Source organism: Brevibacillus gelatini (assembly GCF_050920745.1).
GTDB lineage: Bacteria > Bacillota > Bacilli > Brevibacillales > Brevibacillaceae > Brevibacillus > Brevibacillus gelatini.
The window spans coordinates 3,082,762-3,138,567 of record NZ_CP154342.1 but is presented as its reverse complement, the minus strand read 5'-3'; the positions used below and the strand labels follow the sequence as shown (position 1 = coordinate 3,138,567).

Annotated in this window: 62 protein-coding genes (2 of these 62 cut by a window edge); 48 read left to right on the top strand and 14 right to left on the bottom strand. The window is 53.9% G+C overall.

Features of this window, described 5'->3' with window-relative positions; genetic code table 11:
* The 9 genes from AAFJ72_RS15190 to AAFJ72_RS15150 all read left to right on the top strand — a co-directional run.
* Positions 1-227 carry the 3' portion of a gamma-glutamylcyclotransferase family protein gene (locus AAFJ72_RS15190; RefSeq protein ID WP_432774560.1) on the top strand. It extends 217 nt beyond the left edge of the window, so 227 of the gene's 444 nt are visible here — the last part of the coding sequence; its start codon lies beyond the left edge, outside the window; the stop codon is at positions 225-227.
* 48 nt (positions 228-275) lie between these two features.
* On the top strand, positions 276-809 hold the full coding sequence (locus tag AAFJ72_RS15185; protein ID WP_432774559.1) for a hypothetical protein: 534 nt from the start codon (positions 276-278) through the stop codon (positions 807-809).
* An 88-nt stretch (positions 810-897) separates the two neighbouring features.
* Positions 898-1,419: a thiol peroxidase gene (gene tpx, locus AAFJ72_RS15180; protein ID WP_432774558.1), complete on the top strand. Its 522-nt coding sequence runs from the start codon at positions 898-900 to the stop codon at positions 1,417-1,419.
* Positions 1,420-1,628: 209 nt separating this feature from the next.
* Complete coding sequence (locus AAFJ72_RS15175; protein ID WP_432774557.1) at positions 1,629-2,261, top strand: TetR/AcrR family transcriptional regulator; 633 nt, start codon at positions 1,629-1,631, stop codon at positions 2,259-2,261.
* A gap of 2 nt (positions 2,262-2,263) precedes the next feature.
* A complete protein-coding gene (locus AAFJ72_RS15170; protein ID WP_432774556.1) occupies positions 2,264-2,962 on the top strand; it encodes an MBL fold metallo-hydrolase in 699 nt (232 codons plus the stop codon).
* Positions 2,963-3,114: 152 nt separating this feature from the next.
* A complete protein-coding gene (locus AAFJ72_RS15165; RefSeq protein WP_432774555.1) occupies positions 3,115-4,041 on the top strand; it encodes an RluA family pseudouridine synthase in 927 nt (308 codons plus the stop codon).
* A gap of 268 nt (positions 4,042-4,309) precedes the next feature.
* Positions 4,310-5,239 (top strand): fumarylacetoacetate hydrolase family protein, encoded by a 930-nt coding sequence (locus AAFJ72_RS15160; protein ID WP_432774554.1) that lies wholly within the window; start codon positions 4,310-4,312, stop codon positions 5,237-5,239.
* 24 nt (positions 5,240-5,263) lie between these two features.
* Positions 5,264-6,421, top strand: coding sequence for a homogentisate 1,2-dioxygenase (locus tag AAFJ72_RS15155; protein ID WP_122906698.1), 1,158 nt, complete (start codon positions 5,264-5,266; stop codon positions 6,419-6,421).
* Between the two features lie 17 nt (positions 6,422-6,438).
* The gene (locus AAFJ72_RS15150) at positions 6,439-7,071 is read left to right on the top strand and encodes a flavin reductase family protein (RefSeq protein ID WP_432774553.1); all 633 of its coding nucleotides are present in this window, start codon (positions 6,439-6,441) and stop codon (positions 7,069-7,071) included.
* Between the two features lie 70 nt (positions 7,072-7,141).
* On the opposite strand, the gene AAFJ72_RS15145 is transcribed toward AAFJ72_RS15150, so the two are convergent.
* The gene (locus AAFJ72_RS15145; protein WP_432774552.1) at positions 7,142-7,384 is read right to left on the bottom strand and encodes a hypothetical protein; all 243 of its coding nucleotides are present in this window, start codon (positions 7,382-7,384) and stop codon (positions 7,142-7,144) included.
* 174 nt (positions 7,385-7,558) lie between these two features.
* On the opposite strand from AAFJ72_RS15145, the gene AAFJ72_RS15140 reads away from it, so the two are divergent.
* A complete protein-coding gene (locus AAFJ72_RS15140) occupies positions 7,559-7,909 on the top strand; it encodes a PspC domain-containing protein (protein ID WP_432774551.1) in 351 nt (116 codons plus the stop codon).
* Between the two features lie 144 nt (positions 7,910-8,053).
* Entirely contained in the window at positions 8,054-8,230 is a 177-nt protein-coding gene (locus AAFJ72_RS15135) for a hypothetical protein (RefSeq protein WP_432774550.1), read from the top strand.
* Between the two features lie 151 nt (positions 8,231-8,381).
* Here AAFJ72_RS15135 and AAFJ72_RS15130 read toward each other — a convergent pair whose 3' ends face one another.
* From AAFJ72_RS15130 to AAFJ72_RS15120, 3 genes are all read right to left on the bottom strand, one after another.
* Positions 8,382-9,017, bottom strand: coding sequence for a TetR/AcrR family transcriptional regulator (locus tag AAFJ72_RS15130; protein ID WP_432774549.1), 636 nt, complete (start codon positions 9,015-9,017; stop codon positions 8,382-8,384).
* Positions 9,018-10,028 carry an LLM class flavin-dependent oxidoreductase gene (locus tag AAFJ72_RS15125; RefSeq protein WP_432774548.1) on the bottom strand — a complete coding sequence of 337 codons (1,011 nt, stop codon included), beginning with the start codon at positions 10,026-10,028 and terminating at the stop codon, positions 9,018-9,020.
* A gap of 113 nt (positions 10,029-10,141) precedes the next feature.
* A complete protein-coding gene (locus AAFJ72_RS15120; RefSeq protein WP_432774196.1) occupies positions 10,142-11,626 on the bottom strand; it encodes an IS1182 family transposase in 1,485 nt (494 codons plus the stop codon).
* Positions 11,627-12,148: 522 nt separating this feature from the next.
* Here AAFJ72_RS15120 and AAFJ72_RS15115 point away from each other — a divergent pair.
* The gene (locus tag AAFJ72_RS15115; protein ID WP_432774547.1) at positions 12,149-12,334 is read left to right on the top strand and encodes a hypothetical protein; all 186 of its coding nucleotides are present in this window, start codon (positions 12,149-12,151) and stop codon (positions 12,332-12,334) included.
* A gap of 110 nt (positions 12,335-12,444) precedes the next feature.
* Here AAFJ72_RS15115 and map read toward each other — a convergent pair whose 3' ends face one another.
* Positions 12,445-13,191 (bottom strand): type I methionyl aminopeptidase, encoded by a 747-nt coding sequence (map, locus tag AAFJ72_RS15110; RefSeq protein WP_122906702.1) that lies wholly within the window; start codon positions 13,189-13,191, stop codon positions 12,445-12,447.
* Between the two features lie 135 nt (positions 13,192-13,326).
* On the opposite strand from map, the gene nadE reads away from it, so the two are divergent.
* The 9 genes from nadE (at position 13,327) to AAFJ72_RS15065 (ending at position 22,043) form a co-directional block, all read left to right on the top strand.
* Entirely contained in the window at positions 13,327-14,079 is a 753-nt protein-coding gene (gene nadE, locus AAFJ72_RS15105) for an NAD(+) synthase (protein WP_122906703.1), read from the top strand.
* Between the two features lie 173 nt (positions 14,080-14,252).
* Positions 14,253-14,474 carry a hypothetical protein gene (locus AAFJ72_RS15100; RefSeq protein ID WP_122906704.1) on the top strand — a complete coding sequence of 74 codons (222 nt, stop codon included), beginning with the start codon at positions 14,253-14,255 and terminating at the stop codon, positions 14,472-14,474.
* Between the two features lie 155 nt (positions 14,475-14,629).
* Positions 14,630-15,256, top strand: coding sequence for a DedA family protein (locus AAFJ72_RS15095; protein ID WP_432774546.1), 627 nt, complete (start codon positions 14,630-14,632; stop codon positions 15,254-15,256).
* The gene (locus AAFJ72_RS15090; RefSeq protein WP_432774545.1) at positions 15,253-15,783 is read left to right on the top strand and encodes a YkvA family protein; all 531 of its coding nucleotides are present in this window, start codon (positions 15,253-15,255) and stop codon (positions 15,781-15,783) included. Before AAFJ72_RS15095 ends, AAFJ72_RS15090 begins: the two co-directional genes overlap by 4 nt.
* 16 nt (positions 15,784-15,799) lie before the next feature.
* Positions 15,800-16,750: a 3'-5' exoribonuclease YhaM family protein gene (locus tag AAFJ72_RS15085; protein ID WP_432774544.1), complete on the top strand. Its 951-nt coding sequence runs from the start codon at positions 15,800-15,802 to the stop codon at positions 16,748-16,750.
* A gap of 152 nt (positions 16,751-16,902) precedes the next feature.
* Positions 16,903-18,456, top strand: coding sequence for a YcdB/YcdC domain-containing protein (locus tag AAFJ72_RS15080; protein WP_432774543.1), 1,554 nt, complete (start codon positions 16,903-16,905; stop codon positions 18,454-18,456).
* 204 nt (positions 18,457-18,660) lie between these two features.
* Complete coding sequence (locus AAFJ72_RS15075; protein WP_432774542.1) at positions 18,661-19,623, top strand: hypothetical protein; 963 nt, start codon at positions 18,661-18,663, stop codon at positions 19,621-19,623.
* Entirely contained in the window at positions 19,620-19,892 is a 273-nt protein-coding gene (locus AAFJ72_RS15070; RefSeq protein WP_122906709.1) for a hypothetical protein, read from the top strand. Before AAFJ72_RS15075 ends, AAFJ72_RS15070 begins: the two co-directional genes overlap by 4 nt.
* A gap of 81 nt (positions 19,893-19,973) precedes the next feature.
* Entirely contained in the window at positions 19,974-22,043 is a 2,070-nt protein-coding gene (locus tag AAFJ72_RS15065) for a YecA family protein (protein WP_432774541.1), read from the top strand.
* 142 nt (positions 22,044-22,185) lie between these two features.
* On the opposite strand, the gene AAFJ72_RS15060 is transcribed toward AAFJ72_RS15065, so the two are convergent.
* Positions 22,186-23,418, bottom strand: coding sequence for an IS110 family transposase (locus AAFJ72_RS15060; protein WP_005833250.1), 1,233 nt, complete (start codon positions 23,416-23,418; stop codon positions 22,186-22,188).
* A 279-nt stretch (positions 23,419-23,697) separates the two neighbouring features.
* Positions 23,698-24,915 carry an MFS transporter gene (locus AAFJ72_RS15055; RefSeq protein WP_432774540.1) on the bottom strand — a complete coding sequence of 406 codons (1,218 nt, stop codon included), beginning with the start codon at positions 24,913-24,915 and terminating at the stop codon, positions 23,698-23,700.
* Between the two features lie 246 nt (positions 24,916-25,161).
* Here AAFJ72_RS15055 and AAFJ72_RS15050 point away from each other — a divergent pair, with 246 nt between their 5' ends.
* From AAFJ72_RS15050 to AAFJ72_RS15015, 8 genes are all read left to right on the top strand, one after another.
* Positions 25,162-25,299: a hypothetical protein gene (locus AAFJ72_RS15050; protein ID WP_005828954.1), complete on the top strand. Its 138-nt coding sequence runs from the start codon at positions 25,162-25,164 to the stop codon at positions 25,297-25,299.
* Positions 25,300-25,516: 217 nt separating this feature from the next.
* A complete protein-coding gene (locus AAFJ72_RS15045; protein WP_432774539.1) occupies positions 25,517-26,968 on the top strand; it encodes an LCP family protein in 1,452 nt (483 codons plus the stop codon).
* Positions 26,969-27,210: 242 nt separating this feature from the next.
* Positions 27,211-27,522 (top strand): hypothetical protein, encoded by a 312-nt coding sequence (locus AAFJ72_RS15040; protein ID WP_122904442.1) that lies wholly within the window; start codon positions 27,211-27,213, stop codon positions 27,520-27,522.
* Positions 27,523-27,608: 86 nt separating this feature from the next.
* A complete protein-coding gene (locus AAFJ72_RS15035; protein WP_432774538.1) occupies positions 27,609-28,076 on the top strand; it encodes a hypothetical protein in 468 nt (155 codons plus the stop codon).
* Between the two features lie 217 nt (positions 28,077-28,293).
* Entirely contained in the window at positions 28,294-30,339 is a 2,046-nt protein-coding gene (locus AAFJ72_RS15030; protein ID WP_432774537.1) for an FAD-dependent oxidoreductase, read from the top strand.
* 164 nt (positions 30,340-30,503) lie between these two features.
* Positions 30,504-30,800, top strand: a complete 297-nt coding sequence (locus AAFJ72_RS15025; protein WP_025848968.1) for a hypothetical protein — start codon at positions 30,504-30,506, stop codon at positions 30,798-30,800.
* A gap of 66 nt (positions 30,801-30,866) precedes the next feature.
* Positions 30,867-31,715, top strand: coding sequence for a YtnP family quorum-quenching lactonase (locus tag AAFJ72_RS15020; RefSeq protein ID WP_432774536.1), 849 nt, complete (start codon positions 30,867-30,869; stop codon positions 31,713-31,715).
* A gap of 251 nt (positions 31,716-31,966) precedes the next feature.
* A complete protein-coding gene (locus AAFJ72_RS15015) occupies positions 31,967-33,202 on the top strand; it encodes an MDR family MFS transporter (RefSeq protein ID WP_432774535.1) in 1,236 nt (411 codons plus the stop codon).
* On the opposite strand, the gene AAFJ72_RS15010 is transcribed toward AAFJ72_RS15015, so the two are convergent.
* Entirely contained in the window at positions 33,194-33,982 is a 789-nt protein-coding gene (locus AAFJ72_RS15010; RefSeq protein ID WP_432774534.1) for a GDSL-type esterase/lipase family protein, read from the bottom strand. The two genes, AAFJ72_RS15015 and AAFJ72_RS15010, sit on opposite strands and share 9 nt — an antisense overlap.
* 130 nt (positions 33,983-34,112) lie before the next feature.
* Here AAFJ72_RS15010 and AAFJ72_RS15005 point away from each other — a divergent pair, with 130 nt between their 5' ends.
* From AAFJ72_RS15005 to AAFJ72_RS14990, 4 genes are all read left to right on the top strand, one after another.
* A complete protein-coding gene (locus AAFJ72_RS15005; RefSeq protein WP_432774533.1) occupies positions 34,113-35,042 on the top strand; it encodes an ABC transporter ATP-binding protein in 930 nt (309 codons plus the stop codon).
* A complete protein-coding gene (locus AAFJ72_RS15000; RefSeq protein ID WP_122904434.1) occupies positions 35,039-36,034 on the top strand; it encodes an ABC transporter permease in 996 nt (331 codons plus the stop codon). The genes AAFJ72_RS15005 and AAFJ72_RS15000 overlap by 4 nt, the downstream gene beginning before the upstream one ends.
* 88 nt (positions 36,035-36,122) lie before the next feature.
* Positions 36,123-36,566, top strand: coding sequence for a small multi-drug export protein (locus AAFJ72_RS14995; protein WP_122904433.1), 444 nt, complete (start codon positions 36,123-36,125; stop codon positions 36,564-36,566).
* Between the two features lie 74 nt (positions 36,567-36,640).
* The gene (locus AAFJ72_RS14990; RefSeq protein ID WP_122904432.1) at positions 36,641-36,901 is read left to right on the top strand and encodes a DUF2573 family protein; all 261 of its coding nucleotides are present in this window, start codon (positions 36,641-36,643) and stop codon (positions 36,899-36,901) included.
* A 208-nt stretch (positions 36,902-37,109) separates the two neighbouring features.
* Here AAFJ72_RS14990 and AAFJ72_RS14985 read toward each other — a convergent pair whose 3' ends face one another.
* The 3 genes from AAFJ72_RS14985 to AAFJ72_RS14975 form a co-directional block, all read right to left on the bottom strand.
* Positions 37,110-38,369, bottom strand: a complete 1,260-nt coding sequence (locus tag AAFJ72_RS14985; RefSeq protein ID WP_432777201.1) for a hypothetical protein — start codon at positions 38,367-38,369, stop codon at positions 37,110-37,112.
* 103 nt (positions 38,370-38,472) lie between these two features.
* Positions 38,473-39,042 (bottom strand): RNA polymerase sigma factor, encoded by a 570-nt coding sequence (locus AAFJ72_RS14980; protein WP_122904430.1) that lies wholly within the window; start codon positions 39,040-39,042, stop codon positions 38,473-38,475.
* A 53-nt stretch (positions 39,043-39,095) separates the two neighbouring features.
* Positions 39,096-40,760 carry a DNA repair helicase XPB gene (locus AAFJ72_RS14975; protein ID WP_432774532.1) on the bottom strand — a complete coding sequence of 555 codons (1,665 nt, stop codon included), beginning with the start codon at positions 40,758-40,760 and terminating at the stop codon, positions 39,096-39,098.
* Between the two features lie 142 nt (positions 40,761-40,902).
* On the opposite strand from AAFJ72_RS14975, the gene AAFJ72_RS14970 reads away from it, so the two are divergent.
* The 13 genes from AAFJ72_RS14970 (at position 40,903) to AAFJ72_RS14910 (ending at position 51,388) form a co-directional block, all read left to right on the top strand.
* Positions 40,903-42,225: a hemolysin family protein gene (locus tag AAFJ72_RS14970; protein ID WP_432774531.1), complete on the top strand. Its 1,323-nt coding sequence runs from the start codon at positions 40,903-40,905 to the stop codon at positions 42,223-42,225.
* A gap of 125 nt (positions 42,226-42,350) precedes the next feature.
* On the top strand, positions 42,351-43,358 hold the full coding sequence (locus AAFJ72_RS14965; RefSeq protein ID WP_432774530.1) for an ABC transporter substrate binding protein: 1,008 nt from the start codon (positions 42,351-42,353) through the stop codon (positions 43,356-43,358).
* A 92-nt stretch (positions 43,359-43,450) separates the two neighbouring features.
* Positions 43,451-44,503, top strand: a complete 1,053-nt coding sequence (locus AAFJ72_RS14960) for an ABC transporter substrate-binding protein (protein ID WP_122904426.1) — start codon at positions 43,451-43,453, stop codon at positions 44,501-44,503.
* Between the two features lie 28 nt (positions 44,504-44,531).
* Complete coding sequence (locus AAFJ72_RS14955; protein ID WP_432774529.1) at positions 44,532-45,464, top strand: ABC transporter permease; 933 nt, start codon at positions 44,532-44,534, stop codon at positions 45,462-45,464.
* The gene (locus AAFJ72_RS14950) at positions 45,457-46,254 is read left to right on the top strand and encodes an ABC transporter ATP-binding protein (protein WP_122904424.1); all 798 of its coding nucleotides are present in this window, start codon (positions 45,457-45,459) and stop codon (positions 46,252-46,254) included. Before AAFJ72_RS14955 ends, AAFJ72_RS14950 begins: the two co-directional genes overlap by 8 nt.
* Before the next feature lie 116 nt (positions 46,255-46,370).
* Positions 46,371-46,520: a hypothetical protein gene (locus AAFJ72_RS14945; protein ID WP_246005774.1), complete on the top strand. Its 150-nt coding sequence runs from the start codon at positions 46,371-46,373 to the stop codon at positions 46,518-46,520.
* Positions 46,521-46,570: 50 nt separating this feature from the next.
* Positions 46,571-46,762: a hypothetical protein gene (locus tag AAFJ72_RS14940; RefSeq protein WP_432774528.1), complete on the top strand. Its 192-nt coding sequence runs from the start codon at positions 46,571-46,573 to the stop codon at positions 46,760-46,762.
* A gap of 112 nt (positions 46,763-46,874) precedes the next feature.
* Positions 46,875-47,300, top strand: coding sequence for a DUF533 domain-containing protein (locus AAFJ72_RS14935; protein ID WP_122904423.1), 426 nt, complete (start codon positions 46,875-46,877; stop codon positions 47,298-47,300).
* A 205-nt stretch (positions 47,301-47,505) separates the two neighbouring features.
* On the top strand, positions 47,506-48,315 hold the full coding sequence (gene surE, locus AAFJ72_RS14930) for a 5'/3'-nucleotidase SurE (protein WP_432774526.1): 810 nt from the start codon (positions 47,506-47,508) through the stop codon (positions 48,313-48,315).
* The gene (locus AAFJ72_RS14925) at positions 48,308-49,348 is read left to right on the top strand and encodes a hypothetical protein (RefSeq protein ID WP_432774525.1); all 1,041 of its coding nucleotides are present in this window, start codon (positions 48,308-48,310) and stop codon (positions 49,346-49,348) included. Before surE ends, AAFJ72_RS14925 begins: the two co-directional genes overlap by 8 nt.
* Positions 49,349-49,495: 147 nt before the next feature.
* On the top strand, positions 49,496-49,978 hold the full coding sequence (locus tag AAFJ72_RS14920) for a hypothetical protein (protein ID WP_122904419.1): 483 nt from the start codon (positions 49,496-49,498) through the stop codon (positions 49,976-49,978).
* 96 nt (positions 49,979-50,074) lie between these two features.
* A complete protein-coding gene (thpR, locus tag AAFJ72_RS14915; protein WP_432774524.1) occupies positions 50,075-50,671 on the top strand; it encodes an RNA 2',3'-cyclic phosphodiesterase in 597 nt (198 codons plus the stop codon).
* Between the two features lie 48 nt (positions 50,672-50,719).
* Positions 50,720-51,388, top strand: a complete 669-nt coding sequence (locus AAFJ72_RS14910; RefSeq protein WP_122904417.1) for a hypothetical protein — start codon at positions 50,720-50,722, stop codon at positions 51,386-51,388.
* A gap of 103 nt (positions 51,389-51,491) precedes the next feature.
* Here AAFJ72_RS14910 and AAFJ72_RS14905 read toward each other — a convergent pair whose 3' ends face one another.
* Together AAFJ72_RS14905 and AAFJ72_RS14900 are read right to left on the bottom strand one after the other, a co-directional pair.
* Positions 51,492-51,971 carry a chemotaxis protein CheW gene (locus AAFJ72_RS14905; RefSeq protein WP_432774523.1) on the bottom strand — a complete coding sequence of 160 codons (480 nt, stop codon included), beginning with the start codon at positions 51,969-51,971 and terminating at the stop codon, positions 51,492-51,494.
* A gap of 168 nt (positions 51,972-52,139) precedes the next feature.
* A complete protein-coding gene (locus tag AAFJ72_RS14900; RefSeq protein WP_122904415.1) occupies positions 52,140-52,661 on the bottom strand; it encodes an ADP-heptose synthase in 522 nt (173 codons plus the stop codon).
* Positions 52,662-52,800: 139 nt separating this feature from the next.
* Between AAFJ72_RS14900 and AAFJ72_RS14895 the strand changes: the two genes are divergently transcribed.
* Positions 52,801-53,466: a TerC family protein gene (locus AAFJ72_RS14895; protein WP_432774522.1), complete on the top strand. Its 666-nt coding sequence runs from the start codon at positions 52,801-52,803 to the stop codon at positions 53,464-53,466.
* Positions 53,467-53,625: 159 nt separating this feature from the next.
* Positions 53,626-54,792 carry a tryptophan synthase subunit beta gene (gene trpB / locus AAFJ72_RS14890; protein ID WP_432774521.1) on the top strand — a complete coding sequence of 389 codons (1,167 nt, stop codon included), beginning with the start codon at positions 53,626-53,628 and terminating at the stop codon, positions 54,790-54,792.
* 60 nt (positions 54,793-54,852) lie between these two features.
* On the opposite strand, the gene AAFJ72_RS14885 is transcribed toward trpB, so the two are convergent.
* Positions 54,853-55,806, bottom strand: the 3' portion of a protein-coding gene (locus AAFJ72_RS14885) for an HD-GYP domain-containing protein (RefSeq protein ID WP_432774520.1). The gene runs 135 nt beyond the window's last position; the window shows 954 of its 1,089 coding nt (coding positions 136-1,089); its start codon lies off the right edge, out of view; it ends in the stop codon at positions 54,853-54,855.

Below are 55,806 nucleotides of genomic sequence, written 5' to 3'. Positions count from 1 at the left end.
TGTACGAAAAGGCACTCGCCGTCCTCGACGAGTTGGAGGCGTATTACGGAGAGGGCGACCCGCGCAACGAGTACGAGCGGATTGTGGTGGATGCCTGCTTGGCAGAAACAGGACAGGAGGTGCCTGTATACGTCTATCGCTATCTGGATGATGATTACGCAAGACGTGTCGGAACGAAGGTAGAGCACGGCGACTGGCGGCGGTTCATGGAAGAGGTGGCTGAATAGCAGCGGCGCGTTTTGCCAAAACTGGTAGGGTAAAGGAGGGACCCTGCCATGGAATTGTTGAATCCGACCCCTGCGCAAATCTGGCGCTTGCTGATTCCGCAAAGCTTCTGGATGTTTTCCGGGGAAGTTCCCGAAGACGAACTGATCTACCATTATCGCGACCATATTTACTTTGTGAACAAGGATGGCTCGGTCCTGGCGCTGCCCAAGCCCGCCTGCTTTGAGACACTGGATATGGAGACGCTCCTGGAGTATTTGGCTACGTCTGACGACACGATTGATTTTGACGATGAAGGCCAGTTTGACTACGGCTTCGTGCTCAAGCAGATGGGCTACATCGTCCCTGTCAGAAAGAAGCGGGAGAAGGCTGTCTATCAGATCGAAATTGTCAACACGGCTCTGCCAAAAGCGCGCGGAACCCGCTACGAGATGAAGCATGTCGACTTCGTCTTCGCCCTCTATCACGCGCTGATGCGCTGTCACGAGCTGAACGCGAAAACCGACTGGGAGTACGAGCACGAAGTGAAGCGGATCGCCAAGGTCGATACCAAAGCGTCAGGCAAAGTGCAAGTGAATCTGTAATTTCTACTATTGGCATAGTGAAAAAAAGTGAATGATAGGGTATGATTAATGAGGTACATATGAAAGATTTGGTGAGGAGGAAGAAATCATGACAACTGCTGTTGAGCGTCAAGGCGCATTCGTTTTCAAAGGGGGTCCTGTAACCCTGCTCGGTCCGGAAATCAAAGTGGGCGATACAGCTCCTAACTTCACTGTAGTAGGCGGCGACCTGTCTCCTGTAACTCTCGACGATTCCAAAGGAACCGTTCGCATCATCTCCGTCATCCCATCCATCGACACTGGCGTTTGCGATGCGCAAACCCGCCGCTTCAACGAAGAGGCTGCCGGACTGGAAGGCGTAACCGTGCTGACTGTATCCGTCGACCTGCCATTCGCGCAAAACCGCTGGTGCGGCGCTGCCGGAATCGACAAAGTGAAAACCGTATCCGACCACAAAGACCTGTCCTTCGGTACGGCTTACGGCGTAGCGATCAAGGAATACCGTCTCTTGTCCCGCGCTGTTTTCGTTGTCGATGCTAACGACAAAGTTGTTTATGCAGAATACGTGCCTGCTGCTGGTGAGCATCCAAACTACGAAGCTGCAATCGCTGCTGCGAAAGCTGCGAAGTAAGTTTTTTCACCATAAGCTGTGTGTCAGCAAGACCCTCTGTTCGTTCGAAAAAGACGAACAGGGGGTTTTTGTTTGTCCTGGTTTGGCACGATTTTCTTCGTTTGGACGTCTGGAAAAAAGGCTTGACGATTTTAGTAACCATCGGTTATATTATTACCATCGGTTACTAACCACTGGTTATTTGGTGGATATCAGGAGTGAATCATGGCATGGCAACGAGACAGGAAATACGCTCAGAGGAAACGAAGCGTGCGATTCTTGCTGCTGCGACAGAGCTTTTTGCAAAGCGGGGATTTGACGCCGTCTCCATCCGTGAGATCGCCAAGGCCGCTGGCTGTTCCCATACGACACTCTACATATACTTCAAAGACAAGGAAGCGCTTCTGCACCAGCTCTCCAAAGGTCCGCTGCAAAGTCTGGCCGAGCAGATAGAGCGCACATTGGCAGACGAAGCGTTGTCGCCCAGGGCGAAGCTGCGCGAAATCAGCCGGCAGTTCATCCGCTTTTGCCTTGGCAACCGCAACATGTATACGCTGTTTTTTATGGTGAAAGCCTCCCGGATCGACGTCGAGGAACCGGAAAAAGAGCTGCAAGCGCTGCGCACGCATCTGTTTGGGCTGCTGCGGCGGGCGGTACTGCTCGCTTTGCCGGAAGAGGTGGCAGAAGAGGAAGCGCTTGCGTTTGCGCGGATTTATTTTTATACGCTGCACGGCATCGTCGGGACCTACACGCATTCAGAGGAACCGCTGGACAGCTTGCTGGAGAGACTTTCCCCTACGTTTGAGCTGGCTGTAGACGTGATCCTCGCAGGCAGTGAGCAAATGATGACAAGGAGTGTATGAAGATGAAGGCGGAGAAAATCTCGGAACACATCTGGTGTATCAAGGCGTGGCTGCTGATGCCCGTGCGCGTCTGGGCGGTGCTGGAAGAGGATGGCGTGACGCTGGTCGATGCCGGGATGCCGTTCATGGCCAAAGGCATTGCGGCTTTCCTGAAAAAAGAGGGCGCAGGGCCGTTGAAGCGCATCCTGCTGACACACGGGCATTCCGATCACGTCGGGGCCGTTCGCAAGCTTGTCGAGACCATGCAGGTTCCGGTGTATGCGCATCGGATCGAAATACCGTACATGGAAGGACGCGAGCTGTATCCGCGCCGCAAAAAACGGGAGATCAACGTCCAGCCCGGACTGGCGCAGCCGCTGCCGGAGACAGCAGACGGAGGGCTTTCGGCAATCGCCGGGCTGCAGCCGTATTGGACGCCAGGCCATTCACCGGGGCACGTCGTCTACTATCACGAGCAGGATCGCGTGCTTTTGGCGGGTGACTTGTTTACGTCGAAGCGAGGCAGGCTGCACCGCCCCATGCCGATGTTCACCGCTGACATGACAGAGGCGGTGAAAAGCAGTCAGATTGTGCGACAGCTAAAGCCGCTGCGGCTGGAAGTATGCCATGGCGACGCCGTGCACAATCCCGCCGAACAGCTCGACGGGTATTTGGCAGAAATGTCCCGCTCCCTTTCCATTCCGGTGAGCACGTTGCAGTAGGGGACAAAGTTTTTTCCATTTATCATTTATATGATGCAATGCGCATGCTTACGTGCAAAGGGAACGCTTCTGGAAGGAGGTTGTCCTCGCGGCGGGTCTTTTTGCTATACTGGACAGCAGGGAATGCAGGGAAGACCTAAAGGAGAGACAACATGCAGGAAGAATTGATACGCTTTACAGCGGACGAGGCAGATGCGGGCCAGACAGTGCGGGATGTCCTGCAAAAGCGTTACGGTGTCTCGCGCCGTTTGCTGATCCGGGCCAAATTCCACGGAACGATTACGCGCAACGGCAGGCTCGTGTTTGTCAACGAAAAGCTGCAAGCCGGGGACGAACTGGCTGTCATGGTCGACATAGAGGAGGAAGAGACAGTAGCTCCCGAAGAGATGCCGCTTTGTATTCGCTACGAGGACGACGATTTGATGGTGATCGCAAAGCCGGCCGGGCTGGTCGTGCATCCGACAGGCAACCACCCGGCCGGGACGCTTGCCAACGGAGTGATCGCCTATTGGAAAAAGCGCGGCGAAGCCAGAAGATTTCGCGCCGTCAACCGCTTGGACAAAGATACCTCCGGCTTGATGATTGTCGCGAAAAACCAGTGGGCGCACGAGCAGTTCAGCCGCATGCAGCAGGAGCGGACACTGCACCGCTTTTACCAGGCGATTGCCGAGGGGACGGTTGCTTTGGATGAAGGGACCGTCGACGCGCCGATCGGGCTTGCGGAAAATTCCTTTATCACCCGCAAGATTCGGCCGGATGGACAAAATGCTGTCACGCACTATCGCGTGCTGGCTCGCGGTGTCGGCATGACGTTTTTGGAGTTGAAGCTGGAGACCGGGCGCACCCATCAGATTCGGGTGCACATGCAGAGCATCGGCCATTCGCTGGCAGGCGATGATCTGTACGGAGGCGGGCGTGAGCATATCGGCAGACAGGCGCTGCATGCGGCGCGGCTGTCTTTTGTCCACCCGCGCAGCAAGGAGACGATGACATTTGCAGAGCCGCTGCCAGACGATATGCAGGCGCTTTTGCAAAAGTTTTTTCCCGCGCTGCCTGAAAGCCAGAACGAAACGATGTAGCCGAAAAAATTCGGCAATTTCCTCTGGAAAGCTGAAAGCGTTTTCGGTATGATAAAAGAAACAGGAAATACGCTGGTTGTCTGCGGGGAAAAATCCCGCAAGATTTTTTTCAGTAGCAGACAGACCCAGCTTGCGCCTGACGCATGTTTCGGCATAGTTGACAAGTTTTAGGGGGACTCCCTCTTGTTTGTCATGCACCGGATGAGCGAACGGGGTGAGCTGGGTTTTTTGTTTTTTCATCCAGATGAAATGAAAAGGAGTGGAGCGCATGAAAGTAGTCTCCTATCGGCCAGACGAACAAACCAAGTGGCGGGCAGGGCTGCTTTTTGACGAAACCGTCAGGGACATCGCAAAGGCACTTCCCGGCGCGCCGAGCACGGTGCAGGAGCTCTTGGAGCAGTGGGATGAGTGGCGGGAGCGGCTGACGTCGATTGCCGACAGCACCCATGCCCTGAAAGCAGATGTGGCTTTGCAAAAAGTGCGCCTTGGCTCGCCGTTGCCGCATCCCGCCAGCTTTCGCGATTTTTACGCCTTCGAGGCGCACGTGAAGACAGCGCGGGCACGCCGCGGTCTTAAGATGATTCCCGAATGGTACGAGTTTCCCGTCTTTTACTTTTCCAACACGGCGGCCTTCCACGGGCCGGAAGCGAGCATTCGGCGGCCAAAGGCGACACAGTGGCTGGACTACGAGCTGGAAGTGGCTTGTGTCATCGGCAAGGCGGGGACCGATATTCCTGTGGAGCGGGCGCACGAGCACATTGCCGGCTACTGCATTCTCAACGACTGGAGCGCGCGCGACATCCAGCGCGAAGAGGTCAAGGTCGGGCTGGGGCCAGCCAAAGGCAAGGACTTCGCTACGTCGATGGGGCCGTGGCTGGTGACGCCGGACGAACTGGAAGATGTACGTGTGCCGGGAGAAAAAGGCGACCGCTACGATCTGACGATGGTGGCGCGGGTGAACGGCGTGGAGTATTCCCGCGGCAATTTTCGGGATATTCACTATACGTTTGCGGAAATGATCGCGCGTGCCTCGCAGGACTGCACGCTGTACCCCGGTGATGTCATCGGCTCGGGCACGGTCGGCACCGGCTGCATTTTGGAGCTCGGGCCGGAACAGTACGGCTGGCTTGCGCCGGGCGATGTAGTCGAACTGGAAGTTGAACGCCTGGGTGTGCTCGTCAATACGATCAGCGAATAACGTGGAAAAAAAGGGGGAAGCAGAATGGCTTTTTATCACCGCATGGGAGAAGTGCCGCAAAAGCGACACACGACTTTTTACAAGCCGAACGGCGAACTGTACCGGGAGCAGGTCATGGGTACGAAAGGCTTTTCCGGGATTCAGTCGATTCTCTATCACCACAATCCGCCGACACAGGTGCGCGAGACGCGCAAATACGCGGACGTCCGTCTGGAATTTGTGGAGCAGGCGGAGTTGAAGCATCAGCATTTCAAGACGTTTGACCTGCCGCCAGGAGGCGACCCGATCTTCGGCCGCCGCTATTTGCTCGGGAACAGCGACGTGGTCATGGGCGTCTGCTCGCCGACGGAGCCGATGGACTATTTTTACCGCAATGCGGACGGGGATGAGGTTGTGTTTGTCCACGAGGGCGAGGGCGAGCTACAGACGATTTTTGGCACGATTGCGTACAGACCCGGCGATTATCTCGTCATCCCGATTGGCACGACGTACCGGATCGTGCCTGCGGTACAGAGCCGCTTTTTGGTGATCGAGTCGCAAAACGAAATCGTCCCGCCGAAGCGTTACCGCAACGAGCACGGACAATTATTGGAACATTCGCCGTTTTGCGAACGGGATATTCGCGTGCCGGAGAAGCTGGTGACGCACGTGGAAAGCGGCAATTTCGAAGTGCGCGTCAAACGGCAGTCTGTCGTCTACAGCTACTTTTTTGACTTCCATCCGTTTGATGTCGTGGGCTGGGACGGCTACCTGTATCCGTATGCGTTGAGCATTCACGATTTTGAGCCGATTACGGGCCGGATTCACCAGCCACCGCCAGTCCACCAGACGTTTGCCGGACAAAACTTCGTCATCTGCTCGTTCGTCCCGCGCCTGTACGACTACCATCCGCAGGCGATCCCTGCACCTTACTACCACAGTAATGTCGAGAGCGACGAAGTGTTATACTACGTCGATGGCAATTTTATGAGCCGAAAAGGCATCTACGAAGGCTCGATCACCCTGCACCCGATGGGGATCCCCCACGGGCCGCACCCTGGCAAGATCGAAGCCAGCATCGGCCAAAAAGAAACGAAGGAGCTGGCAGTGATGCTCGATACGTTCCAGCCGCTTTACGTCACGAAAGAGGCGTTGACGATAGAGGACGAAGCGTACATGTCGAGCTGGCTGCCGGCCAAGTGAGAAAAGGCGGGATAGGGATGGAAATCGCGATTCGCGAACTGGAGCGACAGGATAAATACAAGCTGTTGATCGGCTGCATCATTCCGCGGCCGATTGCATGGGTAACTTCACACGATGACAAGGGAGTTGTCAATGCCGCTCCCTTCAGCTACTTCAATGTGGCGAGCATCGAGCCGATGATGGTCTCTGTCGCCGTCATGCGCAAGCCGGGCAGCGTCAGAAAAGATACGGCGCGAAACATTTTGCAGACAGGCGAGTTTGTCGTCAACATGGTCGACGTCCACAATGTCGATGCCGTCAACCAGACCTCGGCTGACTATCCGCCGGACGTAAGCGAGGTAGAGGCGCTCGGGCTGGAGGTTGGCCCGTCTGCGGCGGTCAAGGTTCCAAGGCTGCTTGCGTCGCGCATTCATTTTGAATGCAGGCTGCATCAGATTGTGGAGTTGGGTACTCCCACTACCTCTGACCTCATCATCGGCGAGGTCGTGCACGTGCATGTCGCCGACGAGCTGTATCACGGGGGCAGGATTGACCCGCATGCCTTCGCGCCTGTGAGCAGGCTGGCGGGGCATTCGTATGCGACACTGGGCGACTTGTTTGACCGTCCGCGTCCTGTCTACGACCCGTCCGCCGAATCCAAATCGCAATAGGGAAGGTAGACAGGAAAAAGCCGTTCCGGTGTGCGACTGGAACGGCTTTTTCCGTGTTTTCTTACGTCCGCTAGTTCAAGCCGGGATAGCGGGAGACGGCGTCTGGCCTGATCGGGCGGTTGTAGTCGGAGGAGGTTCCGGCATTGGCAGGCGTGCCGTAAGGGGTAGCGTTCGGCTCTAGCCCGAGTGGATGGACCACGCTTTGCTGGTAATACAGCTCGCGGTCGCTTTGAATGTAGGAGCGGTCGGGACTGTCGGCCAAGGAGCACCCGCTTGTGGACAGGACCAGCAGCAGGAGCAAAAGGATCGGCATAGCAAATCACCTCGTATGTAGCGTGACTTTTCTGTCCTGAATTCATACGGGCGAAGCGCATCTCCGTCCAGGGACGGAGGACAAATCCCTCTGTGGGCCATTTTGCCGCCGGGCACGCAAGGGTATCCTTAAAGCATAGAAGGCAAGCGGACACTGTAGGGAGGAAGGATTGTCATGATGGAAAGACGCTTATATCGCTCTTCGCAAGATAAACGGTTGTTTGGAGTTTGCGGCGGGATTGCCCAGTTTTTGCGTGTGGATTCGACACTTGTGCGTGTGGGAGTCGTCATTTTGACGGTTTGTACAGGCATCCCGATTTTGCTTTACATTCTTTTGGCCATGATTATGCCAAAAGAACCGCATTGGGCTTACGCGGGTGACGGATACGGACTGTACGATGCGCCCGTGGGAGGGAATGGGCGGATGAACGACCTCGATTCGGAAATCGAGCGCCTGGAAAAGCGGGCGCTGGTGCAGGAAGTATATCGCCTGCGTGAAGAACTGGCTAAATACAAAGGCTTGTAAAGGGGAGAGGCTTCCTGCCGCGTGCGGGGGCCTCTTTTCTTGGCTTCCAAGCCAACGGGAAAATCAACCAAACGAAATCGTCAACTTCTCTATTTTTCCGCATAACATGTAAGGTGGGAGAATGTACATAGGGAGGGAGAAGCAGTGTATCTCGGCGTGTTCGATTTGAATCAGCGTCTGGAGCAAACCCGTAAAATGCTGCGGGAAAAGAAACACCTGAAAAAGCTGATTGAAGAAGACATCCAGGAGCTTGAGAAAGATGTCCAGGCATTGGAAGCCATGATAAACAAAAACAAGTACGCAACCAGCGGCCAGCGATAACCATCGCTGACAACGACAGAAAGTCACCAAACAGCAAAAGTGGCGACTGCGCAAAAGGCAGACGGCCACTTTTTTGCATTGTCCGCCGCCATGCCCAGAGCAGAGGATGCTGTCATTGGCAACGGCGGCAGCACGGTGTTTTGGCGTTTCGTTATTGCGAATCTGCGCCCGCGTCAGCACCGACAGCGGCAGCGAGCAGCTTTTCGACGATACTGGGAAGCAACTGGATCGCGGCGTTGTCGGTCCCATACGTCTGGCTGTCCGCATGCGTGCCCTTCATCAGCAGGATCAGCGTGTAGGCCAGCTCGCGCGGATTGTCTGCGCCCAAGGCGACCGTGCGCTCCAAAAAGGCGTCGAAAATCCGTTTCTGATGCGCACAGACCAGCTCGCGTACAGGATGGGCGGGATCGGGAAACTCTACGGCAACGTTGATGAAGCAGCAGCCGCGAAACTCCTGGGAGGATGCGCGGTCAGCGAGATCGGCAAAAAATTGGACGAGCTGCTCCCGCGGTCGATCAGGGTGTCTCGCCATGCTTTCCTCCCACTCTTGCCAGAAAGCGGCCTGCTTCTTTTTCAAGTAAGCGATGACCAGGTTTGTTTTCGAGGAAAACTGGCGGTAGACGCTCATCTTGTTGATCCCGGCCCGCTCCACGATGGCATCGACACTGACGGCGTGGATGCCTTCCTGGTAAAAAAGCTCATCGGCTGCTTGCAAAATTTTTTCCTGTGCCTGTCCGCGAGGGACCCTGGTTCGTTTCTTGGACGTCATCGGAGAGTCAGTCCCCATCTACGACTTCCACACGTCGGCGACGATCTCGAAGGAGCGCACGCGGTCCTCATGGCGGTACATTTGTGTCGTAATCATCAATTCATCCGCCTGGGTCGCCTCCAGCAGTTCCTGCAGCTTTTGCTTGACCGTGTGCGGATTGCCGATGATGGAGGAACGAAGCTGGGCGAGCACGGACATTTTTTCAAACTCGCTCCACAGCTCATCCATGTTGTCTACCGGCGGCTGGATCGGCTTCAGATCGCCGCGGATGAGGTTGAGGAACGCCTGGTAGTGCGAGGTAGCCAGCCGCTCGGCAAGCTCATCCGTATCGGCCGCCATGACGTTGATACCCAGCATGGCATACGGCTCGGACAGCACGTCGGATGGACGGAAAGACTGGCGATACGTTTGCAGCGCAGGCAAGGTGTAGTTGGGCGAAAAGTGTCCGGCAAACGCGAACGGCAGTCCGAGCATCCCCGCGAGACGCGCCGAAAAATCGCTGGAGCCGAGCAGCCAGATCGGTATGTTCAGGCCTTCGCCGGGAACAGCCCGCAGCGCGCCGGGATTGTCGCTGGTGCGCGGACGCAAATACTCGCGCAGTTCCTCCAATAGCTCGGGAAAATCGTCGCCGCCGATCCGCAGGTCGCGCCGCAGTGCCCGGGCGGTGCGCTGGTCCGCGCCGGGAGCTCGTCCCAAGCCAAGGTCAATTCGTCCCGGATAGAGCGACTCCAGCGTGCCGAACTGCTCGGCGATAATCAGCGGAGCGTGGTTAGGCAGCATGATCCCGCCGGAGCCGACGCGTATTGTTGAGGTGCCGCCCGCAATGTAGCCGATCAGCACGGCTGTGGCCGAGCTTGCGACACTGGGCATGGCGTGGTGCTCGGCGAGCCAGTAGCGGTGAAAGCCCCACTTTTCCACCTTTTGCGCCAGGTCCAGGCTGTTTTGAAACGACTGGGCAGCCGTACTGCCTTCTACAATGGGAGCGAGATCCAGCACAGACAGCGGAATATCGCGTAATGTTTTTGTCATGAAAAGAAACCTCCTCTGAGGAGAGCACTGCAAAAGTGCTCTCTCGGTTTTTAATAATGGGTTCATGTCAATAATTGATGCCGACGGCATCAAAAAGAATGCAGCCTTACTTCTTACGAAGCTGGCTGCATTTGCTTTATTAGCTTTACCATTCGCTTTACGTTTACAACGAATGCCGTTAAGTATGCTTGTATCCGCATACCAAATAAACCACGGTATTTTGCCCTGGTCAATCCATGAAATCTTTTTAATTCAGCATTTTTGTGCTCAATGATCCGGCGACGCTTCGATCGCTCTTTGAAGGTGGTGCTTGCCTCAAACCTCATGTGCTCTTGATAGTGCTCCGCCACCATACGAATGGAATAAGTCTTTGCTTTGGCACCAGGCTTGTAGCATCCTTCGCGAAGTGGACATGTCTTGCACTTCTCCACATCAAAGTAAAAGACAAGAGAACGGCTGCGCCCGGATTTTTTCTTCCCTTGTACCGCTTTTCGTATACTGTGCTCTCCGGTTGGGCAAATGACAAAGTCGGCGTCTTTGTTGTATGTAAAGCCTTCCTGTTTCATTCCTCCGGAATGGACAATTGGGTTTAAGGGGACTATCGGTTGAATGTCTTTTGAGGCAAGGAGATTTAAATTGTCTTTTCCAGAGTAAGCAGTGTCTCCGATGACTTCCTCAATCTTCATACCTGTCTTTTCTGTTTGCTCTAATAGCTTTGGCAGTTGTTTGCCATCATCTTCACTTCCACCCGTAACTTCAATCGCAGTGATGATCTCTTCTTCTGTCATCGCTACATGCTCTTTGTAGCCAAAAAAGGAGAGGGTATTGCTTTTCCAGCCAAAACGCGCGTCTGGGTCAATCGCAGACATGATGCCTTTGTTTGCTAGTAACCGTTCATCTTCCACGATTTGCTTTGCGTGCTTGAGTTTTTCGGAGATGGCCCCTTCATGATCAGGAAGGAGATTTTCTACCGTTTCTCCCAGTTCAGCGAGGTAATGTAGCATCACTTTTGCCGCATCGACATCGCCTTGCATACACTTCGGAGGACGAGGAAGTTTCTTCTCCAGCTTTGGATGCTTTTTAAGTACGGCTCGTACGAGCCGTTTGGCGGCTTCCTGCAACACGTCCAAAGGCCGTTTCTTTTGAGTGGAAGCAACAGTATGTGTTGCATCGACAATGAGTGTTTTTGACTTAATCAAGCCTTCTTCTACGCACTGTTTTACAAGCACTTGTAAGATTTCGTTAATCTGGCTTGCACCTAAGCGATGATTCCGAAATCGGGATAATTGTGACGGATCGGGCAAAGTATCCTCAGGATTCAACCCCAAGAACCATTTATACGCGAGGTTTACTTGTGCTTCTTGAATCATTCGCTCATCGGATAAGCCATAAAGATACTGCAGAAATAAAAGACGAAACAGAAGTTCCGGTTCATTCGCTGGTCTTCCGTAATATTCACAATAAGATGGACGAACTAACTCGTAAATGAACGAAAAGTCCACAGCTTCGTTGATTTTTCGAAGAAGATGGTCTTCGGGAATTAAATTGTAAAGTTCTGAATGAAATGAGGCTTTCAATTGTCTGTCAGCAGATAGCATGGCAACATGTCCTTTGAACATTTTCTTAATATTGATTATAGCGAAAAACCAGCACCGCGAGGTGCTGGCAATCATTCAAAGCCAAAAAGCTGATGGAGTTTGGAATAGGAGGCGTTTTATTTGCGGAGCGCCTTTGCCAGCCTTCCAGCGTAGAGACGTGGACACGGGGATGAAGGGGGCGTTAGTCTCACTTCATTGTGAAACCCAGATGTTGAGCCCCCGCCCCGTGAAACGTCTCGGAACGGACAGATAAGCCCCATAGTGGGCTGGCAACGAAGCGAAGCAAAGAAACGCCTTCACTTTCCATATAAAGGAAGTGTTTTGCAGTGCTCTCTCTGAGGGTCAAATTTGTTACTGGTCGGTAACAAACGTACTTGCATCTTACGGGGAGGGGAGGGGGCTGTCAATGTTTCGATGGGTTGTGGCGGCACTTTGCGTTTTTTATCAGAAAGACTTAGACTGTTGCTGGTGAAGGTGAAAAGCACCAGAATGGGTTTATACTGTGATTAATTGGGTGAGAGGATGAAACGGAAACAACTGTTTGTACATTTGAAAATCAACAGAAAAACGGGTCAATTTTCTGATTTGATAAGAGAGATGATCCAGACATTCAAAGAGGATGGATACACAGAGGTAGAGGTATTGCAAGTCGTGAAAATCAACAGCAAAGAGTATTTCATCATTTTCAATGTCATGGAGAATGGATAGAACGTTTCCAAAAACACAAAAGAGGCGTCCCCAAGCCGAAAAATCGGCTATGGAGACAGCCCCTCTCAAGCGCAAGCCAAGCTGCGCAGCGAAAACATCTTGGCAGGCACCTACTGCTTGGTCAAAATAAGCGGCCCATCCGCAGTAATCGCAATCGTGTGCTCGTACTGGGCCGACAGCTTGCCGTCGCGCGTTCTCGCTGTCCAACCGTCCTCGTCGATTCTCGCATGATAGGTGCCGATATTGAGCATCGGCTCGATGGTGATGACCATGCCTTCCTTGAGACGCTGGCCTCTGCCCGGAGGACCGAAGTGCGGAACGTACGGCTCCTCGTGCATTTCCTGCCCGATTCCGTGGCCCGTGAAATCGCGGACAACCGAAAAGCCTTGCGCCTGGGCGTAGGTTTGGATCGCGTGGGAAATGTCCCCGATCCGGTTGCCGACAACAGCTTGTTCAATGCCCAGGTACAGCGATTTTTCCGTGACCTCCAGCAGTTTTTTCGCTTCCGGGGAGATGTTCCCCACGGCGTACGACCAGGCCGAATCGGCCAGCCAGCCGTCTTTGCGCACGACCATGTCGATGGTGACAATATCTCCGTCGCGCAGCGGCTCTTTTTTCGGGAAACCGTGGCAAATGACGTCGTTCACCGACGCGCAGGTGGCATATGGATAGCCTTGGTAGCCTTTTTGCTCAGGAGTGGCGCCGTGGCTGGCCAAAAATTCTTCTACGAATTGATCGATTTCCCAGGTCGTGATCCCGGGACGAATCATCGACGCGATTTCGCGGTGGCAGGCGGCCAAAATTTTGCCTGCGGCGTGCATCAGTTCAATTTCTTCGGGTGTTTTGAGGATAATCATCGGTTCTCTCCTTGTCCTCACGATAGTTCTCTTGCTTTATACAGTATATAGTGTAGACCTGTTTCGGGCCAATTGCCACAGGCAAAACCGCATGGTAGGATGAGGAATAAACGAAACAACCTGGGGGTAGGTAGCGTGGACAAGTTTCAGGAGCATCTGGCAAACTACCAGATTCATGTAAAAGACGATATGGAAAAACGGATTGCGTTTATTCGCGAGCAAATCGACGGAAACGGGCTTGGCGGTGTGGTTGTCGGCATTTCCGGCGGGATCGACAGCGCCGTGACGGCTGCTCTGTGCGTGCGCGCCCTTGGCCGCGAGCGCGTCATTGGCGTATGGATACCTGCGTACTCCCAGGCGGTGCATGCGGAAGACTCGCAGCGCCTGGCGGAAGCAATTGGTCTGAACCTGCACACCGTCGATGTAGGCCCTGCCTTCGATGCGCTCGTGCCTGCCATCGAGGGTGTGCTTGCGCTTGGCGACAAGACAAAAGGAAATACGAAAGCCCGCCTGCGCATGACCGTGCTGTACGCAATCGCCAACCAGAAAGGCTATCTGGTTGCGGATACGTGCAATCGCAGCGAAATTCACGTCGGCTATATGACCAAAGGCGGAGACGGTCTCGCTGACTTCAACCCGGTGGCAAGCCTGACGAAGCACGAAATACGCATCCTCGCTGCCGAGCTTGGCGTGCCGGAATCGATTATTGCCAAAGCGCCTTCTGCCGATCTGTGGGAAGGCCAGACAGATGAGCAGGAAATGGGCTTTACGTACGAGGATCTCGACCGTCTGCTGATTACAGGCGAGACCAGACCGGAAGCAAAAGAACGGATCGACTACCTGCACCGCATCTCTGAGCACAAGCGCAATCTGATGCCAGGGATTTAACAGGCCAGTTGCCATGTGACGGCCAGCCGAAAAGCAAGCATCCGCGAGATACCCGTGCGCACAGCCGGGTGCGGTTGATGAAGGAAGCGCCGTTGCTTGCCGGTTGATTATTGGGCGGTTTTGTACGATAATAGAAGTTACGCACAAAACTTTCGAGGAAAGAGGTGGAACAGATGTCGACGACTGAATTGATGCTTCGAACAAGTCTGGAAGGCCGTGTGAAGCGTACGTTGCAAACGTACTTCCGCCGTCCGAACGACGTGTTGATAAAGGAAAGCCTCGGAGCGAACGGCCTGTCCCCAGAACAAGTGGAAGTTACGATGGAGCTCTTGACACAAGGCTATACTGTTGCTGAAATCATTGAGCAACTGCGGGATAAAGGCTACTTCGCATAAGCTGCACAGGAAAAAGACCGGACTGGCAAGCATTTGTCGGTACCGGCCTTTTTTATTGTCCGAAGGGAAGCGCCCGCAAAAGCGTGTGATTTGTGCATGCTATTATCTTTTGGCATAATGGAGAGGGCAGACCTGCAAGAAAAGTGGTGAAAGACATGACAGAAGTGATGGGAACATTTGGCGACTATATTGCGCAATACGGCTATAAAGCTTTGTTTGCCCTGTTTTTTCTCGGGATTTTGGGGATGCCGTTGCCCGAAGAAACCTTGCTCGTCTTTTCCGGGTTTTTGGTTTCGACCGGCCAACTCGCTTACTGGCCTACTTTGCTGGTCTGCTTTCTGGGCTCCGTAACGGCGATGACAACGGCTTACTGGATCGGCCGGACATTGGGCTTTCCTTTTCTGGAGCGCTACGGAAAACGGCTCGGAATGGGCTACACCCTCTATAAAAAAACGGAAGAATGGTTCAACCGCGTTGGAAAATGGGCGCTGCCGCTCGGCTACTTTATCCCTGGCGTGCGCCAGTTTACTGCCTATTTTGCAGGGATCACCAGGCTTCCTTTTCCGACTTTCCTGTTGTACACGTATGCGGGCGGGCTGTTTTGGAGCCTGCTGTTTGTCACCTTGGGCTGGCAACTGGGAGAGCGCTGGGATGAATTGTTCGATCTCATCTCGCGCAATCTGGCGATTTTCTTTATCGCCGTGTTTGCCGTCATTGCTGCCTGGTCGTATTACCGTCATCAGGCAAGTCTGAAAAAGCAAAAACGGAGGGGATTGCAATGAGTGAAGAAAATCGGCAGGAAAACCGACAGGAAAGCCAACTTCCGGCTATTCGCCAGCCGGAGGAGCTCGTTCCGCTTAAATTGCCGGAGGCGCATCAGCGCTTTTACGATAAATTGCGCGCCAAAATCGAAGCGTTTATCAAAGACAAAGGCGTAAATGAGACAGTCGCCAACTATATTTTGCTCGCGCCCGACCTGTTCGTGCTGCTCGCCCGCCTGCTGCTCGACAAGCGTGTCGGGGTTCAGGCCAAGGCCGTTGCCGGGATTGCTGTCGCATACTTCATTACACCGCTTGATTTTATTCCGGAGGCGCTCGTGGGTGGCGTTGGCCTGCTGGACGACGTCATTTTGGCCGTTTACGCCCTGCGCCGGATTTTGGTCGACGTGGACGAAAAAATCGTTCGCGAGCATTGGAACGGCAAGGATGACTTGCTCTCCGTCATTACCAAGGTCGTGAAGGCGGCAGATGACCTTGTCGGCAAAAAAATCGTGAAAAAGCTGGAAGAAATTTTGTTCCGAAAAAAATAAACAGGATGGGACACAGATGACAAAATATTTGCTTGACTATCAAGAGGGAGAGCGGGTTGTCGCTTTTTGCCTGGTGAAGAACAAGGAAGCCGGAGTCGCGAGCAACCAGAGCGAGTATTTGAATCTGGAGCTGGGGGATCGCTCCGGGACGATCATGGCGAAGCTGTGGGATGTCAGCCCGGAAATGAAAGAGTGGATCACGGTCAAATCGGTGGTGAAAATCGACGCGCTCGTCCAGGTGTATCGGGGGAAGAAGCAACTGGTGATCCAGCGCATCCGTCCGGCCACGGCATCAGACGAGGTCATGATGGAATCGCTCATCCCCGTTTCGCCAGTTCCGGTGGATGAGCTGTGGGCGAAGCTGGAAGCGACAGTGGACAGCCTCAAGAGCAGCACGCTCAAGGCGATCATCCGCGAGGTGCTCTCTACAGAGGAGATCAGGGAGCGGCTCCGCCACTTTCCGGCAGGGGTGCGGATGCACCACAACTACTATCACGGACTTTTGGAGCATATCGTCTCGCTCTTGACAGCGGCCCAGAGCTTGCTGCCGCTCTACCCGCAGGTGGACCGGGACGTCTTGTACGCGACCTGCATTCTGCACGATATTGGCAAGCTGTACGAGCTGTCGGACCCGATTGCGCCGGATTACACCACGCCAGGCCAGTTGATCGGCCATCTGATCATGGGCGTTGAGATGGTGAGCGGCATTTGCCGCAAGCTAGACATTCCGCTGGGGGATGCCGAAGTGCTGCATCTGAAGCATTGCATCCTGAGCCATCACGGGGAAGTGGAAAACGGCTGGGGAAGCGCAGTATCCGGCAAGACGCCGACTGCCATCCTGTTCCACTACCTCGACCAGATTGACAGCAAAATGAATGCGCTGGGACAGACGCTTGCCGACATGAGCGAAGACGAAGAGTGGGCGTACGCCGGGGCGCTCCGCCGAAAAGTTTGGCGCGGCTATTAGTAGCCTTGCAAGAGAAAACGAAGCCCAAAAGGCCGACTGCGTGGATCAAGGCAGTTGGCTTTTTGGGCTTTTTGCGGCACAAGTTTTCTGAAACCTTTTCCTGTCCGGGGCGTCTTACTAAAAGAAGATTGGCTTTGCAAGGAGGAGAATCTGTGAAAAAAAGGAGCAAAATGGCTGTGCTTTTGCTGGCAGCCAGCGTACTTGCCGTGCCAGCAGTTTCGTTTGTGCCGGCTCACGTTTACGCCTACGACGGCAAATCTGATCTGGAAATCATTCCGTTGCCGGAAGACATGCGCGAGCTGCTGGTCGATTTGCGAGAAGATTACGTGCCAGCGCTGTCGGAGATGCATGTCGATGCAATCGGAAAAGGCAGCAATTCCGAGACGATTATTTCCCTGTCTGACAAGAAAAACGTCATTACGGCAGGTGTATCGATGAAGCTGGTCGTCGATGCTCGCGGCAACATTACTTCCCTGGAGCTGGAAGGCACCGAGCGGGACAAGTCGAAAAAATGGGACAAAAAAGCAAGCTATCAAAAGCTGAAAGATTTTATCCGCGAGCAGGTGCCTGTCAGCCACGTTATTGATACGCAGCCGATGCTCTCGACAGAGCGGAGGGCACAGCTCGATCAGTTGGCTGTCGTGTCTTTTTACCCGCTGCTCAACGACGTCTGGGTGAAAAAAGAAATGGGCCGTGCGTTCATCGACGCTTCGGGGCAGATTGTCCGGTTCCATCAGGAAAAAGTCAAGCTGCCGCTTTCGTCGGAGGTGGCCGACCCGAAAAAGGCAGTAGCGCCGGAGAAGGCGAAAAGCGAATGGGAAAACCAGCTGAATATGCAGTTGGTATACGATACGGCAGCGGGCAAGCTGGTGTACCAGCCGACTGAGCTGCCGGTGATCGACGCTTTGACAGGAGAAGCTGTTCCTGCTGTCCACATGAAAAAGAGCGAGGTTCTCAAGCTGAAAGGCTATGCGGACAACAGCATCTGGGGCGACCGCAAAAAAATGGAGAAGTGGCTGGAGACGACGTTCAAGCTGCGCATCAACACGCTGTCGTTCCAGGCGCCATCGGAAAAAGTGAAAAAGCGGGACACGGATCTGTACGAGTGGAACGCCAGAATGTACCAGAGCGCTTCTGTTTTGGTAGATCGCAAGACAAAATCGCTCATCGAGTTCAGGCTCGACGGAACGGCAGAGCAGGAGCTGGAAAAGCCGTTGCAGGCGGAGGAGGCAATGGCCCTGGCGAGAGAATTTGTCGAGAAGCACTTGCTCGGCAAAGAGCAGTCCTTCGTAGTGACGGAAACTCGCCCAATCGACCATTTGCCTGGCTGGGCAGACCAAAATCTCGTCCGGCCGATCTACAGCTATGCCTTCTACCCGCAAAGTAGCGGCATCCCTGCGAAATCGCCGCTGTATACAGTCGAGGTAGACGCAAAAAAGGGAGCGGTCGTGACAGCAATGGTGAGCGATTCTCCTGCGCTGCCAGCTACCCTCGATCAGTCTGGCGTCATCGGTCAGGAAAAAGCGAAGCAGGCTTTTCTGAAAAACCTTTCCCTGCGCCTGGCGTACGACTATCCGAAGGTAGGGGGACAGACCGCCGCCACTCCGCAGCTCGTCTATTTGCCAACGGCCGACACGGAGGCGATGCAGCTGGACGCGGCTACAGGCGAAGTCGTGGACGGCTGGGTCGAGTGGACAGAATCATAACCGATCAACAATTGCCCGGCATGGAAAATAGCGTGCCGGGTTTTTCTACGTGCTCGCTCCTGTGTCAAAAGTCCGGCTGCGCGCTATTCTTTTCAAAATAGACAAACACTTTGCGGCTGGTAGGATTTTTTTTCTTTTTGTAGAATTACTTCTTGATTCCCATTTGATTTGGCAAGAACGCCGATCACGAGAAGGAGAAAGTGCATGAAACGGCCAACCTATACCCTACCAAGTATTGTCAAGAAGGTATTCCGGTCCGGCGAGCGCTCCCTTCCACGTACAGAGATTTGTTCGCGGATGGAAGCGAATGAGCTGACGGCTTTGATGGATCTGGACAGTGCGACACTACTTGATAAAGTGTTGAAGATGGAGCAGTCACCAGTGCGGGTTGCCAGCTCGGAGGCGATCGTGGAGATTACCTACCAGCCTCATCAGGTGTACGATCTGGCGTATCGCTTTTTGCGTGACACACAGACACCGAAAAAGCTGGAGCAGATCGTCGCAGAGCTGCGCCGCCAGACGCAGTTTGGCTGGAACCAGATCCTTCGCATGTTGCAACTGGAACGCGACCCTCGCTTTGTCCAGTATCAGGGCGACGACAGATGGTTTTTGGCGGAGTGGACACTGGCGAATGACCAGGTGTACGATTTTTGCCGGAACAATGGCATCACGCAGGTAGCGGCCCGTTCGCTTGTCCATTTTTTGGAGCAAGAAGTGGGGATCGCGGCAGATGCTGCTTTTCTGCCGATGCTGGACGACCGTTTCCGGGTTGAGGGAGATACGCTGTATATCATTGTGCGCAGTGATGTGACTGATGAGGAGCTGGCTGTGGAAGAAATGGCAGCGGCTGACTCTTCTGTATCGATAGCCAACATCGAGAGTGAAACAGAAGAAGTTGTACCGGAACAACAGGAACCAATTTTTACCAAGGGGGAAACGAACATGACAAATGCGACAAACGTGCGAGTGCTGGAGGAAGTGCAACAACTGCTGCAACAGGCGATCAGCCGTCTGGAAGGCCGCAACCAGGAGATGGCCCAGGAAGTTGTCACTCATTTTCAACAAAGCAACATGCAAGCTATAGAAGTGCTGATGAAAGAGAAACATAAGCATGAGCAGATCGTACTTGGCATTCAGCAAGTACTTGCCACCAGTGAGCAACAATGAGCAAGCTTGAGGCCATGATCCGGTTGGAACAGCGATTTGATTTGCTGCGCGACGTTATCGCGAGTTATCGGATTCGCCTTCAAGACATGGAGCGGGAAGTGGTGGAGCTTTTTGCCGCCAACCAGCTCTCTGCTATTTCTGCATGCATGAGCGAAAAGCAGCGCATCGTCCGGTTGATGAACCGTCTGGAGCTGTTTATCAGCCAGTGGGAAGGCAACGGCGATGTGGGAATCGCTCATGAACCGAAACGAGAAAACTTGAACACATGATGGAAAATGCGGTAAAATAGGGGGATTGTGCAGGATTCCCCGCGCATGCCGCGTGGGATGGAAAGGAGATCCAAACCCTCTATGTCAGTAGGAAGAAACGAACTGTGCCCATGTGGGAGCGGAAAAAAATACAAGAAGTGCTGCGGGGTAGTCACTCCGATTACCGAACTGCGCAGCCGTCATGAGCAAAAATTGCAGAAGGAATATGCAGGTTGGGTGGAGCGTCTGAATCATTTCGTCGGCGGCCATGTGACCAGCGAGACGATTCAGGAAGCGCGCAGCCGCTTTGCAGCAGAAGTCGGCCTGTCCGAACAGGAGGTTACACGTCCGGAGTGGGCCGCGCATTTCTTCAACTGGTGTGTCCTGGATGTCAAAACAGGCGGAAGCACGCTGCTTGAGAACTACATCAAGCAGCACGGCCGCCGGATGGAGCCGGATCTGCGCCGTGCTTTTGCCGGCTTGCATCTGAACGTGTACGAAATCATGGAGGTTGATCGGGAGGTTTTGACCGTTCAACAGCCACTGACGCTGGAGAAGCATTACATCCTGCGATCCGGCAACCTGAACGTCATGCCAGGCCAGATCATCGTGGGACGTCTGCTGAACCTGGGGCTGCGCAACATGCTGTTTCCCGGCAGCATCATTTTGCAGCCGCACGTCAAGGACAGCCTGCTGGGATGGCTGAAGGAGCATCCGGAAGTCGAGGAAGCGGCCGACGATACAGGCAAACGAGTGTACACAACCGCGCTATACCGCTTTATTGTCCAGTTTGGCGAAACGAACAACGGACAGGCAGGAACCAGCGAAAACGCCTTGCTTCGTCGCACGTACTCTTTGCAAAATCGCGGGCAGCTGCTCAAGGCGATTGAAGCAAACCCGGCTTTCGAACTGAAAAAGTCCGACAGCACAAAAGAAGTGTGGGTGTATGCGACGCGCAAGGAAGAGCACCTGTTCTCCGCTTTGAAGGATGCGCTTTTGGAACTGTACGAAGTGCAAGCAGAAGTGCTGCTCGAAAATGACAAGCTGTATCTGGAAGGATACGCACCGGAGCTTGAGGAAGTGGCGCAACTGCTTTTGCTGCCCGCATACGAACACGAGGAAGAGATTCGCGTCCTGACCTCGACTGGCTCGAAGCTGTCCAAAGGCACGTTGTTTATTACCAGCCAGCCTGCGCTGCCGCCAAAAGTTTTGCAGTGGGCGGTGCAGACGTATTTTGCGGAAAAATGGCTGGTGACGCCACACGAAGCGCTGGAAGACCTGGCCCCTGTTCTGGTTGCGGCATCAGACAGCAAAGAGCTGCACGCCAAGCTGGAGAGCCTGCTGGAGCAGCTGGAGCAAGACCGGAAAGTAGGACAAGGTCTGGCACGCTTCATTCGGACAGACATGCTGCGTCCGCGCCTGTCGCTGCCAAATGACAGCCTGCATGTGAACAACCTGCTCACCCGTCCGCTGATCGAAGGCTTGCCGGAGAGCGTGTATACGGTGCATCCCGACAGGCTCGCGGAAATCAACCGTTTTGTTCAGGAGATGACGAGTGGCAAGTCGGAAGCAACGGTCAAAAAGTACGATGAGGTTATGAACAACTTCCGCTCTTTTGTCAGATGCGCGTTCAGCCCTTCGTTTACATGGGAACAGTTGCGCAAGGAAGACCTGGCTTACTTCCTCGTGCATGATATTTATACACGTGCAGATGCCGTGACGAAGACATTGGCAACAAATCTGCTGTCGGTTATGACCGCTTTCTTCAAGTGGCTGGACAAGCAGGGGGCAACAAGCTTGCATGCGACCATGCAGTCCTTGTTTGCCGAGCTGAAAGAAAGCTTGCCGGAGGCCTACCGTTTGCGCGGTCTCTTGGAAAAAGAAGCGAACCATAACCTGTTCAACCAGGCGACTGTGCCGAAGGATGTCGTGGAAGAAACGCTGGTCGTGCTTTCGGTTGACGCGAACGGTTTGGCAGCCAAACGTGCGAATGGCGAAAAAATCACGTTGTCTGTAGCGGCAAATGTGAAAGACATGCTGGCAGCCGACTGGATGATCTCCGGCTTGTTCGGCAAAGGCGAAGACGGCCTCTGGCGCTTGTATGGCACGCCTGAGCTGTATCCGCCAGCTATTGCCCATCTGCTCGGTGTACAGACTGGTGTATTGGTTTAACAAAAAGACTTGATCGGTATACAAACAAAGGGGCGTCTCCAAGTCGAAAAGTCGACTTTTATACGAAAATGCCCCCCCTAAAAAGCAAAAAAAGGGACGGACTACAGTTGGTTGCTAGATATATCCAAAATATGGTATTTACTTACACGACCTCAGTTGGTTCAATCATTACCTTGAACCCTTGTGATTCAATTCTCTTGATCCAATAATCAACAACTCGATCCTGATCTTGTAAGTAATCCCATCCAAACTCTTGATACGTTATGTTATTTTTCAACATGTGATATATAATACGTAATATGAGGTGAGCCGTGGCCATCGTAGCTTTTTTCTGGCCTCTTCGTTTCTGGATGCGATAAAAAAACGAAGCGAGCCGAGTGCCTTTCGATTTACTCGCGGCCCAAGCTGCCTGGCAAAGTACGGCTTTCAAGCTCCTGTTTCCCTTCGTGGTTCGGGAGCTTTTTTTCTTGCCCGCACTTTCGTTGTTCCCTGGACTTAAACCTCCCCATGATGAGAGATGGGCATCCGATGGAAAACAAGACATATCGTATCCGATTTCTGCTAGGATGACCGCCGCCGCATCCTTTTGAATCCCCGGAACGGTGATGAGTTGTTCAACAATGTCCAAATGAGGACTGAGGAGCCTGTCGATTTCTTTTTCGATTTCCCTAATTTGTTCTTCGAGATACCTCAAGTGATCGAGGTGCATCCCGATTATTTTTCGATGATGAGCTCGAACTCGACCATTCAAAGCCTCTATAAGTTGCGGAACTTTTCTTTTCAGTGATGTTTTGACTAGATCTTTTACTTGGTCTGGACTTAGCACCTCACCGTTCACAATCGATTCGAGTAAGGCTCTTCCGGATACACCGAATACATCACTCACATATGTTGTCAGCTTGATGTTGGCATCCTGCAAAATCTTGTGGATTCTGTTTTTTTCCGCCGTAGCATCACCGAGCAGCTTTCTCCGATAACGAGTGTAATCGCGTAAATCTCGAATATTTTCGGGCGGAACAAAGCTGGGAGTGATCAGCCCACAGCGGAGTAATTGAGCAATCCAAGCTGCATCTTTTACATCCGTTTTTCGACCTGGAACATTCTTGATTCTCTTAGCGTTGGCGAGTACCAATGTAAAGCTCCCTTCAAGAACGTTCCATACCGGTTTCCAGTATACTCCTGTGCTTTCCATTGCAATGTGCGTACATTCGTATTGATGGAGCCAATCGTGAAGTTCAAGGAGTCCTTTGGTAGTGGTAGAAAAAGTCTTGGTTTCTTGTTTCGGTTTTCTGTCCAAAGGACCATACATAACACATGCTACCACCGTCTCTTGGTGTACATCGAGTCCAGCACATCGTTCTAATATTGCATCCATTCCCATCACTTCCTTTGTAGAAAATGATGCAGGCCATGCACCCGAAGCAAAGTATTTTTATACACGTACTCATGGTAACAATCGGCGGTGCTCGTAGGTGCAGTCGGCCGGTTTGAGACTCGGGGTTATTGCCACCAAAAAAGTATCGGCCTGTGACCTGCTAATTTTATTATGAAATCAGCAGGTTCACAGGCCAAGTACATTTTCATTCAATGTGGTGGCTGTCAGGCCATGGTAGTTTGAGACAGCCCCTTCTTTCTTTTTTTCATGTGCCCCCGCCTACTGCGCCCATTCCCGCAACGTCTTGTCTTTTGGCAGAAAAAGTCCGACGAAGCCGATTAACGGCAGCATGGAGCAGAGCGTGATGACAAAGCTGAGGCTGAACATGTCTGCCAAATAGCCGAACACAAGAGCACCCATGCCGCCCATCCCGAATGCCAGGCCGATTATCAGGCCGGAGACGGTGCCGATTTTTCCCGGCAGAAGCTCCTGGGCATAGACGACCGTGACCGAAAAGCTGGAGAGCATGATGAAGCCGCTGATAACCAGCAACGGAAAGGCCCAGAACCCGGAGACATACGGCGTCAACAGGGTAAAAGGCAGCGATCCGAGCGTCGAAAGAATCAGCAGATTGCGTTTACCGAACCGATCCGAGAGAGGACCGCCGAAGAATGTCCCGACGGCTCCGGCAAACAGGAAGCCGAACACGACGAGCTGGGCGCTGGAATAGTCCATGTGCTTGACGTACATCAAATAAAACTGGTAAAAGCTCTGATAGCCTGCGTTCATCCACGAGCGGACGCTGACAATCAAAATCAGCAGCCACAGGGCGATCAGCCGCTGTCTGCGATTCGTGTACGCGATAACTGCGGCAGCCGTTTTCTTCATTCGTTGCTGTCCGCGATACCAGAGTGCCACGTAGAGCAGGACACAGCTGGCCAATACAGCCGGCAGCAAAAACCAGGCGGCACCGGACTGGCCGAGATTGGCGAACACCAGAATGGTCATCAGCGGTGCCAGTGCTTGCCCCGCGTTTCCGCCTACCTGAAAAATGGATTGCCCCAGACCGCGCCGAGGGCCGGACGCCTGATGCGCGAAACGGGACGCTTCCGGATGGAAGACAGCGGAGCCGATCCCGACGCAGGCCACGGCGATGAGCACGAGGTAGTAGTTGCCCGCAAACGCGAGGGCGAGCATGCCCAGACCCGAGACAAGCAAGGCAAGCGGCGGCAAAAACGGCTGTGATTTGCGATCGGAATAATAGCCGACCACCGGCTGCAGGACCGAGGAAGTCAGATTCATGACCAAGAGAATGATTCCTACCTGTGTGAAGGTCAACGCGAGATTTTTTTCCACGATGGGAAGCAAGGCGGGAATGACCGCTTGCAGGCTGTCATTCAGCAAATGCACCAGACTGATGGCAAACAGCATGCGATAGACAGTAGGTGCCGCCTTTCCTGTGCCGGAGGCTGGAAGCGGTGTAGATGTGGCACTCATGTCAGTTCATCTCCATTGGTTGTAGTGTAAAAAAACTGCGGATTGCCCGTGTGCTTTCTGTTTGCCCACGCACTTTTTCACTGTAGCATGGAACGGTGCGAGCGTCATTACTGTCTGGATAGCATATGACGGCAAGACATAACGCTGCAGCAGGCGAGGAAGTTTTTGCTGGGCAGGTTTGTGAGGGAATGAGAATACATGAGATGACGTACACTACTTGCGTATCAGCAGTGAGGAGGAGTGTACATGGAAAAGAAATCCAACGATGTGAACGGCAAGCAGGAAAGTCACGTGCGCCAAGGCGGCGATTCTCACCGCTCCAAGCAAAAGCAGCCGGAGGGTCCTGTGCAAGGCTTTAGCCAGGCGCCAAAAGGCTTGCAATAGCGAACAAAATGTGTCCCTCATCGACAAAAACGATGGGGGAGTTTCTCTTGTAAGGAACATTTTTCTACAAATGCAGACAATCCTGTGTTACAATATCTGAATCAGATGATTACCAACAGAAGAAAATATTAGTCCATCTGGATGAGTGGCACTCTTCACCATTGTGCCTCCCTTTTGTTTTGTCAAAAAGCGTGCGCGAACAAGGAGATTGATTCATATGCCAGAAACTGTTGTAAAAACACGTGCTTCTGCTCCGCGCAAGAAAAAACAGCCGACACGCAGCCGTAAGCTGCGCAAATTCCTGACGATTTTCACATTGACCGTCCTGCTGTTGGTCGGCGGTGTCGCCGGAGCGATTTACTGGAAAATTGAAGATACGCTCGACGTAGTAACAAACCCGACAGAAAGCGGTTTTATTTCGGAAGCTTCGAAAAATACGGACCCGGTCTACCACTCTGAAAAGCCGATGTCCTTCGTCCTGCTCGGTTCGGATACGCGTCCCGAGACAGGCTCGATGAACACAGACGTCATGATTGTCGCTGTCGCCAATCCGCAGACGAAAAAAGTAACGATGGTGTCCATTCCGCGTGATACACGGGTGAAAATTCCGGGGTATCGCGACTACCACAAGATCAATTCGGTATACGCCAACGGCGAGGCTGAGCGCAGACAGGCCGAGCGCAACAACCAGACGCCGACCGAAGACGGTATTTCCTTGACGAAGAAAACGTTGAACGAAATTTTGGGAATTCCGATTGAGCACTTTGTCGCCGTCGACTTTGACGGATTCAAGGCTGTCATTGACGAGCTGGGTGGAGTCGAGGTCAACGTCGACCGCAAGCTCGTCTACGACGATCCGACCGACAACACGCATATCAATCTGAGTCCGGGCCTCCAGACGCTGAATGGCGAGCAGGCACTTGGCTACGTGCGCCACCGCCACGACAATCGCGGACTCAAATATTACTCCAGCGACTTCGATCGCAACCGTCGCCAGCAGGAAGTAATCCGTGCCCTTGTCGACAAAGTGGCTACCCTGGACGGCTTGACCAAAATTTTCAACATTTTGGACGTAGGCGCGAAGCATATACATACCGACCTGTCCAAAGACCAGATCAAAGGATTGGCCTACGATTTCAAAGGCTTCAACTCCTCTACCCTAATCACGCTCGACAACGGAGCGTACTGGCAGGGCGGCTACACGTACCTGGAAAAAGAAAAGCTGGAGCTGATTCGCAGCTCCTTGCAGGCGGAGATGGGCTTGTCCGGCAAAGTCGTCGCACAGCTGAACAACTCCCCGATCCTTGGAGCGGGTGAATCAACCGTTTCCGCCTCCAGCAGCAAGTCGACCAAAAAGAAAACGACGGAATCCGCGGCTTCCGCTACAAGCAAGCCGAAAGCAACGGCGGAACCGAAAAAGCCGACGGAACAGATGGAAGTAGCGGAAGGACAAGAGTTTGCGGAAGAGGGCGCTGTTCCGCCGCCGGATGTAGTGAGTCCGGAGCAGCAGGGTCAGACATATGTCCCTGACACGCAAACGCCTGCTTCGAACCCGGCTGCAACTCAGCCGACTTATGTGCCAGCAGGCAATGCCGGAACATCGGCACCGCCACCAGACATCGTTTCCCCGCCTGTCACCGAGCAAGACAGCCCGAAAACCCAATCATAAGGGAAGTCAAACAAGCACTCGCTTCTTTACAGAAGAGCGGGTGCTTTTTTTGCAGCCAAGTTGCCCCAAAAGCTAGTCGCAGCCAAGTTTTCTCCACATGGCCAGGCAAGTGTATTTTCATTGGAAGTTTTCTAACAAAAATGAAACGAAAGGTTTAGAAAACACCAATTTCGTGGTACAATAATAATATGCTGATAAAACAGATTAATCAGATAATTAGAGACACGACTGGAGGGATTTGGATGACAATTTTCTTGGTGAACTTGTTTCTGGTGATTGCCTTTGTGTACCTCATCAGCCGCCAACAAAATGAAGAGCTTGTGTACGACGAAGATTTTTTCCTCCAGAACCCCTCAGCGCTGGAAGAATACCAGCAAATGCCGATTGATTTCCAACACGCCTTTTTCCGCAAGCACAAAGAGTGGATTAAGGAAAAATATATGCGCGGGGAAAGCTATATTTTAGGCTATTGCCCGAACAAGGAAGTAAGACGCGCCTGGCTGTCCGAATTCATGAACCAAAAAAATATGAACGATACACCAACCCCTTCCTGAGCGAAGGGGTTTTTCGTGCGCGGGGCAATCGTGCTATACTTCTAGCTGGAAAAGGAATAACGCAAGTAACAGGAGGAACCATTTACGTGCTGCAATTATTGGTCGAAAAACTAAATCAACTGCTGTCTGCGCGAGGAATGATTACGGATATTGTCTTGCGCTCTGACCGCTCTTTGCTGGAAGACGAAGAAATGCGTGAAGTGATGATTTCCTTCGCAAGCACGTTGGCAGAAGAGCAGCCTGTGGCGACCATTCATCTGTTTTTGCTGGATGACGAACAGAGCTGCGAAATCGAGGTCGAGATCCAGTATCCATACGATCTGCAAGCAGAGCAGATCCAGGCATTGTGGGCGCAGGCGAGAAGCCGGGTGGCGGAGTGCTCGCTGTCGGAAAAGCGGCGGTACATTGAACCAGGCAAGCTGGCGGAGACGAGCGTGCAGGTGGACTATCACTTTGTCGTCCAGATGCCGCAGAGCGCCGAAGAAGAAGCGGATTTGGACGCGACATTGGAAAGGGTCGCGGTCGATTTGGGAGAGCTGGTCAAGCTCGGGTAGGCAGGCCGCAACACAGCGGTTGAAGCAAAGGCTCAGGTAAAGGGTACCTGGGCCTTTTGGGACTTTTTTTGCCCGTCTGAAAAAAGTGATACCTTGCGTGGGGGAGAGAAAATTCACCGCGGCAGGCACGTTAAGCGAGAGAATTGGTTTTGTTTTGTCAGACAGTCGGGCAGGATTTACAAGCTGGCGTGCAGAATGGATATAGATGAGAAAATGAATGAGCATTCATTCGCCAACTATCAACAGGGAGGGTCGTACCTTGAAGCTTGCAACCGTACTGGAACCTGTCCAGATTGGTACTTTGACACTGCCGAACCGGATCATGATGGGGTCCATGCACGTCGGTTTTGAACGACTGCCGGACGGTGTCGCCCGTCTCGCTGATTTTTACGCAGAGCGGGCCAGAGGGGGAGCCGGATTGATCGTGACCGGAGGCGCTGCTGTCCTGCCAGAGGGCGGCATGGGCGAAGTGTACTGCAACGTATACCTGGATGAGCACATCGAGCAGTTGAGGGTGATTACGGAAAAAGTTCATCAGGCGCAGGGCAGAATTGCACTCCAGCTTTTTCATGCGGGCCGTTACGCGTACAAGGAGGCAACAGGGCTTGATCCGGTAGCGCCTTCGCCCTTGCAGGCGCCGATCAATCGCAGCAAGCCGCGGGAACTGGATGCGGCAGAGATTGAACAGACCATTGCTGCCTTTGCCGCAGGAGCGGTCCGTGCGCAAAAGGCTGGCTTTGACGCCGTGGAAATCATGGGCTCGGAAGGCTATCTCATCAACCAGTTTCTCTCGCCTGTCACCAACCAGCGTCAGGACGAGTGGGGGGGAGACTTTGCGCGGCGGGCGCGTTTCGGCATCGAGGTGGCGAAGCGGGTACGTGCGGCGGTGGGGCCTGATTTTCCTGTGATGTTTCGCATGTCCGGGCTCGATCTGATTCCGGACAGCACGACGATGGAGGAAACGCTGCAATTTGCCCGCATGCTGGAAGATGCCGGGGTTGATGCGCTCAATATCGGAATTGGCTGGCACGAGTCGAAAGTGCCGACGATTTCCATGCTGGTTCCGCGTGGCGCGTATGTGTGGGTCGCCCGGCAGGTCAAGCAGGCGGTCAGCATTCCGGTGATCGCCAGCAACCGGATTAACGATGTGCGTCATGCGGAAGAAATTTTGCGCGCAGGGCATTGCGATCTGGTGTCCATGGCCCGGCCTTTTTTGGCCGACCCGCAAATTGTGGCAAAAAGTGTGCAAGGACGCTTTGATGAGGTCAACACGTGCATTGCCTGCAACCAGGCTTGTCTCGACCATATTTTTGATGGCAAAGTGGCGTCCTGTCTGGTCAATCCGCAGGTCGGCAGAGAGGCGGAGTGGGCGCTTGTTCCGGCGGCTGTCAGGAAAAAGGTGGCGGTCGTGGGCGCGGGTCCCGCAGGACTGGAGGCGGCACGGGTGCTGGCCGAGCGCGGGCACCAGGTCGTCCTGTTCGAAAAACAAGAGCGGATTGGCGGCCAGCTCAACTACGCGCGCCAGGTGCCGGGCAAAGCGGAATTCAACGAGACGCTGCGCTACTACCGCACACAGCTTGCAAGGCTTGGCGTAGAGATCCGATTGGGCGCGGAAGCAGACGCAGATGCGCTGGTGGCGGAAGCCTTTGCGGAAGTGGTCATCGCGACGGGAGTTGTTCCGCGCGTGCCGGAGATTCCGGGCCGGGAGCTTGGGCATGTCGTCATGTACGACGCAGTGTTCGAGCACAAGGCGAAGGTCGGAAACAGAGTGGCGATTGTAGGGGCCGGGGGAATTGCCTGTGACTTGTCCCATTTGCTCGTCCACCATGAAGTCATTTCCGCGCAAACGGCGGACTATTTGCTGTCCTACCGGATTTTGGACGAACAGGCGATTCACCGCCTGCAGGCGAGCAAGCGAAAAGTGTTCATGCTGCGCAGAGGCAAGCATGTCGGCAGCGGATTGGGCAAAACGACGCGCTGGGCGACATTGGCTCAATTAAAGCAAAAGGGCGTGGAGATGCTGACCCAGATCGAGTACAGGCGAATCGCTCCGGAAGGGGTGTACATCAGCGTAAACGGCGAGGAGCAGCTCGTGCCTGCTGATACGGTCATCATCGCGGCTGGTGCGACGCCGAACCAGTCGCTGTATCACGCGCTGGAAGGCCGTCTTCCGGTTCATCTGATCGGCGGGGCCAAAGAAGCGGGAGAACTGGATGCCAAACGGGCGATTCTGGAAGGAGCGCAGGTTGGCAGAGCGATTTGATGTTCGCAAAAGATTTTCTATTCCGAAAATAGGTTGAATCGTGTATGATGGGAAAAGGATGTCGTCTTTTCGGAACTTTTGTCGAATCGCTTTTCAACATACTTAAATTCTTGCACAATGGAGGCGTACTGTTTAAATTCACGTGATTGGGGGCTTTCGCCTTGATGAACCATAATGGCATTCTTTTAGGAAAACGTTACTTCCTGTACTCCACTGCACAGGTAGTAGAGGTGGAGGGATGGACGTTTACGATTGCCCCGGGGTTTAAGATGATTGCGGGTGGTAGCGCAAACCCACTTCAGACATTAATCAGTATGTACCGCGAAAATGAAAAGGTTGCTCAACTCGTGCTTCATCATAGACGTTCCGACTCAGATGTTACCGTTCAGGCCGTATCGAGCGAGCTCCTGCTGGAAATCGCCCCTGCGACCAGAACCGTGAGTGTGGCAGAGAAGCAGTAAGGCACCCTTTGTGGGGTGCTTTTCGCTTTTTTCTAACAGAACATGCAGGCGAGGAGGCTGAATGATTTGGTAAGCAATGAATGGCAAGTAGGCGAGCTGCATTTGACGTGGCTCAAAGGCGGTCTGACACAGCTCGATGGCGGCGCGATGTTTGGGGTAGTACCCAAGCCGCTGTGGAGCAAGCGCTACCCGGCGAACGAATTGAACCAGATTCCGCTACGCGCAGACCCGATTCTGGTACAAGCCCACGGAAAACGCATCCTGATCGAATCCGGCATCGGAAATGATCGGCTGACCGAGAAGCAGAAGCGCAACTTCGGCCTGGTGGAAGAGTCGCAAGTGAAGGAGGGGCTGGCGGCAAAAGGCTTGACGCCTGCTGACATCGACATCGTCATCATGACGCATATGCACTACGATCACGCGAATGGCCTCGTTTCCGTCCAGGACGGCCAGCTTTTTTCCACGTTTCCAAATGCGGTGATCTACGTCCAGGAGCAGGAGTGGGCCGAAATGCGTGAGCCTAACATCCGTTCGCGCAATACCTACTGGGAGGACAACTGGCGTCCCATCGAGTCCCAGGTGCAGACGTACGGGGCCACTTTCGAGGTCGTTCCCGGCATAACCCTGCACCATACAGGCGGCCACAGCCAGGGACATGCCATCGTCCGCATGGAAAGCCAAGGCCACCTGCTGTTGCACCTCGCCGATATTATGCCGACACACGCCCACCAAAATCCGCTGTGGGTCATGGCCTACGACGACTACCCGATGACCTCCATCTTCGCCAAGGAAGAATGGATTCACGGCGGCATCCGCCAAGGGGCGTGGTTCACCTTTTACCACGACCATGTCTACCGGGCTGTGAAGTGGAACGACAAGGGAGAGCTTATTGACCAGATCAAGATAGCCGAGTAAAAACCGGGGTTGCCCCGGTTTTTTGTTTTGAGTGGAAAAACACGGCAGATCGCCCGGACGAACCAGATCGCGTCCATTCGAAGCAGCCACGCCAGCTATCGAATTTTCGATAAGCCTCATAGAAATTTTTCATAATCCAAAAATTTTGAATGCTCATTGACGAGCGATAGACTCCTCACTACAATAGGAGCATCACAGAGCATCTGTTCTGGTAGGCAGGATGAAACAGAACAGTCGTGGGGAGAGAGACGATGAACTGGATCAAATCACGTATGCAAGAGTATCACCCGATCGTCTGGTCGCTGGTCGCAGGGACCGTGTTCGTCAGGGCTGCCAGTTCGATGAGTATGCCGTTTTTGTTTTTATACTTGTCCAACCAGACCGATATGGACCTGGCCATGATAGGCCTGACCATCGGGGCCGGGCCGCTCGCCGGAACGATTGGCGGCTTTATTGCCGGGACGCTGTCAGACCGGATCGGCCGCAGACGGGTCATGCTGGGAGCGCTGTACGTCTGGACGCTCGTATTTATCGGGTTTGCGCTCAGCAAAAACCCGCTGATTTTGCTTTTGCTCAACATGGCAGGCGGGCTCTGTCGCTCGTTTTACGAGCCGGTGTCACAGGCGCTGATGGCCGACGTGACGCCTCCTGAGAAGCGCTTCCGGGTATTTGGCCTGCGCTACACAGCGATCAACGTCGGAGTTGCGATCGGGCCAATCGCGGGCGCTGTGCTGGCGAAAACATCTGTCGCCTTGCCTTTTCTGATTACGGCGCTCATTTACCTCGTCTACGTCATCAGCTTGCAAGGGCTGTTGAACAAGTTCGGGATCAGACAGATTGAGGGACAAAAGAAAGAGACAATCACCTTTGGCCGGGCCTTCAGCGTGATCGTGCACGACAAGGCGTTTCGCTTCTATATGGTCGCAGGCATGCTGGGCGCAATCGGCTATTCGCAGATGTCGTCTACCCTCGCCAAGTTCACGGAGATGACCGTTGCGTCCGGCGCTGAACTGTTTGCCATCCTGATGAGCGTCAACGCCGTCGTGGTTGTGCTCATGCAGATGCCGCTGACCAGATGGGCCGAAAAAAAGACGCCTCTCACCGCGATTGTGGTGGGAAACGTCCTGTATGCGCTGGGTGACATCGGCTTTGCCTACGCCAACTCCTGGCTCGTCTTTATTATCGGGATGGTGCTGTTTACATTTGGGGAAATTTTGACCTTTACCGCGAGTGACGTCCTGATTGACCGCATGGCCCCGGAAGCCATGCGCGGCAGCTATTACGGCGCGAAAAGCTTCAGCAACATTGGACAGTTCATCGGCCCGTGGATGGGCGGCCTGCTTCTCGGGCTTTACGGCGGTACGACACTGTTCTTGACCGTCGCGGCGTTTTCCATGGCGAGCAGCGCATTCCAGTGGGCGGGTCAACGGGTTTACTTCGCCACCCGAGGCAAGTCGCTCAATCAGAGCAGGGCAGAATCACTCTAGTGCCTGCATGATGCGCTCCGCGATGCGGGCATAGCCTTCTGCATTCGGGTGAAAATGATCGGTGTACAAATACGCCTGCTCTTTGCGCAGGAACAGGTCATACGTCGGGACGACGAACACCTGCGGATAGCGGGAGGCAATCTCGGAGGCCGTGCTGTTCCAGTCCAGAACAGGCTGCACCGTATCGACCGCCGCTTCCGTATTGCCAAATGGATTGTACAACGACGTGTAAACAATCGTCGCCCTGCTGTTCAACTGGCGCATTTGCCGGATGATTTCCTCGTAGTTGGTCGCAAGCCTGTCCGTGGCTGCGGCCACTTTTTCTTTGTCGATCGTGTAAAGCCCGCCCGTTTGCCTGAACAAGTCGTTGCCGCCGATCGTGAACAGGATGAGGTCGGCTTCGGCGAGCAGCGTCTTGACCTGCGCTTCGGACATTTGCTTGAGCAGATCGGACGACTCCTGCCCGTTAATGGCAAGATTCGTAAACGTAATCGGGTGGTCGGCCTTTTTTTCCAACGCTTGCCGGACGAGCCCGACATAGCCCTGGCCGTTGGCATCGCCAGCGCCGCGGGTGAGCGAGTCTCCGAGTGCGACGACATGGTGGATGCCCTCTTTTGGCAACGGAGCTGTCGGCTCGACAGTTTTTGCAGGTGGCGCTCCTGTGGAGGGGGCCAGTTGCTGCGGGTTCATCGCCAGGACAAAGCCTGTGGCAAACAATAAAAAGGACAGAAACGACAACAACCCGGTCGTGCGCCAGAGAAGTTTGCCGGATGTGCGCATCGGCTATCCTCCTATTCGATGGGAAGTGTGTAGACATGGTATAATGTGGTGGGACATCTTATGCCAGTGTACCATAAACGAAACGCTCCCGTCAGTTGCGGGAAGCGAAACAAAGACAGGAGGGCGCACCTTGGGCCAAACAGTCCTCGCCGTATCACGATTGCAAAAAACGATCGGCAAAAAGCAGATCATTCACGATATTACATTCGATGTGCTCGCTGGGGAGGTGTTTGGCTTTTTGGGGCCAAACGGTGCGGGCAAGACGACGACGATTCGCATGCTGGTCGGCCTGGCCAAAGCAGACGGGGGAGATATTCGCATCGGCGGGATTTCGCTCAGGGAGAACTTTCCGGAGGCGATTGCGCAAGTCGGCTGCATCGTGGAAAATCCCGAGCTGTACAAATTTTTGACAGGCAGGGAAAACCTGGAGCAATTTGCCCGCATGAGCGGCGGGATTACGCAGGAGAGAATCGAAGAAATCGTTCGCTTCGTCGACCTGGAGCGGGCGATTGACGACAAAGTCAAAACGTATTCGCTCGGGATGCGGCAGCGGCTCGGAATTGCGCAAGCACTGCTGCATCGGCCGAAAATCCTGATTCTCGACGAGCCGACGAACGGGCTGGACCCGGCAGGGATTCGCGAACTGCGCCAGTTCATCCGCCGTCTGGCCGAGGAGGAGGGGCTTGCCGTCTTCATTTCCAGCCACCTGCTCAGCGAGATCGAGATGATGTGCGACCGGGTGGCGATTATCAATCAAGGAAAAGTCATTTCGGTCGGGCTGGTGCAGGAGCTGATGGAGCAGTTTGCCGACCAGGTGGAATGGACGATCCCCCATGCCCACCTGCCAAAAGCGCTGGAGGTGCTGCGCGGGCACAACGCCGTGACGGATCTTTTGACCGTCGGGGAGGAAAGTGTAAGGACGCGGATGGACATGGAGCGGGTAGCGGAAGTCAACCAGAAGCTGGTGCAGGCGGGAGTTCCGGTGGTCGGGATTGCCACGAAAACGGTGACGCTGGAAGACTTGTTCCTGACGCTGACAGGGGGAGGAGGAGAGAAATGAATCAAAGCATGCTGGGCCTCGTCCAAAACGAAACGGTCAAATTGCTGCGCCGCCGCCGCTTTCTCGTGGTCGTGCTGATTCTCGCCATTCTGATCCCGATTTTTACATACGCCCAGTACCGCTCGGTCGTGACCGCGCAGGAGCGGATGGGCACAACGGACTGGCGGCCGCTGTTGACCCAGCAGATCGTCGACATGCAAAACCGGCTCGCGTCCAGCCGGCTTCCGGACGAATGGCGCGATTTTATCAAAATCCGGATTCAGCAGCAGCAGTATTACCTCGACCATGATATTAACCCGATGGCACCCGGTGGCCCGACGTTTGCCCGCGGCTTCATGGATCAGGCCATCTCCATGTTTTTGCCGATGATAATCGTGGTGCTTGCGGTCGATATTGTCTCGGCCGAGTTCAGCGAAGGGACGATCAAGCTGCTTTTGACCAGACCTGTGCGGCGCTGGAAGGTGCTGACCAGCAAGTACATTACGCTCTTGCTGTTCACTTCCCTGACCGTTCTGATGACGCTTATCCTGGCCTACTTGCTGTCGGGTGTCGTGTTTGGCTATTCCGGCTGGGACTTGCCGATTCTCACAGGCTTCGAGGTGTCAGGCGGGGAGCTTGTGACGTCGGGAGCGTTCATGCTGCCGCAGTGGCAATTTCTGCTCATGCAGTACGGGCTTGGCTGGTTTGTGTGCATCGTCGTCGGAACCGTGACGTTCATGGTCTCCGTCCTGATTCGCAGCGCCGCGGCAGGCATGGGCATCATGATGGCGGCGCTCATCAGCGGAACGATCCTGACGCAGATGGCTTCGTCATGGGAATCGTCCAAATACTTGTTTGTCGTCAACCTGCAGCTCACCAATTACCTCAATGGCACGCTGCCCCCGATCAAAGGAATGACGCTGCCGTTCTCGCTGGCTGTACTGACGATCTGGGCGGTGGCGGCGCTGATTGTAGCATACACTGTCTTTACCCGCAGAGACGTCACTTCCTGATCTGGAAAAAAGTGCTACCTTTTTTCCGTTTCATTCGTATCTCATGGCAGGATCAAGTATGGCCACGAGAGGAGAATTGCGTGAGATTATGGACATGTTATGGAAATGCGGGATGGTTGCACTGACAAGTATGCTTGAACTGTGGGGAGCGATTCCGATCGGCTTTGTACTGCAGCTGCCTCCGATTCTTACCGGGATTTTCAGCGCTCTTGGCGCGATTGCCAGCGCCGGGATTGTCATCTATCTGGGCGGTTCGCTCCGCAGCTGGCTGATGAAGCGCGTGGAGAAAAAAGCAGGGCGGCAAAGTCGGATGGGCCGCATCTGGGAGAAGTACGGGGTAATTGGACTTGGACTCGCTTCTCCGCTGTTGACAGGCGCTCCGCTTGGGGCGGCAATCGGCATTTCGCTCGGGGCACCGCCTGGCAGGCTGATGTGGTGGATGTCGATTGGCATCGTGATCTGGAGCATCATCCTTACAGCAGCAGTCGCCTTCGGACTGCTCCAGTTTATGCCGCCAGAACAGCTGGGCTGAAAAATCTCTCTTTTGTCGGGCCGAAATCTTGCGTACAATGTTCCAAGGAGTGAAAAAGGAGGTCGGGATGACCCATGAGTGAGAAAAAAGAAGCGCTGGTGCCGGAACTGGACGAACTGCTGCACAAGTTTACCGAGCTGTTGACGGGTGAAGCGACGCCAGAGCGCGTCGAGATGGTGAAAGTATGGTGCCTGTACACCACGATGGCAAAAGCGATGCCGCCGCTCATCCAGCATTGGGGCAGCGAACCGCAGCACCAGGCTGCGCGCAACCAGATCCGGGAAATCATCGAGCAAATCAAGCAGTGGAACCAGGCGAAAAACCAGACACACTAGCACTTTCAGGAAGAAGCGCCGTCTTTTTGCGATGCGATGCAGGGCAAAAGACGGTGTATTTTTTTGCGGAAAAAAGCCGGAACGATTCAGCCGTTGCTGGCGAAAAAAATTCCGGCTGCTGCTCAGCTTATCCTTTTGCGAGCAAACAAAAAGACACGAACCTGATGCGACAGGTCGTGTCTGTGAGAAACGCGTCTTCCGCTTACAGCTAAGGCTTCCAGGTCAACTGCTTGGAAGTCTCGATCAGTTCATCCAAGGAAATGCCGTGGGCGGTTACGACTACGTAGAGCGACTGGTTATTGGACTGGGCGTTGAAATGAACCGCGTGCTCGGCAGCAGAGCTGTTCTTGTCCGGATTGTCAAACGAAACAGCAATCGCCTGCTCGCCGTTTACGGCAAAGAGCTGAGTAGCGGAGAACGTGCCGGGAATCGACAGGCTGCGTTTCCCTTTCGCATTGCGAACCACCTCGATGCGAATCCAGCTGTCGTTATGCTTGTAATCCGCTGAGAGGCGCGTGACCTTTTGACTCGTCTCCGATTCGTACTGGACGGAGATCGTGCTCAAGGAAAAGCTGTTTGCGTTTTGCGCAAGCACGGGCACAGGCATATCCGATGCTTGTACGGCTGTATCGGTGTCCGTGAAGGTCGACAGCGTGATCGGCTGTTTGGCGAGCGTTGGCCCTACAATCTCGCTTTCGCTGTTTTCCGCTTGGTTGGCTTCCGGTACGCTCATCGCAGTAATCCCCATGGCTTGCTGGTCTTCTGCGGGCGAACCGGCTGTTTTTCCGGCGATCAGATTGTGCTTTTGCCCTGGTTCATCTTTGCCCAGTGCTGTCGTGACGTTTGCGCCCTGTTCCGCTGCTTCTGCCGGAACGGTTGCGGAGGCGACGGACGCCTGCTCTTCTGCTTGCGGCGTTTGCGCCTTGGGCACGGCTGCTTTCGCTTGCGGCGTATTCAGGGCTATTTCACGGTTGGCTGGCGCCGGTGCTGTACTTTGTGCAACCGACGCTGCAGGCTGAGATGCCTGGGCAGCCGTCTCGTTTTGCTTTGCCAGCGGCTGCTCGTTGCCGACTGTGGCATTTGCTGCTGATCGGGCAGAGGCTGGTGCAGATGCCGGAGAAGCGTCCTGCATTTGCGACGATTCGTTGCCGTACATGGCGATCTGGTTGCCAGCGCCTGCCTGTGCTGCTTCCGGCTGCTGTGACGCTGTCTGGAATGAATCGCCCTGGAGCTGCTGGTAGCTGATGAAGCCCACTGCCAAGAGGACTGCCGCTGCGCTGACCCAGGCGAATGAAGGGAAGCCTTTGGTCCGACGCTTGCTTGGCACAGGTGCTGCCGCCTGCTGTGAATGTACAGCTTCGGTTGCGGCGTGAGGGGGCACACCTTGTCCGGCGTTCTGGTAGATGGCCTGCATGATCCTCTCTTCCAGGTTCGCTTGGGGCAGTGGAACCTCCTTCAAGAACTGCACCTCCTCTTCGGTTGTCATGTGCGTTTCAATCCATGCGATACAATCCTCACAGGACTCTATATGGGAAAAAATATCGCTATCCGTGTCATCTGGCCATGCTTTTCTAAATGCCTGGCAGTTCATGTACGAGCCCCCCTTCCTTGCGGGATAACAGTTTTGCGAGTTCTTGGCGAGCGCGCAAGTAACGGACACGTGCTGTAGACTCGGCGATGCCGAGAAGCGTTGCTATTTTTTCGAACGGATATTCATGCGTGCAGCGAAGGACGATCACTTCCCGGTAAGTATCCGACAGCAAGGCAAAAGCCTCCTGGATTTCCCTGCGCTGCTCCTTGTTCATGAGTGATTCTTGCGGAGACTCGTCCCGCGTATTGGACGGCACATACGCCAGTTGTTCGTCGGAGTCGTGAAACTTCCGTCTGCGCAAAAAGTCAATGGTCTTGTTGCGGGCAAGCGTATGTAACCAGGATGAAAACTGCGAGTCGCCCCGGAACGTGGACAGCTTTTCATACGCCTTGACGAACACTTCCTGCGTCAGATCCTCCGCATCAGCGCGATTGTTCACCATCTTGTAGATGAACACGTAGATCATATGCTGATAGCGCTGGATGAGTTCGCGATACCCTTCGATGTCGCCCTGAAGAATCCGCTGAATGATTTCGGCGTCGGATTGCATGGAATCTCCGGCCTCCCTTCCCTCTATGTGACGCTGGCTTTTTCCCAAACGTTTCAGACCAGCATCTCGTTTTCTATAATTTCGTATGGATAGCCTTGCTCGACGAGAAAAAGCTGACGGTGGAGCGAAAACTCCTGCTCTCTCGTATCGCGTGTCACCAATGTATAAAAATGAGCGGTGTTATTTTCGGTTTTTGGTCGCAAGATCCGTCCCAGTCGCTGTGCTTCTTCCTGACGGGAGCCAAATGTACCGGAAATTTGAATCGCCACATTGGCGTCCGGCAGGTCAACGGCGAAATTGGCTACCTTGGAGACGATCAGGCGCGTGATTTCCCCATTTTTAAATTGCTGATACAGCATCTCGCGTTCTTTTTCCGTCACTTTGCCTGTAATCAGCGGCAGTTGCAGGGCATTTGCCATCTGCTCCAGTTGGTCGACGTACTGCCCGATAATCAGCACCCGGTCGCCTTCGTGGCGCTCCAGCAGCTTTTTGACAACCTCCAGCTTTTTCGGGTTTTCGGCGGCGACTCGGAACTTTTGCCGTGCCGTCGCATGCGCATACGCTTCCCGCCACTTCGCTTCAAAAGGCAGCCGGATTTCCCGGCAGCGCGCTTTTGCAATCCAGCCCGCATCCTCCATCGCTTTCCAGGGAACCTCGTATTTTTTTGGCCCGATCAGCGTAAAGACATCTTCCTCCCGGCCGTCCTCCCTGACGAGCGTAGCCGTCAAGCCCAGCCGTCTTGTCGCCTGAATCCCGGAAGTAACGCGAAAGACAGGTGCAGGCAATAAATGCACCTCATCGTAAATAATAAGCCCCCAGTCACGCTCTGAAAAGAGCTTCATGTGAGGAAATTCATCCGAAGACGTAGGGCGGTATGTGAGAATTTGATAGGTTGCCACCGTGATCGGCTTTACTTCCTTGTGATCGCCAGTGTATTCGCCGACCAGCTCGGGAGCGAGGTCCGTTTTGTCCAGCAGCTCGGCGATCCATTGTCGCACGGAAGTAGTATTCGTCGTCAAAATGAGCGTAGCCGTCTGCAACTGGGAAATCGCACCAATGCCAATGACAGTCTTTCCGGCTCCACATGGCAGCACGAGCACGCCGCTGCCGCCGAGAGCGGAGCCCCCGCGGTAAAAGGCGTCCACCGCTTCCTGCTGATAGGGGCGCAAGGAAAACGGCTTGCCCGAAGCGCTGGTCGCCCGCAAATTGACCGGGCACGATTCCCCCTGTGAATAGCCCGCCAAATCCTGGACAGGCAGTCCCAACCGGATCAGCTCTTGCTTGATGAGGCCGCGCGCGTAGCTTTTGAGCACATAGCCGTCTTCGAGCAGGGCTGCAATCGACTTGTATCCGGCCAGTTCCTTGAGGATGAGCGGATCGTCGCTATGTAAAACGAGGTCATCTCCGCGGCGTTCGAGCCGGATCAGACCGTATTTGCGCATCGTGTCTTCGATTTCCTTGACGATGGTTGGAGGCACGCCGTATTTGCTGTAGGTGCCGAGAATACCCGTCACCTCATGCGGCTCCATCCCGCTTGCCGCTGCATTCCAGAGCGACAGCGGCGTCATCCGGTACGTGTGGATGTACTCGGGGCTTTTCAGCAGTTCGCAAAAGCCGCTGATGGCCTGCCTGGCTTCGGCAAACTGCGGGTGCTGCGTTTCCAATAAAATGGTGCGATCGCTTTGCACGATCATCGGCAAGTCTGGACGATAAGACATGAGATTCACCTCGCGACAAACGGCATATGAATCAGCACTATGGTATCACAATCCGGAAAAGAAAGAAAAACAGACAGGTAACATTTACGGCTGGATGGGAAACAATATCCCAAAGCAACGGTCGGAAAGGAAGGCGAGGTGCATGGGAACGTGGGGAAGCTTGTTCAACTTGGGATTGGTCTTGATCCTCGTTTTCCTCAACGGTTTCTTTGTCGCAACCGAGTTTGCCGTGGTGAAAGTGAGGGAATCGCGGATCGCCCAACTGGTGGCGGAAGGGAACAAACGCGCCGTAAACGTCGAACAGGTCATCCATAATCTGGACGCGTATTTGTCAGCGTGCCAGCTTGGCATCACGCTGGCGTCTCTGGGGCTTGGCTGGCTGGGGGAGCCTGCGGTGGCTCATCTCTTGCATCCCGTTTTTCGCTATTTTCAGCTCAATGAGACGCTGGTGAGCAGCATTTCCTTTATTATCGCGTTTTCGGTCATTACCTTTTTACATATTGTCCTGGGCGAGCTTGCTCCGAAAACATTGGCAATCCAGCGCACGGAAATGGTCGTGCTCGCGGTTTCCCGACCGATTCAGCTGTTTTACAAAATCATGTATCCGTTCATCGCGCTCTTGAACTGGTCGGCCAGCCGCTTTCTCAGGCTGTTTCATATTTCGATGGAAGCGCACCAGGAGGCCCATACTGAGGAGGAAATCCGCATCCTGGTCAACGAAAGCCACAAAAGCGGGCTGATTGACCAAACCGAGCTGATGCTCGTCGACAACATCTTTGATTTTTCCGAGACGATGGCAAGGGAAATCATGGTCCCGCGAACGGATATGGTCGTGCTGAACTTGCGCGATCCGTTCGAGGAAAACGTCCGGCTGGTGCAAAACGGCCGCTTTACCCGCTATCCGGTCGTGGACGGCGACAAGGATCACGTCGTGGGGAGTCTGCACATCAAAGATATGCTGACAGGTCTTTTGCAGGGGGAGCATCATGATTTGCAGTCGCTGATGCGCCCGATCCTGACCGTGCCCGAGACGATCTCAATCAGCCGGCTTTTGACCATGCTGCAAAAACAGCGCGGACAACTGGCGATTATCATTGACGAGTACGGCGGGACAGCGGGGCTGGTCACGCTGGAAGATATTATGGAAGAAATCGTCGGGGACATCCAGGACGAGTTTGACGACGAGCGTCCGGAGGTCGAGAAGAACGACGATGTTTTGTCGCTCGACGGTCGGATGCTTCTGGAGGAAGTTGGCGACTACCTGAACATGAATCTGGAATCAAGCGAGGTGGATACGCTTGCCGGCTGGATTTACATGCAGATTGACCACCCGCCGCGCGTGGGCGACCGGGTGCGCGAAGGCAAGTACGAATTCGTGGTCGGGGAAGTCGATCATTACCGGATTACCAGGGTTTTCGTCAAAAAGCTGGCGAACGCCGAGGAAGAAATCGGTACAAAAGATTGATGAAAAAAGCTTTTCAGCACGCAATAATATGCTATAATGGGACACAAGTTGCACAAATGCAAAATGGCTCGGTCACCAGAGGGGAACCGCGGCAAAGAGAGCAGAGCTTAGAGGAGGAAGTACAGATGAGACGAGCAGTCAGTATGGTACTGACCACGTTGCTGGCCATTTCTTTGGCAGCATGTGGAAATGAGACAGGTGGACAAAGCGAGGCTACCACGGCTAATTCCGGCCAGGAGCAAACCGTGAAGCTGGGCTTGACGCAATTCGTAGAGCATCCGGCACTGGATGCGATTCATCAAGGAATTTTGGATGGCTTGAAGGACTCCGGTTACGAAGAGGGCAAAAATCTGGAGGTTGACTACCAGAACGCGCATGGCGATATGAACAACACGGTATCGATTGCGCAAAAGTACGCCGGAGACAAAAAGGACATGGTCGTAGCGATTGCTACCCCGTCCGCGCAGGCTGTAGCCAAGACGATTGCTGACATACCTGTTTTGTTCAGTTCCGTAACAGACCCGATCTCGGCTCAACTGGTCAGCAGTCTGGAAAAACCGGACAAAAACGTGACCGGAACGAGCGACAAAGTATCCATGGAACAGCAATTGAAGCTGGTCAAAACCTTCCTGCCACAGCTGAAAAAGCTGGGTGTGATCTACACCACTTCCGAAGTGAATTCGGAAGTACAGGTAAAAGAGCTGGAAGAAGCAGCGAGCAAAGAAGGCGTAGAAATTGTCAAGGCGGGTATTTCCCAGCTTTCCGAGGTGCAGCTGGCAGCTCAGGGACTTGCTGGAAAAGCAGACGCCATCTTCATTCCGATTGACAACACCGTCGTATCTTCGTTCGAAGCCGTCCTGGGAGCAGCGGAAGCGAACAAGATTCCTGTCTTTGCTTCGGACACAGACACCGTAAAACGCGGCGCAGTCGCTACTTACGGCATCGATTACTACATGATCGGCAAACAAACCGGCGAGATGGCTGCCCGCGTCCTCAAAGGACAAGCAGTTGCAGACACGCCAGTCGAAATTTCGAAGCAGGCCGACCTGTACATCAATGAAACGGCTGCCGGGAAGTTTGGACTCACGATTTCTGATGCACTCAAACAGCAGGCGAAAGAAATCTTCAAGTAAAGAAAGAGAGCGTCAAGCTCTCTTTTTCTTCTTTTAAAACTGTTTTATCCATGTTAGAATTAGTAAAAATTTTTCAAGGGGGTATTTATCACATGTTCAAGCAAAAAAAGACTATCAGAAAAATTCAGAGTATTTTATTTCCTTTATTGCTTTTGTCTGTTACTGCATGTGGACAGCAAAGCGCTACTCCGGCGAACAATGAACAGGCTGCTCCTGCTGCCAATCAGTCTGCGCCGGCTGCCGAGAACAAGCAGTTCACGATTGGCATTTCCCAATTCGTAGAGCATCCTGCCCTGGATGCAGCGCGCGAAGGGTTTGTGGCACAGCTTGCGAAAAACGGGTACGAAGATGGCAAGCAAGTGAAAATCGACGTGAAGTCGGCGCAAGCGAGCATGGACACCGCGATTTCCATCGCGCAAAAATTTGAGGCAGACAAAGTAGACCTCGTGCTGGCAATCGCGACGCCAACCGCGCAGGCGGCTGCTCAGACGAGCAAGGAAATTCCGGTTTTGTTTACGGCAGTGACTGACCCTGTGGAGGCTGGTCTGGTAAAATCATTGGAGCAGCCAGGCGGAAACGTAACAGGTACTTCTGACATGAACCCGGTCGAAGAGCAATTGAAGCTGGTGAAGGAGCTGAAAGCAGACGCGAAATCCGTAGGCATCATCTACAGCTCCGGTGAGGTAAACTCCAAGGTACAGGTAGACACAGCCAAAGCCGTTGCTGACAAGCTGGGGCTGACCATCCAGGAAGCGGCGATCACCAGCGCGACAGAAGTGAAGCAGGCAGCCGAATCCATGGTAGGCAAAGTCGATGCGTTCTACGTGCCGACCGACAACATGGTCGTATCGTCCATCGCAGCTGTCCTGGGCGTAGCGGAAGCGCAAAAAATTCCGGTGATCGCAGGTGAGGAAAACTCCGTGAAGAGCGGGGCGATTGCTACCTACGGCATCGACTACACCAAGCTGGGCGAGCAAACGGCAGACATGGCCGTGAAAATTTTGAAGGGCGAAGCGAAGCCGGCTGACATGCCAGTAGAAATGCAGGCCGACATGAAGCTCGTCTTGAACAAAAAAGCAGCGGAGAAAATGGGAGTGACCATTCCGCAATCCATGCTCGACCGCGCTGGCGAAGTGATCGAGTAATAATCGCAGCAACAGGAGGATTTCTTCTATGAATTTGGCAATAATGGGAGCCATCGAGCAGGGCTTGCTATTTGGAATTTTAGCTCTGGGCGTGTTTTTGACCTTTCGCATTCTGAACGTACCTGACTTGACGGTAGATGGCAGCTTTGCTTTGGGCGGCGCGATCGCAGCCAAGTTTATCATCGATGGAACCAACCCGTACCTGGCTACCCTCTTGGCGTTCGTCGTCGGAGGATTGGCAGGGGCATTTACCGGCGTTTTGCATACAAAAGGGAAGGTCAACGCACTGCTTGCAGGGATTTTGACGATGATCGCACTCTATTCGATCAACCTGCGAATCATGGGGAAGGCGAACTTGCCTTTGCTTCGTGAAGATACGTTGTTCACCTATGTAAAAGACTTGAGCATTCCGGATTTGACGGTAGGCGGATTGACATTGCTGACAGGCGTGTCGGTCGTGTTCATCGTCGGGATTTTGCTGCTCAAGCTGGCAATCGACTGGTTCCTGCACACCGACCTTGGTCTCGACCTGCGCGCGACGGGTGACAATCCGAAGATGATTCGCAGCTTCGGTGTCAACACCGATACGACGACGATTATCGGTCTGGCTCTGTCCAACGGTCTGGTTGCGGTATCCGGCGCATGGGTTGCCCAGTACCAGGGCTTTGCCGACGTCGGCATGGGGATCGGGATGATCGTGATTGGTCTTGCTTCTGTTATTGTCGGGGAAGTGCTGTTCGGCAGCTCCTCCATTTTCCGAGTGACCCTCGCAGTCATTCTCGGCTCGATCGTTTATCGCCTGGTGATTGCACTGGCCCTGCAAGCGGGACTGAATCCGTCGGACATGAAGCTGATTACCGCTTTGATCGTAATTGTGGCACTGACCGTCCCAACCGTTGCCAAAGGCATCTGGAATAAGCAAGCGGTACGCTCGGTAAGGGGAGGAAACGGCCATGCTTAAAATTTCGAATGTCAACAAAGTGTTCAATGCCGGCACGGTGAACGAAAAAATTGCCCTGCGCAACGTCAACCTGCACGTCAAGCCGGGTGAGTTTATCACTGTCATCGGCAGCAACGGGGCCGGAAAATCGACGATGATGAACATGATCTCCGGCGGACTGTTCCCGGACAGCGGAACGATTACGATTGACGGCAAGGACGTAACGCGCCTTGGCGAGCACCAGCGCGCCGAACTGATCGGGCGGGTGTTCCAGGACCCGATGGCAGGGACTGCGCCGAACATGACGATTGAAGAAAACCTGGCGATTGCGCTCGGACGCGGCCGCCGCCGCACACTCGGCTTCGGCGTGAACAACCACAAGCGCGAGCTGTTCCGCGAGCAGCTCAAGCAGCTTGACCAGGGACTGGAGAACCGTCTGAAAACAAAAGTCGGATTTCTCTCCGGCGGTCAGCGCCAGGCACTCAGCCTGTTGATGGCTACTTTTACGGAACCGAAAATTTTGCTCCTGGACGAGCATACAGCGGCGTTGGACCCGAAACGGGCGCAGCTCATCGTGGAGCTGACCGACAAGATCGTCGCGCGCCACAAGCTGACGACGATCATGGTCACGCACAATATGGAGCAAGCGTTGAACATGGGGAACCGCCTGCTGATGCTGCATGATGGCGGCATCATTCTCGACATTCCGGAAGAGAAGAAGCGGACGATGAAGCCGCAGGATTTGCTTCGCGCCTTCGAAGCAGCCCGTGGCGGAGAAAGCTTCAGCGAAGACCGCTTCCTGTTGACGTAATGCTTATATCAGCCTTCCTGCGCGTGCGGGAAGGTTTTTTCTTTGCTCCGCAAATGGACCCACAGCAAGGGCGGATACGCAGCAAAAAAGCGGGCGAGGGAAGCGGGAGGCGCTCGGTGCTGACGCTCGCCTTGGACCCGGCAGACTTGCTCTTGTCTGTGGCAAAGGAGCTTGTCCGAACAGGCGAGATTCGCGCTTCGCAGGACTGTTGGAGCGATACGGACAGTCTTGGCCGACTTTTGCCCAATATTTTTCCCGTTGGATGAATAGCCAGTTTGGAGCGCGGATTAACCGGGAAAAGGATAGTAGTGGCCGAGTGGATACGTTGCGTCTGTTTATCGACCGAACGTTTGCCGGGCTGGACCCGATCCACGTGTTGCTGCGCTCGCAGACGCATTTGGCTTTTTATTGGGAGGTAGATGAGGACAGGACGCGCTGGACGTTTTTGCAAGCGCTGAGCAAAGAGCAGATGGCAATCGTTCGATTGACTTTCAGTCCGTTTTTTTGAGCGAGTCGCATAAATTTGTCACATAATCATGTGAAACCGCTTTCCTCTTTTATCGTATTATTAGATGTAGATATTATCGCTTTGTTATTTAAGCTCGGGGAGGAACCATACGTTGTATACAAGAACAGAAAAAGACAAACATATTTTGTTTGCCTCCATTCGATTGATGATTTGCGTCGGGCATGCTGACGGTTATATAGGTTCAAAAGAGGTTGACCGCATTCATGACATTGTCAATTCGGAACATTTTACCTTGAAAGAACGGCAAATTTTGATGGATGACATCGATTATCCGAAGCGCCCGGAGACAATTGTGGAAGACCTGGTTGATATGAGTCAAAGCGAGAAGCTGGTGATGATGCGCAAGCTGTATCACATGGCGCTGATCGACCGGAAGCTGTCGCCCTCGGAGACGAAGGAAATTGCGCGAATCGCTTGCCTGATTGGCATCTCGGAGGAGAAGCAGAAGCAGGTAGAGGAGTGGATTCGCGAAGGGATCGCCTGGCGCGACCGCTGGAAGGACATTGTCGGTGAATAGACAAGGCTCCCGTTGCAGGAGCCTTTTTTCATACAGCGAAGGCTGTGGCAAAAGCTTGGCGCAGCCATCTTTTCGAACAGGCGAGGCGATGGCGCTCTCTGGCAGGAAGCTTCTGGAAGATTGGCTTGGCATAGCTTTCTCAAGTACAATAAAGGAAGAGACGTGCAAGTGAAGATGGGCGCCACGCTGAAGGAGGAGATCTGTGTTGCGCATTTTAGTGACAAATGATGACGGCATCGATGCACTGGGCATCAAGCGTTTGGTGGAAGCACTGCTCGGATTGGACCAAGCGGAAATCTTTGTGGTGGCTCCCGTTGAGGAAAAAAGCGGTGTCGGTCACGGGGTAACGTATCGCACGGCGCTGGCACCGGAAAAACGCGACTTTTACGGTCTTCCCGTCAAAGCGTGGGCCGTGAACGGCAATCCGGCTGACTGTGTGAAGGCAGCGTACCATTTGCTTTTTGCCGCGGACGAGAAACCGAATATTGTTTTTTCAGGAATCAATGTGGGAACGAATCTGGGGCGTGACATTTACTACTCCGGTACGTGCAGCGGGGCGCGGGAAGCGGTCATCTTGGGCGTTCCCGGCGTTGCCCTGTCTTATGATAACTGGTTCGACCAGGAAAATTACGGCGATGTCGTGCAGATGATTGGGCCGCTTGTAAAAGAGTTCTGCGAACGGGCCAGCAAAGGCGAACTGCCACCGGACGTTTTCTGGAACGTCAACATCCCGCACGTTCCGTTGGCACAGGTAAAAGGAATCGTACCGGCGGCGCTCTCGCTGCATCATTACGAAGACAGGTACAGCAAGGAAGCGGAAGGGTACTTTTTGACACGCGAGTATCCGCAGGTGATGCCGCTTGCCGAGCCGTTTGACTACGATCTTGTAAAGCACGATTACATCGCCGTTACGCCTGTACATATCGATGCGACGGATCGTGCGCTGCTCGCGCAGATGGATGGCTGGCCGCTGATGCAGGCTTGGGAAAAGCGAGGGGAAGAGCCGGATGAGTGAAGACTTTTACCCTGTGCTCAGCCCGAACCCTGCCTTGCGTTCGCCAGAAGCCTCGACGCAGGGCGAGGTTCTCGCCAAGGACGTGTATCCCGATTTGTATGAGCTGGCGAGTGAGGCGGGCTTGCCCTATTTTGCCAGACTGAACGGCGCAGGCGAGGTCGAGCTGTACCTGGTGTTCGAATCGGTGGACGCCTTCGTCGAGCAGACGCGCGATGCCGTCTCCGTCGAATTCAAGACATATCAGGATAAGCTGCTTGGCGTGATCTGGACCTTGTCCGATCCGCTGCAGCCACTCGGCTTTCCGCTCGCCTTTGACATCCGGCAGGCGGAGCAGCGGGGGATGGCGATGAAAATGCTGGAGCAGCCTTGCACCTTCTTGCACTATTTGGCTTACGAGGGCGGTGAGTTGACACATATCTACTCCGAGGCCATTTCGTTTTCCGCAGCAGAGGTGGAACGCACACGGGAAATGATTCACTCGCTGTATGCGGGAAAAATGGATGCGATTCCGCAGGAGGCACAGGTGCGCGAGGAGGAAACGCTTAGCATCCCGGCGCTTTCCTTGCCAGACACGGTGCTTGCAGAAGATGGACTTGCCTACGTTTTCCACTACAGCCGGATGGTTGCGGCACACGGGACAGAAGGCGCGCAGCATCTGTTGATGAACACGGTCCGCCAGGCGGTCTTGGTGATGCGCAGACATGCGCGCAGTGAGGTGAGGGAATCGGCGTTTACGGTCTGGGTCGCAGAGCGCGGCGAGCTGCTGGAGCTGATCGTCACTCCTGGCCTGTCCGATCTGTTTGAGGTCGTCCATATGTCCGAGGAAGAGGCGAATCCGTTTTCCCGCTTCCTCTTGACCTTGCCGGAATTTGTGGAGACAAAGGAAGTATCTCCCCTGCGCGCGGGAGCGTTCCCGTTTTTGCGCTATGAAAAGGGCCTGCTCTATCATTTGGAGCTGGATGAGGAAGTGCAGGTGCGCTTGCGGGCCTTGTTTGTGAAAACGTTTCCGGATATGTCTGTCCCATACCAGTGATTGTGGCAACATGGTGAAAAAGAATTTTCAGAGGAATCTTTTGCGCTTCGAGGAAATAAGGGTAAATAAGTCATTTTTCAACAAAGGATATGACAAGGAAAGTTTCGAAGTAGTAAACAGATAATCCGTTGGGGAGAGGTGACGACGATGTACGCTGTAGAACCCGATTTGTTTCAGGCTGTTTCCGAATGCGCTCACCGTTTTCAAGGGGAGATCGAATTGTTGGCAAAGCGGCACGCCCTTACGATTGAGGGAGGACTTCCGGCTCTTGAGCTGCAGGTTCAACCGCAATGCCAGGCTCTTTTGGAGTACAACTTGTGGGGAGAAGCGGGACTCGTCGCAATCCACGGCAAATTAAGCTTGCGGGATGGGGTCAAAAAAGATTCGTTTTCCGTCATGATGAAATTTTCGTTGTCTCACGATCCGGATTTGGACATGGATGGCAAGAAGCAGCGCATTGAGGAGATTTTGTACGGGGAAGCCGACCTGTTCTGGAACATTCCCCCTGCGGGGCATGTGGGACATGTCGAGCTGACGCTTCGGTTTTCGTATCAGCCTGGCTCCGGGCGACTCGGCGAATATGTGCGCAGTGTTTTGGGCATCGTAACCGGAAAGATGATGGCTGCCTAACGGCGTATATGGTAAAAAATGGCTCTCCGTCACTGGAGGGCTATTTTTCATTCGCGGCAGGGCAGCGTTTGGAGAAAAAGGAGGAAGAATCTGTCTATGCGTTTGTTCGTGGCCCTGGACATTCCCGAAGAGGCTGTCCACTACATATCGGATGTACAGGCACGGCTGAAATCGGAGGTGCGGGCGGACAGATGGCAGCCGCTGCACAATCTTCATTTGACGCTGCATTTTCTCGGCGAGGTCGACGAATCCCTCATCCCGGACATCTGTCGGGACATGGACATCGTCAGTGCCATTATCGAGCCGTTTCAGCTGCGCATCGGCGGCTTCGGGGCGTTTCCCCATGCCGAGCATCCCCGTGTGCTCTGGCTCGGCCTGCGCGGCCAGACGAATGCGCTCAAGCAGCTTCACCTGCTTTTGGGCAGACGTTTTGAGCTGCATCAGGGGGTGTCGTACGATCGCAAGCGCTATCGCCCCCACATCACACTTGCCCGTGGGCCGCAAGCACCTGCGGAGGGGCTGCCGCTTTCCGACTGGAACGAGCGCTATTTGGCAGGCGACGCGCCGCGTTGGAAGGTGCGGCATGTCCATCTGTACCGCTCGGAGCTTTTGCCGGAAGGAGCTGTGCATACGATTATCCATACGAGCACGTTTGCGAAAGATCACAGCAAAAAACAAGCTGTACCTGAATAGACTAAGGAAAGGATCAGGCAAAGCTTTCCAGAAAGCGGTGGAAAACGGATGGGTGAGTTCACGACCGGCATTCTTTATCCACGAAAATACGAACCGAAAGTGCTGATTGCCTTGTCCAAGTCTTCGCAACCGTACTTTCACAGAAACATCAATAACGACTGGAACGCATTTTTCCTGCAGGATGAGTGGATTGAAACCTCCGCGACGCTTGAGTTTTTACTGGCGCTGTCGAAGCAATTCGTGCCGCTGCTTTGGTTTCACGACGCAGAAGACAATGGCTGGGGGTTTCGTTTGTTTGACGCTGGCTATGAAGTCTCTTCGGGGACGATCAGCTATTCCCTGGATGTGGAGATGGCGGAGGCCGAGTTCGGCAGACTTTATCCGGAGATTGACCTGCAGGAAGAGATAACAGACAGCGAGGACGTTCGGCAAAAGTATGAAGACATACTGGACCGGGTTGTGCGTTCGGAGTTGTATCGGCGAGAGGTAGGCAAAGGAATTACGCGAATCAGGCCGCAGTCCTTCAGTCGGTTCGTGGGACCAAAACAGGTGCAGCAGTTGCGCTCGCTTTTTGATTTGCAACTGCTGACAAATGTAGACGAAGAAACCGGAGCTTCCCTCTTGTACGATTCTGTTGATCTGTTCAAGGAGATTTTAGGAATCGAGGAAATGGTGTGGGTAAACTATGCGTATTTGGCAAGTGGGGGCAGGGAGTAGAAAACAGAGAGGGCGGGATGATACTCCCGCTCTTTTTTTGTGCAAGGGCCCATATAAAAAACCAGTACAATGGGGACGTACTGGTTTTCGCGCAAGGCATGTCCTACACTTTTTTCCATTGGCCAAAAATTTCATCAATGTCCAATAGCAGAATCAGTTTGTCTTCCAGGCGAGCAATTCCTTGCAAATATTTGCCCTCTACGCCCGCGACAATCGGCGGTGCCGGTTCGATCAGATGCTGCGGAATGTTCATGACCTCGGATACCGCGTCGACGACGATGCCGATATTGAGCCCTTCCAGCTGCAAGTCGACAAAGCGGGTGTCATCTGTCTGGGCAATCGGCTCCAGGCCGAACATTTTACGCAGGTTCACGATGGGCAAAATCCGTCCGCGCAGGTCAATGACCCCTTCTACATACACAGGCGACTTCGGGAACCGGGTGATGGGCAGTGGCTTGATAATCTCGCGCACCAATGCAATGGAGAGCCCGTAATACTCGCTTCCCATTTTAAACAAAATCGATTGGGACGTCGCCGCTTCTGCCTCCCAATCTGTACCGTTGCTTCGTTTGATCAGTTCCATCTGTACACTTCCTCCCGGATCGCTTTCCTATGTCTTTACCCATATTGTACCATGGGCAAACCTGTTCGAAGCCAATTTTCTTCGGATAAAAAGGCATAATAGAAAACGAACAGACCAGCAAGCTTGGGGCTCGTCAGTCTGTTCGTCTGTTTTTTGCGGGCCGCACGTTTAGGGCTCGCGCAGGTCGTTGAGCGAGATTCCTTGCTCCAGGGCGAAGTCGAAATCATCCACATCGTAAAATTGAACAGGTACGATATATTCCAAAATCCGATCCTGAAAATCGGGCTGGTCTGTGAGCAGCGGGACTTCAAAGCGTACGGACGTCAGCAGGAGCTGCGTCTCGACGGGATCAAAAATTTCTCCCCACATGGCGTTGTCCTCCACCTTGATGACCGTCAGTGTCACGCCGTTCGGAAAGGTGAAAGGAACCTTGGACCAGGGGGCAATCAGTCCTTTTTCCAGTCGCTTGCGGTTGAACGGATCGGCAAAAAACTGGCTCATTTCCTTCATGACCCGGCGAACGTGCTGATCGTCACCGGAGTAGGGCATGATTGGTTCAGGACTCTGGATAAATTCGTCCAATTCATAGATTGTCGATGCGGGTATCAGATATTCTACCGGTTGCGATGGAACCATCAACTCCCCGTAGATAGCCAACATGATCGCTTCAATAACGAATTGTTTCGACATTTCGACAACCCTCCTCGTTACCATCATACTGAAATCGCCCAGTGACAACAAGTGCGGACAAGGCTGGGAGTGCAGACTGTTTTTTGCCTGTGACCTGGAAGTGCCAGATTTTACGCAATAGGAAACGGAGGAAATTTCATTGTTCGATCCAGGTTTTTACTCTTCGCTGTTGCTCATTATTACCATTAATATCGTCTTGAGCGGAGACAATGCCGTCGTCATCGCCATTGCCTGCCGCAAGCTGCCTGTCGCACAGCAAAAAAAGGCAATCATCTGGGGGACGATGCTCGCTGTCATCGTCCGGGTCATCGCCACGATCCTTGCGGTGTACTTGCTGCAAATCCCGTACCTGTACCTGATTGGCGGGCTGATTTTGCTGTGGATCAGCTACAGGCTGCTGCGGGAGGAAGACGGGCAGGAGGACGTTGCCGCGAGCGAGGATATGGTGCAGGCGGTAAAAACGATTGTGCTGGCGGACGTCATGATGGGGCTGGACAACGTCATCGCCATCGCAGGGGCGGCCCAGGGCAATATCTTCCTGATCGTGATCGGGTTGCTGATTAGTGTGCCCTTGATGGTATTTGGCAGCCAGTTGATTTTGCGCATCATGGAACGGTTCACCTGGCTCGTCTATGTCGGGGCTGGCGTGCTGGCCCTTGCCGCAGCCAACATGATTTTCACAGAGGAAGCGGTCCGCGAATGGATCGCCCCTGCGCCTTGGCTGGTGATGTTGTTCAAGGCCGTGTTGGTCGGCGCAGTTTTGCTGCTCGGGTATTGGCAGCGTTCGCATGTAAAGGCGCGGTGACAAGTTGCCTGACCGGGAGCGGGAAAAGCGTTTTGCCCGTTTCCGGTCAGGGAAGAGAAAAAATTCAGAATTAACTCTACATTTGTTGACAAGCGCTCTTTTTATTTTATATGATTGTAAAAATTGGAAGAGTCTAGTATTAGCTGAGGAGAGATGAGCATGTCTTTGACGGAACAGAGTAAACAGGGATATTTCGGCGAATTCGGAGGGAGCTTTGTTCCCCCTGAGCTGCAGGAAGTATTGGATTACCTGGCCGAGCAGTTTGAAACGTACAAGGACGATCCGGCATTTCACGAAGAGTTCCGCTACTACCTGAGGGAATACGTAGGTCGGGAAAATCCGCTGACGTATGCCCGGCATTTGACGGAGAAGCTGGGCGGCGCGAAAATTTACCTGAAACGCGAAGATTTGAACCATACCGGTGCCCATAAAATCAACAACGTCATCGGGCAAATTTTGCTTGCCAAGCGCATGGGCGCCCACCGGATCATTGCCGAGACGGGAGCGGGACAGCACGGGGTGGCTACCGCGACAGCGTGCGCGATGTTTGGCATGGACTGCACGATCTACATGGGGGAGGAAGATACAAGGCGCCAGTCCCTGAACGTGTTTCGGATGGAGCTGTTAGGGGCTAAAGTGGTGCCGGTGTCCAAGGGGCAGGGCCGATTGAAGGACGCGGTAGACGAAGCGTTGAACGACCTGGTGCAAAACTATCAAAATACGTTCTACCTGCTAGGCTCTGCAGTAGGGCCTCATCCATTCCCGACGATGGTCAAGCACTTCCAGGCGATCATCAGCGAGGAATCCAAGCGCCAGATTCTGGAGAAGGAAGGGCGGCTGCCTGACGCCGTCATCGCCGCTGTAGGGGGAGGGAGCAATGCGATCGGTGCTTTTGCCCATTACATCGACGAGCCTTCCGTGCGCTTGATCGGGGTGGAGCCGGACCAGGCCCCGACCTTGACCGAAGGAGTTCCGGCGGTCATTCACGGCTTCAAGTGTCTCGTGCTGCTCGATGAACAGGGAGAGCCGAAGAAAACGTACTCGATTGCAGCAGGTCTGGACTATCCGGGCATCGGTCCGGAGCACAGCCATCTCAAAACGAGCGGGCTCGCGGAATATTACACGGTGACGAACGAAGAAGTGTTGAACGCTTTTCAGGAGCTGTCCCGTTCGGAAGGAATCATACCTGCCCTGGAGAGCGCCCATGCCATTGCCTACGCGCTGAAGCTCGCTCCGACGCTGTCGCGGGACCAGATTGTGATTGTCAACCTGTCGGGGCGCGGAGACAAAGACGTCGAGCAAGTGTATCGCCTGTTGCGTGAATAGTACAAAAAAACAGCAGCCTTCCTTCTCGTGGAATGGCTGCTGTTTTCAAGTCGGGCATCCTTACAGGGTTCGGACAATTGTTACGGTCATCCAGTCTTTGTCGTACAGGTTGATTTCATACGGCGTCGTTACCTCCGATCCATCCTCGTTGGTCAGGATGCGAATCGTCGGCCGGTTGACGGCAATCGGGTTGACCCGCGAGACGACTCCTGTATGTCCCGTACTGAGCAGGACAGTGGAAGCAATGGGGAAAATGGCAACGTGTTGCAAGAACAGCTTGAGCAGTTCGAGATCAAAATACGTATTCCCCGAAGCGAACAAATACTCGATGGCCTCGGAGGGCGAATATTTTTTGCGAAAAGGGCGCGGCGAGATCAGCGCGTCGTAGACATCCGCAATCGCGACGATTCTCGCGTACTCGTGGATGTCCTTGCCACAGAGACGGCGCGGATAGCCTGTGCCGTTGTACCGCTCGTGATGCTGCAGCGCACAGTGCGCGGAAACAACGGAAATATTATTTTGGTTGCGCAGGATGTTGAAGCCCTCTTCGGTGTGGTATTGCAGGCGCTGGCGCTCTTCTGCCGTCAGTTCTTTGCGCAAGCTCCACAACTCTTTTGGCACCTGGGTCATTCCGATGTCAAACAGCAAAGCACCGATCCCCAGTTCCATCAACTGCTGCTGGTTGTAGCCTTTCGCCAGGCCAACTACGCCGGCAAGCACCGCGACGTTGACGGCATGGTGAAAAAAATAGCCGTCCATGACGTGGAGATTGGACAAATTGACGAGGACTTCTTTCCTGCTGCTCAAGTCATGCAAAATCTCTCGAAATACCTTTTGGAAAGTAATTCCAAAATCTGGGAGGGAGGTGCGGCGTTTAATCTGAGGTTGGTCCATCAGGGTAGTCATCGTCCTGTAAACCGCATCGACGGCCTCTTTGCGCGTCTCATCACGAATGACTTCTTCCGGGATAATATCATCTGTACGCTTGTCCTGAATGTAGATGGTATCAATTCC

Bases quoted from the DNA above. Each gene is read 5' to 3' on its own strand.
- AAFJ72_RS14980 (WP_122904430.1), bottom strand. From the start codon at position 39,042: ATGCAATCCGACGCCGAAATCATTCAGCGGATTCTTCAGGGCGACATC.
- AAFJ72_RS14905 (WP_432774523.1), bottom strand. From the start codon at position 51,971: ATGGAACTGATCAAACGAAGCAACGGTACAGATTGGGAGGCAGAAGCG.
- AAFJ72_RS14990 (WP_122904432.1), top strand. From the start codon at position 36,641: ATGAGTGAGAAAAAAGAAGCGCTGGTGCCGGAACTGGACGAACTGCTG.
- AAFJ72_RS15120 (WP_432774196.1), bottom strand. From the start codon at position 11,626: ATGCTATCTGCTGACAGACAATTGAAAGCCTCATTTCATTCAGAACTT.
- AAFJ72_RS15060 (WP_005833250.1), bottom strand. From the start codon at position 23,418: ATGGATGCAATATTAGAACGATGTGCTGGACTCGATGTACACCAAGAG.
- trpB (WP_432774521.1), top strand. From the start codon at position 53,626: ATGTCTTTGACGGAACAGAGTAAACAGGGATATTTCGGCGAATTCGGA.
- map (WP_122906702.1), bottom strand. From the start codon at position 13,191: ATGATTATCCTCAAAACACCCGAAGAAATTGAACTGATGCACGCCGCA.
- AAFJ72_RS15025 (WP_025848968.1), top strand. From the start codon at position 30,504: ATGAACCATAATGGCATTCTTTTAGGAAAACGTTACTTCCTGTACTCC.
- AAFJ72_RS14950 (WP_122904424.1), top strand. From the start codon at position 45,457: ATGCTTAAAATTTCGAATGTCAACAAAGTGTTCAATGCCGGCACGGTG.
- AAFJ72_RS14925 (WP_432774525.1), top strand. From the start codon at position 48,308: ATGAGTGAAGACTTTTACCCTGTGCTCAGCCCGAACCCTGCCTTGCGT.
- thpR (WP_432774524.1), top strand. From the start codon at position 50,075: ATGCGTTTGTTCGTGGCCCTGGACATTCCCGAAGAGGCTGTCCACTAC.
- AAFJ72_RS15185 (WP_432774559.1), top strand. From the start codon at position 276: ATGGAATTGTTGAATCCGACCCCTGCGCAAATCTGGCGCTTGCTGATT.
- tpx (WP_432774558.1), top strand. From the start codon at position 898: ATGACAACTGCTGTTGAGCGTCAAGGCGCATTCGTTTTCAAAGGGGGT.
- AAFJ72_RS15150 (WP_432774553.1), top strand. From the start codon at position 6,439: ATGGAAATCGCGATTCGCGAACTGGAGCGACAGGATAAATACAAGCTG.
- AAFJ72_RS15090 (WP_432774545.1), top strand. From the start codon at position 15,253: ATGAGTGAAGAAAATCGGCAGGAAAACCGACAGGAAAGCCAACTTCCG.
- AAFJ72_RS15000 (WP_122904434.1), top strand. From the start codon at position 35,039: ATGAATCAAAGCATGCTGGGCCTCGTCCAAAACGAAACGGTCAAATTG.
- AAFJ72_RS15085 (WP_432774544.1), top strand. From the start codon at position 15,800: ATGACAAAATATTTGCTTGACTATCAAGAGGGAGAGCGGGTTGTCGCT.
- AAFJ72_RS15125 (WP_432774548.1), bottom strand. From the start codon at position 10,028: ATGACAAAAACATTACGCGATATTCCGCTGTCTGTGCTGGATCTCGCT.
- AAFJ72_RS14920 (WP_122904419.1), top strand. From the start codon at position 49,496: ATGTACGCTGTAGAACCCGATTTGTTTCAGGCTGTTTCCGAATGCGCT.
- AAFJ72_RS15140 (WP_432774551.1), top strand. From the start codon at position 7,559: ATGATGGAAAGACGCTTATATCGCTCTTCGCAAGATAAACGGTTGTTT.
- AAFJ72_RS15165 (WP_432774555.1), top strand. From the start codon at position 3,115: ATGCAGGAAGAATTGATACGCTTTACAGCGGACGAGGCAGATGCGGGC.
- AAFJ72_RS14960 (WP_122904426.1), top strand. From the start codon at position 43,451: ATGTTCAAGCAAAAAAAGACTATCAGAAAAATTCAGAGTATTTTATTT.
- AAFJ72_RS15065 (WP_432774541.1), top strand. From the start codon at position 19,974: ATGTCAGTAGGAAGAAACGAACTGTGCCCATGTGGGAGCGGAAAAAAA.
- AAFJ72_RS15155 (WP_122906698.1), top strand. From the start codon at position 5,264: ATGGCTTTTTATCACCGCATGGGAGAAGTGCCGCAAAAGCGACACACG.
- AAFJ72_RS15100 (WP_122906704.1), top strand. From the start codon at position 14,253: ATGTCGACGACTGAATTGATGCTTCGAACAAGTCTGGAAGGCCGTGTG.
- AAFJ72_RS15130 (WP_432774549.1), bottom strand. From the start codon at position 9,017: ATGGGGACTGACTCTCCGATGACGTCCAAGAAACGAACCAGGGTCCCT.
- AAFJ72_RS15170 (WP_432774556.1), top strand. From the start codon at position 2,264: ATGAAGGCGGAGAAAATCTCGGAACACATCTGGTGTATCAAGGCGTGG.
- AAFJ72_RS15050 (WP_005828954.1), top strand. From the start codon at position 25,162: ATGGAAAAGAAATCCAACGATGTGAACGGCAAGCAGGAAAGTCACGTG.
- AAFJ72_RS14910 (WP_122904417.1), top strand. From the start codon at position 50,720: ATGGGTGAGTTCACGACCGGCATTCTTTATCCACGAAAATACGAACCG.
- AAFJ72_RS14970 (WP_432774531.1), top strand. From the start codon at position 40,903: ATGGGAACGTGGGGAAGCTTGTTCAACTTGGGATTGGTCTTGATCCTC.
- AAFJ72_RS14965 (WP_432774530.1), top strand. From the start codon at position 42,351: ATGAGACGAGCAGTCAGTATGGTACTGACCACGTTGCTGGCCATTTCT.
- AAFJ72_RS15175 (WP_432774557.1), top strand. From the start codon at position 1,629: ATGGCAACGAGACAGGAAATACGCTCAGAGGAAACGAAGCGTGCGATT.
- AAFJ72_RS14955 (WP_432774529.1), top strand. From the start codon at position 44,532: ATGAATTTGGCAATAATGGGAGCCATCGAGCAGGGCTTGCTATTTGGA.
- AAFJ72_RS15015 (WP_432774535.1), top strand. From the start codon at position 31,967: ATGAACTGGATCAAATCACGTATGCAAGAGTATCACCCGATCGTCTGG.
- AAFJ72_RS15010 (WP_432774534.1), bottom strand. From the start codon at position 33,982: ATGCGCACATCCGGCAAACTTCTCTGGCGCACGACCGGGTTGTTGTCG.
- AAFJ72_RS15145 (WP_432774552.1), bottom strand. From the start codon at position 7,384: ATGCCGATCCTTTTGCTCCTGCTGCTGGTCCTGTCCACAAGCGGGTGC.
- AAFJ72_RS14975 (WP_432774532.1), bottom strand. From the start codon at position 40,760: ATGTCTTATCGTCCAGACTTGCCGATGATCGTGCAAAGCGATCGCACC.
- AAFJ72_RS15055 (WP_432774540.1), bottom strand. From the start codon at position 24,915: ATGAGTGCCACATCTACACCGCTTCCAGCCTCCGGCACAGGAAAGGCG.
- AAFJ72_RS15160 (WP_432774554.1), top strand. From the start codon at position 4,310: ATGAAAGTAGTCTCCTATCGGCCAGACGAACAAACCAAGTGGCGGGCA.
- AAFJ72_RS14995 (WP_122904433.1), top strand. From the start codon at position 36,123: ATGGACATGTTATGGAAATGCGGGATGGTTGCACTGACAAGTATGCTT.
- AAFJ72_RS15040 (WP_122904442.1), top strand. From the start codon at position 27,211: ATGACAATTTTCTTGGTGAACTTGTTTCTGGTGATTGCCTTTGTGTAC.
- AAFJ72_RS15070 (WP_122906709.1), top strand. From the start codon at position 19,620: ATGAGCAAGCTTGAGGCCATGATCCGGTTGGAACAGCGATTTGATTTG.
- AAFJ72_RS15115 (WP_432774547.1), top strand. From the start codon at position 12,149: ATGAAACGGAAACAACTGTTTGTACATTTGAAAATCAACAGAAAAACG.
- AAFJ72_RS15095 (WP_432774546.1), top strand. From the start codon at position 14,630: ATGACAGAAGTGATGGGAACATTTGGCGACTATATTGCGCAATACGGC.
- AAFJ72_RS15075 (WP_432774542.1), top strand. From the start codon at position 18,661: ATGAAACGGCCAACCTATACCCTACCAAGTATTGTCAAGAAGGTATTC.
- AAFJ72_RS15030 (WP_432774537.1), top strand. From the start codon at position 28,294: ATGAGCATTCATTCGCCAACTATCAACAGGGAGGGTCGTACCTTGAAG.
- AAFJ72_RS14900 (WP_122904415.1), bottom strand. From the start codon at position 52,661: ATGTCGAAACAATTCGTTATTGAAGCGATCATGTTGGCTATCTACGGG.
- AAFJ72_RS15045 (WP_432774539.1), top strand. From the start codon at position 25,517: ATGCCAGAAACTGTTGTAAAAACACGTGCTTCTGCTCCGCGCAAGAAA.